The sequence below is a fragment of the Mycolicibacterium parafortuitum genome (assembly GCF_002086815.1).
Lineage (GTDB): Bacteria > Actinomycetota > Actinomycetes > Mycobacteriales > Mycobacteriaceae > Mycobacterium > Mycobacterium parafortuitum.
In genome coordinates, this window is the sequence record NZ_MVID01000015.1 from 57672 (window position 1) to 113820 (window position 56149).

General features: G+C 68.6%; 55 protein-coding genes and 1 tRNA gene (2 of these 56 only partly in view). 24 read left to right on the top strand and 32 right to left on the bottom strand.

The genetic code is table 11. From position 1 onward, the window contains the following. Nucleotides 1-804, bottom strand: partial view of a depupylase/deamidase Dop gene (gene dop / locus BST38_RS16725; RefSeq protein ID WP_083144471.1) — the 5' portion only. It extends 705 nt beyond the left edge of the window; the window shows 804 of its 1509 coding nt (coding positions 1-804); its start codon is at nucleotides 802-804; its stop codon lies off the left edge, out of view. Between the two features lie 77 nt (nucleotides 805-881). Here dop and BST38_RS16730 point away from each other — a divergent pair, with 77 nt between their 5' ends. The 4 genes from BST38_RS16730 to BST38_RS16745 are packed head-to-tail and all read left to right on the top strand — an operon-like array spanning nucleotide 882 to nucleotide 4258. After that, nucleotides 882-2075, top strand: coding sequence for a hypothetical protein (locus tag BST38_RS16730; RefSeq protein ID WP_083144472.1), 1194 nt, complete (start codon nucleotides 882-884; stop codon nucleotides 2073-2075). Further along, complete coding sequence (locus BST38_RS16735; protein ID WP_083144473.1) at nucleotides 2066-2512, top strand: RrF2 family transcriptional regulator; 447 nt, start codon at nucleotides 2066-2068, stop codon at nucleotides 2510-2512. Before BST38_RS16730 ends, BST38_RS16735 begins: the two co-directional genes overlap by 10 nt. Before the next feature lie 10 nt (nucleotides 2513-2522). Then, entirely contained in the window at nucleotides 2523-3659 is a 1137-nt protein-coding gene (locus BST38_RS16740) for a hypothetical protein (RefSeq protein ID WP_083144528.1), read from the top strand. Then, nucleotides 3656-4258 (top strand): hypothetical protein, encoded by a 603-nt coding sequence (locus BST38_RS16745; protein WP_083144474.1) that lies wholly within the window; start codon nucleotides 3656-3658, stop codon nucleotides 4256-4258. Before BST38_RS16740 ends, BST38_RS16745 begins: the two co-directional genes overlap by 4 nt. Here the strand turns inward: BST38_RS16745 and BST38_RS16750 are convergent. Then, a complete protein-coding gene (locus BST38_RS16750) occupies nucleotides 4247-4576 on the bottom strand; it encodes a PASTA domain-containing protein (RefSeq protein WP_083144475.1) in 330 nt (109 codons plus the stop codon). The two genes, BST38_RS16745 and BST38_RS16750, sit on opposite strands and share 12 nt — an antisense overlap. Nucleotides 4577-4653: 77 nt before the next feature. After that, a complete protein-coding gene (arc, locus tag BST38_RS16755; RefSeq protein WP_083144529.1) occupies nucleotides 4654-6501 on the bottom strand; it encodes a proteasome ATPase in 1848 nt (615 codons plus the stop codon). A 147-nt stretch (nucleotides 6502-6648) separates the two neighbouring features. Between arc and BST38_RS16760 the strand changes: the two genes are divergently transcribed. Genes BST38_RS16760 through BST38_RS16770 form a run of 3 tightly spaced genes read left to right on the top strand, consistent with a single transcriptional unit; the run spans nucleotide 6649 to nucleotide 7975 of the window. Next, complete coding sequence (locus BST38_RS16760; protein ID WP_083144476.1) at nucleotides 6649-7146, top strand: MTB12 family secreted protein; 498 nt, start codon at nucleotides 6649-6651, stop codon at nucleotides 7144-7146. Continuing rightward, nucleotides 7143-7673, top strand: coding sequence for a lipoprotein LppK (gene lppK / locus BST38_RS16765; RefSeq protein WP_181792052.1), 531 nt, complete (start codon nucleotides 7143-7145; stop codon nucleotides 7671-7673). The genes BST38_RS16760 and lppK overlap by 4 nt, the downstream gene beginning before the upstream one ends. Nucleotides 7674-7675: 2 nt before the next feature. Then, complete coding sequence (locus BST38_RS16770; RefSeq protein ID WP_083144477.1) at nucleotides 7676-7975, top strand: DUF503 domain-containing protein; 300 nt, start codon at nucleotides 7676-7678, stop codon at nucleotides 7973-7975. Nucleotides 7976-8007: 32 nt separating this feature from the next. On the opposite strand, the gene BST38_RS16775 is transcribed toward BST38_RS16770, so the two are convergent. After that, nucleotides 8008-8835, bottom strand: a complete 828-nt coding sequence (locus BST38_RS16775; RefSeq protein ID WP_083144478.1) for a tRNA (adenine-N1)-methyltransferase — start codon at nucleotides 8833-8835, stop codon at nucleotides 8008-8010. Between the two features lie 84 nt (nucleotides 8836-8919). Here BST38_RS16775 and BST38_RS16780 point away from each other — a divergent pair, with 84 nt between their 5' ends. From BST38_RS16780 to BST38_RS16790, 3 genes are read left to right on the top strand one after another with little or no spacing between them, the layout of a single operon-like run. After that, complete coding sequence (locus BST38_RS16780) at nucleotides 8920-9795, top strand: RecB family exonuclease (RefSeq protein WP_083144479.1); 876 nt, start codon at nucleotides 8920-8922, stop codon at nucleotides 9793-9795. Next, on the top strand, nucleotides 9792-10595 hold the full coding sequence (locus BST38_RS16785; protein WP_083144480.1) for a thioesterase family protein: 804 nt from the start codon (nucleotides 9792-9794) through the stop codon (nucleotides 10593-10595). The genes BST38_RS16780 and BST38_RS16785 overlap by 4 nt, the downstream gene beginning before the upstream one ends. After that, a complete protein-coding gene (locus BST38_RS16790; protein ID WP_083144481.1) occupies nucleotides 10592-11101 on the top strand; it encodes a DinB family protein in 510 nt (169 codons plus the stop codon). Before BST38_RS16785 ends, BST38_RS16790 begins: the two co-directional genes overlap by 4 nt. Nucleotides 11102-11108: 7 nt before the next feature. Here BST38_RS16790 and BST38_RS16795 read toward each other — a convergent pair whose 3' ends face one another. From BST38_RS16795 to BST38_RS16820, 6 genes are all read right to left on the bottom strand, one after another. Then, a complete protein-coding gene (locus BST38_RS16795) occupies nucleotides 11109-12047 on the bottom strand; it encodes a R2-like ligand-binding oxidase (protein WP_083144482.1) in 939 nt (312 codons plus the stop codon). Continuing rightward, nucleotides 12044-12733 (bottom strand): TetR/AcrR family transcriptional regulator, encoded by a 690-nt coding sequence (locus BST38_RS16800; protein ID WP_083144483.1) that lies wholly within the window; start codon nucleotides 12731-12733, stop codon nucleotides 12044-12046. The genes BST38_RS16795 and BST38_RS16800 overlap by 4 nt, the downstream gene beginning before the upstream one ends. A 67-nt stretch (nucleotides 12734-12800) precedes the next feature. Then, nucleotides 12801-14195: an FAD-containing oxidoreductase gene (locus tag BST38_RS16805; RefSeq protein WP_083144484.1), complete on the bottom strand. Its 1395-nt coding sequence runs from the start codon at nucleotides 14193-14195 to the stop codon at nucleotides 12801-12803. 9 nt (nucleotides 14196-14204) lie between these two features. Continuing rightward, a complete protein-coding gene (locus BST38_RS16810; RefSeq protein ID WP_083144531.1) occupies nucleotides 14205-14690 on the bottom strand; it encodes a DUF4126 family protein in 486 nt (161 codons plus the stop codon). Between the two features lie 157 nt (nucleotides 14691-14847). Then, nucleotides 14848-16206 carry an amidase gene (locus BST38_RS16815; protein WP_237160820.1) on the bottom strand — a complete coding sequence of 453 codons (1359 nt, stop codon included), beginning with the start codon at nucleotides 16204-16206 and terminating at the stop codon, nucleotides 14848-14850. Between the two features lie 53 nt (nucleotides 16207-16259). Then, nucleotides 16260-16976 carry a FadR/GntR family transcriptional regulator gene (locus BST38_RS16820; RefSeq protein ID WP_083144486.1) on the bottom strand — a complete coding sequence of 239 codons (717 nt, stop codon included), beginning with the start codon at nucleotides 16974-16976 and terminating at the stop codon, nucleotides 16260-16262. Between the two features lie 271 nt (nucleotides 16977-17247). On the opposite strand from BST38_RS16820, the gene BST38_RS16825 reads away from it, so the two are divergent. From BST38_RS16825 to BST38_RS16845, 5 genes are all read left to right on the top strand, one after another. After that, a complete protein-coding gene (locus BST38_RS16825) occupies nucleotides 17248-18027 on the top strand; it encodes an ABC transporter ATP-binding protein (protein ID WP_083144487.1) in 780 nt (259 codons plus the stop codon). Further along, entirely contained in the window at nucleotides 18024-18863 is an 840-nt protein-coding gene (locus BST38_RS16830; RefSeq protein ID WP_083144488.1) for an ABC transporter permease, read from the top strand. Before BST38_RS16825 ends, BST38_RS16830 begins: the two co-directional genes overlap by 4 nt. A 4-nt stretch (nucleotides 18864-18867) precedes the next feature. Continuing rightward, a complete protein-coding gene (locus BST38_RS16835; RefSeq protein WP_083144489.1) occupies nucleotides 18868-19887 on the top strand; it encodes an ABC transporter substrate-binding protein in 1020 nt (339 codons plus the stop codon). Between the two features lie 61 nt (nucleotides 19888-19948). Further along, entirely contained in the window at nucleotides 19949-21259 is a 1311-nt protein-coding gene (locus tag BST38_RS16840; protein ID WP_237160821.1) for a four-carbon acid sugar kinase family protein, read from the top strand. Continuing rightward, a complete protein-coding gene (locus BST38_RS16845; protein WP_083144490.1) occupies nucleotides 21256-22161 on the top strand; it encodes an NAD(P)-dependent oxidoreductase in 906 nt (301 codons plus the stop codon). Before BST38_RS16840 ends, BST38_RS16845 begins: the two co-directional genes overlap by 4 nt. 34 nt (nucleotides 22162-22195) lie before the next feature. Here BST38_RS16845 and hisG read toward each other — a convergent pair whose 3' ends face one another. The 5 genes from hisG to metH form a co-directional block, all read right to left on the bottom strand. Beyond that, nucleotides 22196-23041 carry an ATP phosphoribosyltransferase gene (gene hisG / locus BST38_RS16850; RefSeq protein WP_083144491.1) on the bottom strand — a complete coding sequence of 282 codons (846 nt, stop codon included), beginning with the start codon at nucleotides 23039-23041 and terminating at the stop codon, nucleotides 22196-22198. 2 nt (nucleotides 23042-23043) lie between these two features. Continuing rightward, nucleotides 23044-23325 carry a phosphoribosyl-ATP diphosphatase gene (locus BST38_RS16855; protein ID WP_083144492.1) on the bottom strand — a complete coding sequence of 94 codons (282 nt, stop codon included), beginning with the start codon at nucleotides 23323-23325 and terminating at the stop codon, nucleotides 23044-23046. A 48-nt stretch (nucleotides 23326-23373) separates the two neighbouring features. Further along, nucleotides 23374-24852 (bottom strand): sugar porter family MFS transporter, encoded by a 1479-nt coding sequence (locus BST38_RS16860; protein ID WP_083144493.1) that lies wholly within the window; start codon nucleotides 24850-24852, stop codon nucleotides 23374-23376. A 120-nt stretch (nucleotides 24853-24972) separates the two neighbouring features. After that, on the bottom strand, nucleotides 24973-25656 hold the full coding sequence (locus tag BST38_RS16865; protein ID WP_083144494.1) for an HAD family hydrolase: 684 nt from the start codon (nucleotides 25654-25656) through the stop codon (nucleotides 24973-24975). Between the two features lie 214 nt (nucleotides 25657-25870). Continuing rightward, nucleotides 25871-29596, bottom strand: coding sequence for a methionine synthase (gene metH, locus BST38_RS16870; protein WP_420872544.1), 3726 nt, complete (start codon nucleotides 29594-29596; stop codon nucleotides 25871-25873). Nucleotides 29597-29847: 251 nt separating this feature from the next. Between metH and BST38_RS16875 the strand changes: the two genes are divergently transcribed. Next, on the top strand, nucleotides 29848-30723 hold the full coding sequence (locus BST38_RS16875; protein WP_083144495.1) for a PAC2 family protein: 876 nt from the start codon (nucleotides 29848-29850) through the stop codon (nucleotides 30721-30723). 83 nt (nucleotides 30724-30806) lie between these two features. Here BST38_RS16875 and BST38_RS16880 read toward each other — a convergent pair whose 3' ends face one another. From BST38_RS16880 to BST38_RS16920, 9 genes are read right to left on the bottom strand one after another with little or no spacing between them, the layout of a single operon-like run. Further along, a complete protein-coding gene (locus BST38_RS16880) occupies nucleotides 30807-32258 on the bottom strand; it encodes a DUF1254 domain-containing protein (RefSeq protein ID WP_083144496.1) in 1452 nt (483 codons plus the stop codon). Next, nucleotides 32258-33145, bottom strand: a complete 888-nt coding sequence (locus BST38_RS16885; protein ID WP_083144497.1) for an SDR family oxidoreductase — start codon at nucleotides 33143-33145, stop codon at nucleotides 32258-32260. The genes BST38_RS16880 and BST38_RS16885 overlap by 1 nt, the downstream gene beginning before the upstream one ends. A 28-nt stretch (nucleotides 33146-33173) precedes the next feature. Further along, the gene (gene mshC / locus BST38_RS16890) at nucleotides 33174-34412 is read right to left on the bottom strand and encodes a cysteine--1-D-myo-inosityl 2-amino-2-deoxy-alpha-D-glucopyranoside ligase (RefSeq protein ID WP_083144498.1); all 1239 of its coding nucleotides are present in this window, start codon (nucleotides 34410-34412) and stop codon (nucleotides 33174-33176) included. A 47-nt stretch (nucleotides 34413-34459) separates the two neighbouring features. Next, entirely contained in the window at nucleotides 34460-35218 is a 759-nt protein-coding gene (locus tag BST38_RS16895; RefSeq protein WP_083144499.1) for a 3'(2'),5'-bisphosphate nucleotidase CysQ, read from the bottom strand. A 17-nt stretch (nucleotides 35219-35235) separates the two neighbouring features. Continuing rightward, nucleotides 35236-36042 carry an Rv2133c family protein gene (locus tag BST38_RS16900; RefSeq protein WP_083144500.1) on the bottom strand — a complete coding sequence of 269 codons (807 nt, stop codon included), beginning with the start codon at nucleotides 36040-36042 and terminating at the stop codon, nucleotides 35236-35238. Next, the gene (locus tag BST38_RS16905) at nucleotides 36029-36613 is read right to left on the bottom strand and encodes an Rv2134c family protein (protein ID WP_083144501.1); all 585 of its coding nucleotides are present in this window, start codon (nucleotides 36611-36613) and stop codon (nucleotides 36029-36031) included. The genes BST38_RS16900 and BST38_RS16905 overlap by 14 nt, the downstream gene beginning before the upstream one ends. 37 nt (nucleotides 36614-36650) lie before the next feature. Continuing rightward, entirely contained in the window at nucleotides 36651-37343 is a 693-nt protein-coding gene (locus BST38_RS16910; RefSeq protein ID WP_083144502.1) for a histidine phosphatase family protein, read from the bottom strand. Then, complete coding sequence (locus tag BST38_RS16915) at nucleotides 37340-38170, bottom strand: undecaprenyl-diphosphate phosphatase (RefSeq protein ID WP_083144503.1); 831 nt, start codon at nucleotides 38168-38170, stop codon at nucleotides 37340-37342. Before BST38_RS16915 ends, BST38_RS16910 begins: the two co-directional genes overlap by 4 nt. Nucleotides 38171-38228: 58 nt before the next feature. After that, the gene (locus BST38_RS16920) at nucleotides 38229-38540 is read right to left on the bottom strand and encodes a hypothetical protein (RefSeq protein ID WP_181792053.1); all 312 of its coding nucleotides are present in this window, start codon (nucleotides 38538-38540) and stop codon (nucleotides 38229-38231) included. Nucleotides 38541-38661: 121 nt separating this feature from the next. Between BST38_RS16920 and BST38_RS16925 the strand changes: the two genes are divergently transcribed. From BST38_RS16925 to BST38_RS16935, 3 genes are read left to right on the top strand one after another with little or no spacing between them, the layout of a single operon-like run. Next, nucleotides 38662-39702 (top strand): SMP-30/gluconolactonase/LRE family protein, encoded by a 1041-nt coding sequence (locus tag BST38_RS16925; RefSeq protein ID WP_083144504.1) that lies wholly within the window; start codon nucleotides 38662-38664, stop codon nucleotides 39700-39702. Then, nucleotides 39699-39959, top strand: coding sequence for a DUF5703 family protein (locus tag BST38_RS16930; RefSeq protein ID WP_083144505.1), 261 nt, complete (start codon nucleotides 39699-39701; stop codon nucleotides 39957-39959). The genes BST38_RS16925 and BST38_RS16930 overlap by 4 nt, the downstream gene beginning before the upstream one ends. Continuing rightward, nucleotides 39959-41020: a quinone-dependent dihydroorotate dehydrogenase gene (locus BST38_RS16935; protein WP_083144506.1), complete on the top strand. Its 1062-nt coding sequence runs from the start codon at nucleotides 39959-39961 to the stop codon at nucleotides 41018-41020. The genes BST38_RS16930 and BST38_RS16935 overlap by 1 nt, the downstream gene beginning before the upstream one ends. 7 nt (nucleotides 41021-41027) lie before the next feature. Here BST38_RS16935 and BST38_RS16940 read toward each other — a convergent pair whose 3' ends face one another. Continuing rightward, nucleotides 41028-41564 (bottom strand): YbhB/YbcL family Raf kinase inhibitor-like protein, encoded by a 537-nt coding sequence (locus tag BST38_RS16940; RefSeq protein ID WP_083144507.1) that lies wholly within the window; start codon nucleotides 41562-41564, stop codon nucleotides 41028-41030. A gap of 27 nt (nucleotides 41565-41591) precedes the next feature. Continuing rightward, entirely contained in the window at nucleotides 41592-42938 is a 1347-nt protein-coding gene (locus BST38_RS16945) for a M20/M25/M40 family metallo-hydrolase (RefSeq protein WP_083144508.1), read from the bottom strand. Between the two features lie 79 nt (nucleotides 42939-43017). On the opposite strand from BST38_RS16945, the gene BST38_RS16950 reads away from it, so the two are divergent. Continuing rightward, nucleotides 43018-43103, top strand: a tRNA-Leu gene (locus BST38_RS16950). A 16-nt stretch (nucleotides 43104-43119) separates the two neighbouring features. After that, nucleotides 43120-44436: an acyltransferase family protein gene (locus BST38_RS16955; RefSeq protein WP_083144509.1), complete on the top strand. Its 1317-nt coding sequence runs from the start codon at nucleotides 43120-43122 to the stop codon at nucleotides 44434-44436. Between the two features lie 75 nt (nucleotides 44437-44511). Here the strand turns inward: BST38_RS16955 and BST38_RS16960 are convergent, their stop codons facing one another. Further along, nucleotides 44512-48330 (bottom strand): bifunctional nitrate reductase/sulfite reductase flavoprotein subunit alpha, encoded by a 3819-nt coding sequence (locus BST38_RS16960; RefSeq protein WP_083144510.1) that lies wholly within the window; start codon nucleotides 48328-48330, stop codon nucleotides 44512-44514. Between the two features lie 3 nt (nucleotides 48331-48333). Next, the gene (locus BST38_RS16965) at nucleotides 48334-49773 is read right to left on the bottom strand and encodes a nitrate/nitrite transporter (RefSeq protein ID WP_083144511.1); all 1440 of its coding nucleotides are present in this window, start codon (nucleotides 49771-49773) and stop codon (nucleotides 48334-48336) included. A gap of 166 nt (nucleotides 49774-49939) precedes the next feature. On the opposite strand from BST38_RS16965, the gene BST38_RS16970 reads away from it, so the two are divergent. Further along, nucleotides 49940-50581: an NADPH-dependent F420 reductase gene (locus BST38_RS16970; protein ID WP_083144512.1), complete on the top strand. Its 642-nt coding sequence runs from the start codon at nucleotides 49940-49942 to the stop codon at nucleotides 50579-50581. Here the strand turns inward: BST38_RS16970 and BST38_RS16975 are convergent. Beyond that, a complete protein-coding gene (locus tag BST38_RS16975; protein ID WP_083144513.1) occupies nucleotides 50571-51194 on the bottom strand; it encodes a TetR/AcrR family transcriptional regulator in 624 nt (207 codons plus the stop codon). The genes BST38_RS16970 and BST38_RS16975 overlap by 11 nt on opposite strands. 104 nt (nucleotides 51195-51298) lie before the next feature. On the opposite strand from BST38_RS16975, the gene BST38_RS16980 reads away from it, so the two are divergent. Together BST38_RS16980 and BST38_RS16985 are read left to right on the top strand one after the other, a co-directional pair. After that, the gene (locus tag BST38_RS16980) at nucleotides 51299-52234 is read left to right on the top strand and encodes a metal-dependent hydrolase (protein ID WP_083144514.1); all 936 of its coding nucleotides are present in this window, start codon (nucleotides 51299-51301) and stop codon (nucleotides 52232-52234) included. Then, nucleotides 52227-53372 (top strand): hypothetical protein, encoded by a 1146-nt coding sequence (locus BST38_RS16985; RefSeq protein WP_083144515.1) that lies wholly within the window; start codon nucleotides 52227-52229, stop codon nucleotides 53370-53372. Before BST38_RS16980 ends, BST38_RS16985 begins: the two co-directional genes overlap by 8 nt. Here BST38_RS16985 and BST38_RS16990 read toward each other — a convergent pair. The 3 genes in view from BST38_RS16990 to BST38_RS17000 are tightly spaced (at most 24 nt apart) and all read right to left on the bottom strand, a layout consistent with a single transcriptional unit that may run on beyond the window. Continuing rightward, nucleotides 53312-54271, bottom strand: a complete 960-nt coding sequence (locus BST38_RS16990) for an alpha/beta fold hydrolase (RefSeq protein WP_083144516.1) — start codon at nucleotides 54269-54271, stop codon at nucleotides 53312-53314. The two genes, BST38_RS16985 and BST38_RS16990, sit on opposite strands and share 61 nt — an antisense overlap. Nucleotides 54272-54295: 24 nt before the next feature. Beyond that, nucleotides 54296-54700 carry a universal stress protein gene (locus BST38_RS16995; protein WP_083144517.1) on the bottom strand — a complete coding sequence of 135 codons (405 nt, stop codon included), beginning with the start codon at nucleotides 54698-54700 and terminating at the stop codon, nucleotides 54296-54298. Then, nucleotides 54697-56149 carry the 3' portion of a tripartite tricarboxylate transporter permease gene (locus tag BST38_RS17000; protein ID WP_083144518.1) on the bottom strand. 89 nt of this gene lie beyond the right edge of the window, so only the last 1453 of its 1542 coding nucleotides appear in the window; its start codon lies off the right edge, out of view — the gene reads right to left on this strand; its stop codon occupies nucleotides 54697-54699. Before BST38_RS17000 ends, BST38_RS16995 begins: the two co-directional genes overlap by 4 nt.

Consider the following 56149-nt stretch of genomic DNA (forward strand, 5'->3'; position numbering starts at 1 on the left):
CAGGTCGAGGACCAGCGAGGTGGTGCCGAGCTTCAGATAGGTCGACGTCTCGGCCAGGTTGGCATCACCGATGATCACGTGCAGCCTGCGGTACTTGTCCGCATCGGCGTGCGGTTCGTCCCGGGTGTTGATGATGCCGCGCTTGAGTGTGGTCTCCAGCCCGACCTCGACCTCGATGTAGTCGGAGCGCTGCGAGAGCTGGAAGCCGGCTTCGTCACCCGAGGGCCCGATCCCGACGCGGCCGGAGCCGGTGACGACCTGCCGCGACACCAGGAACGGCGTCAGACCCGCGATCACCGCGGAGAACGGCGTCTGGCGGCTCATCAGGTAGTTCTCGTGCGACCCGTAGGACGCGCCCTTGCCGTCGACGTTGTTCTTGTACAGCTGCAGTTTCGCGGCCCCGGGCACACTGGCGACGTGCCGGGCGGCGGCTTCCATCACCCGCTCGCCGGCCTTGTCCCAGATCACCGCGTCCATCGGGTCGGTGCATTCGGGTGCCGAGTACTCGGGGTGGGCATGGTCGACGTAGAGCCGGGCGCCGTTGGTCAGGATCATGTTGGCGGCGCCGACCTCGTCGGCGTCGACGACCGGCGGCGGGCCCGACGAGCGGCTCAGATCGAATCCGCGGGCGTCGCGCAGCGGCGACTCCACCTCGTAATCCCAGCGGGTTCGCTTGGCCCGCTGGATCCCGGCGGCGGCCGCATACGCGAGCACCGCCTGGGTGGAGGTGAGGATCGGATTCGCGGTCGGGTCGGACGGCGACGAGATGCCGTATTCGACCTCTGTTCCGATGATCCGTTGCATGGCGACCAGCCTAGAGGTCGCCGCGCCGGACGAGGTCACGAGCCCTGCGCCGTCCGGCGTGGTGAGATCTACCCGCTATGTCCGCGCAGTCCGCATCCCGCCTGGCCGCCGAGCGCTGGTTCCTGCAGCGCGGGCTGCCCGCGGTGCTGCGCCCGGGTGTGCTCGTGCAGCGCGTGTGGACCCGCTCGGCGCCCGCGCTGGCCGGGCTCGCGGTGGTGATGACGTTCTCGATGATCATCGTCGGGGTCACCGGTAAGTACACGATCGACATCGACGGCACCCCGAACCGGACCGAATGGTTCGTCCTCGCGGTGATCGTGCTGGTGCTGCCCGCCGCGGCGGTCGTGGGCTGGCTGGTCTCGCGCACCGACGACACCCGGATCCGCGCCACCGTGTCGGGGGCGTCGCTGGGCATCGCCGCGTTGGGCGGCGTGTACGCCGGTCCCAGCCCCCGGGTGTGGGTCGACATCGTCACCGAGATCGTGATCGTCGCGGTCATCGTGGTCTGCACCGCGACCGGAGCCGGCGCGATCCTGGGCTGGGCGGTCCGGATGACGCTGGCCAACCTCGCCTCGATCGGCAACCTCCTGCTCGGCGCGCTGCCGGTGATGCTGTTGACGGTGCTGGTGTTCTTCAACGGACCGGTGTGGACGATGGCGTCGACCGTGAGCAGGCCGCGGTTGTGGTTCGCGCTGCTGTTCCTGATGCTGATCGCAGGCACATTCCTGCTCTCCAGCACGATGTCGCGGGTGCGGCCGATCCTGGCGCCGGACGCCAAGCAACCCGAAGACGCCGCCCGCCTGGTCGGGACGCCGTTCGAGGCGATGCCGGACCGCCCGCGCCGCGTCGATCTGTCCCGCCCCGAACGCCTCAACGTCGGGTTCGTGCTGGCGATGTCGCAGATCGTGCAGGTGATGACGGTCTCGATCGTGACCGGGCTGCTGTTCTTCGTGCTGGGGCTGATCCTGGTCAGCCCGGAGTTGCTCGCCGCGCTGACGAACCACGGCTCCCCCGACGGCCAGTTCCTCGGTATGACGCTGCCGGTGCCCGACGCGCTGATCCAGGTGACGATGTTCCTGATCGCGCTGACGTTCATGTACCTGGCCGCCCGCGCGGTCGGCGACAAGGAGTACCGGGAGCGCTTTGTGGATCCGCTGATCGACGATCTGCGGCTCACGCTCGTCGCCCGGGACCGGTACCGGACCGTCACCGCCGATCCCGAAAATACGCAACGCGAAGGCGGAATTAGTACTCTTCGCCCATGCAACTGACCAGGTTCACCGATCTGGGGCTGCGGGCGATGATGCTCCTGGCCGCCGGCGAGTCCGCCGACAGGCGGGTCACCACCGGCCAGATCGCGGCGAACGCGGGCGCGTCGGAGAACCACATCGCCAAAGCCGTGTCCCGGTTGGTCGAACTCGGGCTGGTGGAAGCCCGCCGCGGCCGGATCGGCGGGCTGTCGCTGACCGATGCGGGCCGCACCGCGTCGGTGGGCCGGCTGGTGCGGGAACTCGAAGGCGACCGGGAGGTCGTCGACTGCCAGGGGCTGACGGCCTGCCCACTGATCGCGGCCTGCCGGCTGCGCCACGCACTGGCCCAGGCCAAGGAGGCCTTCTACCGCGAACTCGACCGCTACACCGTCACCGACCTGGCCAGGAGTCCCGCGCTGACGGTCATCGCGCTGGGCCCGCCCACCCCGGCCCGCTGAGGTGGCCGACATGCGGCAGGTGCACGAGTGGTTCCTGCACCGGGGACTGCCCCTGGTGCTGCCGCGCCGCGTCCGCGCCCGCAAGCTGGTGCAACGCTCGGCGCCGATGGTCAGCGCCGTCGGCGCGCTGACCGCGCTGACGATGCTGTTGGCGAACCTGACCGGCGACAGCCCCGACTACGGTTATGCGGCCCGGCTGGGGGTGATCGCGCTGGTGCTCATCGCGGCGCCGTTCGTGCTGGAGCTCCTGCATCGGCTCGGTACCCGTGTCGGCGAGGTGCTGCGCCGGTGGGCCGCCGTGCTGGTGATGACGATCTTCGTGGTGATCATGCCGCTGACGGTCAGCGGCTGGTCCGGCGCGGCCGCCGCCGAGACGCCGGTGTTCATCGTGATCTCGCTGATCGCGGTGTGGTTGACGTATCTCGGTTTCGGCTCGATCGCGTTGTGGGCGTTCAGGTTCGCGTGGGTTCAGCTCGGCGCGCTCGGAACGTTGATGAGCCGGGCTCTCCCGCTGCTGATGCTGACCGTCGTGGTGTATTTCACCGGCGAGCTGTGGCAGCTGTCTGCCCGCATGTCGCGCGAAAGGCTTTGGCAGACCATCGGTTTCCTGAGCCTGGTAGCGCTGCTGTTCATGGTGGCCACGATCCGCGACGAGGTCGCGGCGCTGCGCCAGGACCGGTCCGAGCGCGAGGATTCCACCGCGCTGCTGGCAGGCACCCCGTTGGCGGCCACCCCTACCGGTCCCGTCGCGCGCACCCCGCTGTCGCTGGCCGAACAGGCGAACGTGGTCGCGGTGATGGTTGTCGCGCAGGCGATCCAGGTGGTGCTGTTCACCGCCGGACTGTTCGGGTTCTTCCTCGCCCTCGGCCTGATCGCCATTCCCGACGATGTCACGGTGCTGTGGGCGAGCGAGCAGAGCTGCGCGGTGGGCGTACCGCCCTGTGCGGGAACGTGGTTCGGCATCCACATCCCGGTCCCGCAGACGGTGGTACACACCTCGCTGTTCGTGGCGGTGCTGTCGGGGCTGTACTTCACCGTCAGCACCAGCGTCGACCCGCTGTACCGGCAGAGGTTCTTCGACCCGCTGATCGCCGACGTCGCAGTAAGCTTGGCGGGCCGTGACGCCTATCTGGAGGTTCAGCGATGAGCACCGTGTTCGGTGAACGCTATGGTGAGGTCCTGCTGGTGCGCATCGGCGCCACCGGTCCGGAAGCCACCGTGTACAACACCTTTCCGCTCAACGACTGCCCCGCCGAACTGTGGGCCAAGCTCGACGCTCAGGCCATCGCCGCCGAACACGGTGCCGCGGCCGCACTGCTCAACGGCCCCCGCTACTGGTTGATGAGCCGCATCGAGAAAGACGGCGGCACCGAGACACCGCGGGAGACCTTCGGCGGTATCGAAATGCTGCAGCAGGCCACCGTGTCGCTGTCATCGATGAATCCGGGCCCCTATTCGGTCAACGAGGTGGACCGGAAGGCGGTGTTCGTCTACGACTCCGGCACAACGGTTTTCGAACTCGTCGACCCGGACGGCCGCCGGTGGGTGATGCAGACCTACAGCCAGACCGTCGACCCCGGCCTGACCTTGGACGACCTCACCGCACTCGGCGACCGGCTGAACCTGCCCGACGGCTGGAGCTATCGAGCGCAGACGCTGGAGCAGCCGCTGCGGGCGGACACCTCGACTCGGAAAGCCAGTGTGCTGCAGGACGATCTGGCCAACAGCTACTCGCTACTCACCTGACGGGCACTCGCCGGGCCGGGCCACGATGAGCGTCGGCGGGGTGTCGTCGGGGATGATGGTCCCGGCCGACGGCGCCTGCGCGCACACCTCCCAGTTGGTCAGGTTCTCCTGCTCGAACGGCGGACCCTCGGCGGTGGTGGTGGCGGGCTCGACGACACCTTCGCTGGCCGCCAGCACCGCATTGCGGGCATCCTGCAGGACCTGACCCGTCACGTCGGGCATCACCCACTGGTCGGCGGCCGCCGGCGCCGCCCCCACGATCGCGGCGGCGGTGAGCAGCGGCGCCGCCCCCAGCACACGCACAGCCTGCTTCTTCATGGCACTTCTCCAGGGTCGCTGAGTACTACCTTCTTCGAAGGTACGCCTGTGCGGCCCTGGCCGAACCGGGTTCGAAGCTACAGGTACTGGCCCAGGTTGGACTCGGTGTCGATCGCGCGGCTGGCCGACGAACTCTTGCCGGTGACCAGCGTGCGGATGTAGACGATCCGCTCACCCTTCTTGCCCGAGATCCTGGCCCAGTCGTCCGGGTTGGTCGTGTTGGGCAGGTCCTCGTTCTCGGCGAACTCGTCGACGATCGAGTCGAGCAGATGCTGGATCCGAAGACCCCGCTGCCCGGTCTCCAGCACCGACTTGATCGCGTACTTCTTGGCCCGGTCGACGACGTTCTGGATCATCGCACCGGAGTTGAAGTCCTTGAAGTACATGACCTCTTTGTCACCGTTGGCGTAGGTGACCTCCAGGAACCGGTTCTCGTCGATCTCGGCGTACATCCGGTCCACGACCCGCTCGATCATCGCCTTGATGGTCAGCCCGCGGTCGCCGTTGAACTCGGCGAGGTCGTCGGCGTGCACCGGCAGTTCCTCGGTCAGGTACTTGGAGAAGATGTCCATCGCCGACTCGGCGTCCGGCCGCTCGATCTTGATCTTGACGTCCAGGCGGCCGGGCCGCAGGATCGCCGGGTCGATCATGTCCTCGCGGTTGGAGGCGCCGATCACGATGACGTTCTCCAGGCCTTCGACACCGTCGATCTCACTGAGAAGCTGCGGCACCACGGTGGTTTCGACATCGGAGCTCACGCCGGTGCCGCGGGTGCGGAAGATCGAGTCCATCTCGTCGAAGAACACGATCACCGGGGTGCCCTCGGAGGCCTTCTCCCGGGCGCGCTGGAAGATCAGCCGGATGTGACGCTCGGTCTCACCGACGAACTTGTTCAGCAGCTCGGGGCCCTTGATGTTGAGGAAGTAGCTCTTGGCCTCGCGGGCGTCGTCGCCGCGGACCTCGGCCATCTTCTTGGCCAGCGAGTTGGCCACCGCCTTGGCGATCAGCGTCTTGCCGCATCCCGGCGGCCCGTAGAGCAGCACACCCTTCGGCGGGCGCAGCGAGTACTCGCGGTAGAGCTCCTTGTGCAGGAACGGCAGCTCGACCGCGTCGCGGATCTGCTCGATCTGGCGGCCGAGACCGCCGATGTCGCTGTAGCTGACGTCGGGGACCTCTTCGAGCACCAGGTCCTCGACCTCAGCCTTGGGCACCCGCTCGAACGCGTAGCCGGCCTTGGTGTCGACCAGCAGCGAGTCGCCGGGACGCAGCCGGCGAGGCCGATCGTCGTTGCCGCTGTCGTCCTCCTCCTGCTCGTCGGGCAGGTTCTCCGCGGCGACCAGCGGCTCGGCCAGCCAGACGATGCGCTCCTCGTCGGCGTGGCCCACCACCAGGGCGCGCCGGCCGTCGGCCAGGATCTCGCGCAGCGTGCTGATCTCACCGACCGACTCGAAGTGACCGGCCTCGACCACGGTCAGCGCCTCGTTGAGACGCACCGTCTGGCCCTGCTTGAGGGTCTTGGTGTCGATGTTCGGGGAGCAGGTCAGGCGCATCTTGCGGCCCGAGGTGAACACGTCGACGGTGTCGTCCTCCTGGACGGCCAGCAGCACGCCGTAGCCGCTGGGCGGCTGGCCCAGCCGGTCGACCTCCTCGCGCAGCGCCAGCAACTGCTGGCGCGCCTCTTTGAGGGTGTCCATCAGTTTCGCGTTACGCGCGGCCAGCGAGTCGATACGCGCTTCGAGCTGGTGGACGTCACGGGTACGCGCGCCGCCGGACCCGGCGGAGTTCTCCAGTTGGTCGCGCAGGAGCGCGGCCTCGCGCCGCAGCTGTTCGAGTTCTGCCGCATCTTCGCTGGACAGGTGGCTTTCAGGGGACGTTCCAAAGGCTTCAGGGCCGTCGCTGGCTTCTGGACGCTCGGACTCACTCATGCTGAGCTCCTTTCGCACACCCGATGTTGGTGCGGTAACAACTTCAAAGCTACCGGCGATTCAGACATTGTGTGTGCTCTGGGAATTCGACACACCAGCGACCCTGTTAGCCTCTGTAGATCAGTTCGTCCGAACGGAAGGACCGCCGTGACCCTGAAATCCCTCGTTACCAGCTTGACCGCTGGAGCAGCAGCCGCCGCATTCGTCGGAGCTGCGGCTGCGGGTGTGACCTCCATTGCAGCGGGCGCGGGAATCGCGTCTGCGTCACCGGTCCTCAACGCTCCTGTTCCGGCCGCACCGGCCCCCGAACTCGAAGGCGCACTCGTATCGACGCTGAGCGCGCTGTCCGGGCCGGGCTCGTTCGCGGGCGGTAAGGCCAGCTTCATCCAGGGTGGCCTGGGCCGGATCGAGGCCCGCGTGGCCGACAGCGGCTACGCCAACGCCGCGGCCCAGGGGTACTTCCCGCTGAACTTCACCGTCGCCGACATCGACCAGAACGGCCCGGTGGTGACCGCCAACGTCACCGCGGCAGCCGCGAGCGGCGCCGTGGCGACCCAGCCGCTGACCTTCATCGCAGGCCCGAGCCCGACCGGCTGGCAGCTGTCGAAGCAGTCGGCGATGGCCCTGATGTCCGCGGTGGGTTGATCTCCCGCACCCCCTTCGTCCGCAGCGCCGCCACACTCGTTGTGGCGGCGTTCGGCGTGAGTGGGTGCGGTCAGTCCGACCATCCGGCGGCCACCCCGTTCACTCCGCCACCGTCTGCCACGACGACGCCGCGCCCCGAACCGATCCCGGACTCCCCCGGCGGTCCGCCGCTGCCCCCGGCCGCGGCGCTGACCGACGTGATGGCCCGGCTCACCGACCCGGCGGTGCCCGGCATGGAAAAAATCTCGCTGATCGAACAGGGCACCGCCGCCGAAGGGGCCGGGCTGGACCGGTTCGTCGTCGCGCTGCGCGACAACGGGTCGTACCCATTGACGTTCGAGGCGCATGACCTCGCGTGGTCGCAGTCCGCGCCCGGGCACGTTCTCGCCACCGTGGTGATCCGGCCCGCCGATCGGCAGCGCGGCGAGTTCAGCTATCCGCTGGAGTTCGCGCCTGCCGGGCCGTCGTGGCAGCTGACCCGCGATACCGCCGATCTGCTGCTCAGCGTGGACGACCCGCCGAGGTGAGCATGTGGATCGGGTGGATGGAGTTCGACATCCTGCTCGGCGATGTGCGGTCGTTGAAGCAGAAACGTTCGGCGGTCCGGCCGGTCATCGCCGAGCTGACCCGCCGGTTCGGGGTGTCGGCCGCCGAGACCGCCACACAGGATCTGCATCGGCGCGCCGGAATTGGCATCGCCCTGGTCGCCGCGGACCGGGCCCACGTGGTCGACGTCCTCGACACGGCCGAGCGGCTGGTCGCCGCGCGGCCCGAGTTCGACCTGCTGTCCACCCGGCGGGGGCTGGCGAAGAGCACCGACGAGGACTGACGCACCCCCTCCCACGACCCCTTCGGGAACCGCTAGGTGAGTCGTTTCTTGCGCAGTGGCACCGGCGCGACCGCGCCGGGCGCCAGCCGGCGGGCGCTGATCAGGAACGCGGTGTGGCCGCGCATCGAATGCTCGGGGCGCACCGCCAGCCCGACCACGTGCCAGCCGCGCTGCATGCTCTCCCAGGCCCGCGGCTCGGTCCAGCACTGCTGTTCACGCAGCGCCTCGACGGTCTTCGACAGCTGGGTGACGGTGGCGACGTAGATCATCAGCACCCCGCCGGGGACGAGCGCGTCGGCGACGGTGCCGAGGATCTCCCACGGCGCCAGCATGTCGAGCACGACGCGGTCGACCTGGGGTCCGGAGTACTCGGCCAGATCGGCGATCACCAGGTCCCAGTTCGCCGGCGCCTCGCCGAAGAACGTCTCGACGTTGCGCCGCGCGTGCTCGGCGTGGTCGTCACGCACCTCGTAGGACGTCACATGCCCGTCAGGCCCCACGGCGCGCAGCAGCGAGCACGTCAGCGCCCCCGAACCGGCGCCGGCCTCCAGCACCCGCGCCCCGGGGAAGATGTCGCCCTCGTGCACGATCTGGGCCGCGTCCTTCGGGTAGACCACCTGGGCGCCGCGCGGCATCGACATCACGTAGTCGACCAGCAGCGGACGCAGCACCAGGAACTGGTCACCGTTGGTGGACTTGATCACGCTGCCTTCCGGCAGGCCGACCACGTCGTCGAGGGCGATGATGCCGCGATGGGTGTGGAACTCGCCGCCCGGCTTGAGCAGCATCGTGTAGCGCCTGCCCTTGGCGTCGGTGAGCTGCACACGATCGCCTACTGCAAAGGGGCCTGTTCTGCGCACAGTTGTCCAGCCTGCCAAAGGACGCCACACCGTGCGCGCCCGGGTTGGGTGTGATTGTCGGGGGGCGGTCCTAGTGTGATTCGCATGACCGAGCCGACGCCCCGACCGCTGCGGCGTCCCGCGCTGTCGCCGTCGCGTGCCGCCGATTTCAAACAGTGCCCGTTGCTGTACCGGTTCCGGGCGATCGACCGGCTCCCGGAGCCGTCCTCGACCGCACAGGTGCGCGGTTCGGTGGTGCACGCCGCCCTCGAAGAGCTCTACGCACTGCCCGCCGCCGACCGGGTTCCCGAGACCGCGACCGCGCTGATCGCGCCGGTCTGGGAGCGGATGCTGACCGAGAAGCCGGCCCTGGCCGACGACATCGAACCCGCGCTGCACGCGGAGATGCTCGAGCAGGCGCGCATCCTGCTGTCGGGCTACTACCGCCTGGAAGACCCGACCCGGTTCGATCCGCAGTCGTGCGAGCAGCTCGTCGAGGTCGAACTCGCCGACGGGACACTGCTGCGCGGTTACATCGACCGCATCGACGTCGCACCGACCGGTGAGATGCGCGTGGTCGACTACAAGACCGGTAAGGCGCCGCCGGAGGCGCGGGCGCTCGCCGAGTTCAAGGCGATGTTCCAGATGAAGTTCTACGCGGTGGCGTTGCTTCGTTCGCGCGGGATCCTGCCCACCCGGTTGCGGTTGCTCTACCTCGCCGATCATCAGGTGCTCGACTACAGCCCGGAGCTGGCCGAGTTGGAACGGTTCGAGAAGACGTTGATGGCGATCTGGCGGGCCATCCAATCAGCCGGTGCCACAGGCGATTTCCGGCCCAGCCCGTCGAAGCTGTGCAACTGGTGCGCCCATCAGGTGCACTGCCCCGTCTACGGCGGCACTCCCCCGCCCTACCCGGGCTGGCCGGAGGTGCTCGACGACGGAGACCCCGAGGCGGTGCTGCAGGCGGAGCCGGCGGCGTGATCAACTGCCTGTACCGCCGGCTCGGCGCCGACGGCGACTACGCGGTGTTCGAGTCCACCGACGGCACCCGCAGCAACTGGGACCCGAACATCCAGCACGGCTCTCCGCCGCTGGCACTGCTGACCAGAGCGATCGAGGATCTCGCGCAGGGCAGCGGGCTGCGCATCGGCAGGCTCACCCTCGACATCCTCGGCGCCATCCCGGTCACGACGGTCCGAGTGCGCGCCTGGGTCGAACGCCCGGGGTCGAGGATCTCACTGATGGCCGCCGAGATGCTCGTCGACCGCCCCGACGGCACGCGCCGGGCTGTCGCCCGGGTCACCGCGTGGCTGCTCGCGCCCAGCGACACCGCCGACGCCGTCGTCGACCGGTACCCACCATTGATCGAGGGTGAGGCGGTGACCGGCGCCGCCCACGCCTGGCAGAACGCACGCGGTTACCTCGAGACGGTGAGCTGGCGTAGGCAGCCCGACGACAACGGATCCTCCGCCGCCGTCGCCTGGATGAGTCCCCTTGTGCCGCTCATCGATTCGGAGCCGACCACCGCCCTGCAGCGGCTGGCCATGGTGGTCGACTCGGCCAACGGCATCGGCGCGGCGCTGGATCCGCAACGGTTCCTGTTCATGAACACCGACACGGTCGTGCATCTGCACCGGCTGCCCGACGGGCAGGATTTCGGGGTGCGTGCCCGCGGCTCGATCGGTCCGGAGGGCGTCGGCGCCACCACCGCCGAACTGTTCGACCGGCGCGGATTCATCGGCACGTCGGCACAGACCCTGCTGGTGCAGCGCCTCGGATGATCACCGAGATCCGACGTCAGTTCGACCTCGCGTGGGCGCTGGCCGACCTGCACCTGTCCGCACTCTCCGGCGCCGACTTCCTGTGGGAACCCGCGCCACTGTGCTGGACGGTCCGGCCGGACGGCACCGGACGCTGGTACGCGGACTTCGCCGACGTCGAGCCGCAGCCCGCTCCCGTACCGACGATCGGGTGGCTGACGTGGCATATCGACTATTGGTGGAGCGCCACGCTGGCGTCGCTGAGCGGCCGGACGCCGCCCACACCCGCCGAGGTCGCCTGGGCGGGCGACGGGGCCGCGGCGGTGCGCCGCGTTCGCTCGCTGGCAGACCAGTGGCGGGATCTGTTGTCCGGCATGACGTCCGACGGACTGACCGCCCCGTCGGCCTTCCCATGGGGTCCCGCCGCGAACCGCACGGTCGCCGACACGACGCTGTGGGTCACCGTCGAGCTGGTGAAGAACACCGCCGAGATCGGTCAACTACGCCTGCTGCGCGCGGCCCGGTAGGCCGACCCTACGCAGAGGCAGCCAGCGCCTTGCGATCCTCGTCGGCGAAGGTGTCCTCCAGATGCAGAGGCGTGTAGTCGATGTCGATCTCCTCCAGCGGACGACCACGCGCACTGCTGATGGTGCCGAAGCGGCGCATGCCCTTGTCGGCGGCGTACTGCTGGAACTCGTCGATGGTCAGGCCGAACGGGATCTCGTCGTAGAGGGCGAATGCGTCGTCGGTGTTCTGCAACGCCAACGGGATCAGTTCGTTCATCCTGGTCTCGAACACCGCCCAGTTGGCGTCGTCGGCGGCGACGTGGCGCCGGCACGTGAAGGTGCCCCACGCCATGTGGCGGCGTTCGTCGTCGCCGATGCGGCGCACGAGTTCCTGCATCCCCGGCAGGATGCCGCGATCGATGCAAATGCGGTGCCAGGCATAGTATCCCGTCAACGCCATCATCCCCTCGATGACGTGGTTGTAGGTGACCGACGCCCGGATCTGCGCCCGCGGCGACGGGTCGCTGGACAAGGCGTCCAGCGAGGCCGGCAGTTCCTCGTAGAACATCTGCCGGTAGGCGGGCAGGTCGTCGAGGTAGCACTGCAGGTCCCCGGTGACGCCGACGGCGTCGAGCCACATCCGGAAGACCTGGGTGTGCTTGGCTTCCTCGAACGCGAACTGGGTCAGATACATCTCGTCACCGAGTCGCCCCTCGGCACGCATCGCGGCCATGAACGGCTGGATGTCCTGGGTCACCGCCTCTTCGCCCGCGATGAACTCCGCGCACAGCCGGGTGGCCCAGTCCCGCTCCAACTCCGACAGCGACTCCCAGTCCGCGCGGTCGCGGGAGAAGTCGATGTCGGCGGGGTCCCAGAACTTGGCGTTGCCACCGGCGAACAAGCGCAGCGGCAGGCTGTCCCAGTTCAGTCCGCCCGCGGCAAGGGAATCGGATCGTGTCCTGTTCATGACTGTTCTCCTTTGTGAGTTGCCCGATCGGCGGGGCTGTGGTCGGGCTGCGCGAACGCCGCGGACAGCACGGCGACGTAGCGGCGCACCACGAGGGCGGGCTGTTCCGGGGACAGTTCGTCCAGACCGAGGACGGGGTCGATGCCGCGGACGTACGGCGCCAGAGCGAGGTGCGGCAGGATCATCAGCAGCAGCGACAGCAGGGTGTCGACGTCGGCGTCGGGACGCAGATCGCCGCGGCCGCGCGCGTCGAGCACCAGCGGCCGCAGCACCTGCAGGTAGTGGCGGTGGATCACGGCGCGCACGCTGATCCGCGCGTCGGTGTCGACCTCGAAGCTGGCGGCGGCGTGCAGCGCGCGGTCACGGGGATGGTCGGCGAAGTACGCCACCCACACGTCGAGCAGGTCGGTCAGGAATTCGAAGAACGGCCGGCTCGGGTCGAGCCGGCGGATCTGGTCCTCCATGTGGCGGCGCACCCGCTGGCTGCCGACCTCGGTGATGTGTGCGTAGAGGTCGCGCTTGTCCGCGAAGTACTGGAACAGGCTGCCTTTCGCGACGCCGGCACGCCGCGCGATGACGTTGAGGCTGCCGCGGGAGAACCCGTGCGCGGCGAACTCGGCCTCGGCGGCAGCCACCACCGCCGCGCGGCGATCCGCGCCCAGCCGAGACCATGTCACCGTCGGCATCGCGCCTCCAAGGCTTGATGTGACCAGTGGTCATATTACTGTGACGCACGCCACAGTCAAGGCCCGGTTACGTCAGCGGCCTGAGGTCCTGCAGGAGGGTCGGCACCAACTCGGCGACCGTCGGGTGGATGTGCATGGTCCGCGAGATCGCGGTGTAGGGCAGCTTGGCGGTCATCACGTCGAGAATCAGATGGACGACCTCGTCGCCACCGACACCGAGGATCGAGGCCCCGAGGATCTGCTCGGTCTCGGCGTCCACCACGACCTTCATGAATCCCTGGGTCTCCCCCTTCTCCACGGCGCGCCCGACCCGCGTCATCGGGCGCTTGCCCACCAACGCTTTTCGGCCCGAGCGCCGGACTTCGTCGGCGGTCATGCCAGCCCGGCCCAGCGGCGGGTCGATGTAGAGCGCGTAGGTGGTGACGCGGTCGCTGACCCGGCGCGGATCGTCGTCGAGCAGGTTGGCCGCGACGATCTCGAAGTCGTTGTAGGAGGTGTGGGTGAACGCGCCGCGGCCGTTGCAGTCGCCCATCGCCCAGATGTGGTCGACGGTGGTGCGCAGTTGATCGTCGACCACGACGTAGCCGCGCTTGTCGGTCTCGACGCCGGCGGCCTCCAACCCGAGATCGTCAGTGTTGGGGATGCGCCCCACCGCGACGAGCAGGTGGCTGCCGACGACCGGCGGTGCGCCGTCGCGCGGGGTCACCGCGACCCCGGCCCCGCTGTCTCCGTCGTGCCGGGCCACGCTGATCGCGTCGGCGCCGAGTACGACGGTGATGCCCTCGTTTTCGAGGATGTCCTTGATCGCCGCGGAGACGTCCTCGTCCTCCCGCGCGGTCAACCGGGGCCCCTTCTCGACCACCGTGACCTCGGCGCCGAAGCGGCGGTACATCTGCGCGAACTCCAGCGCGATGTAGCTGCCACCGACGATCACCAGATGCCCGGGGACCACGTCGAGGTCGAGGATCCCGACGTTGGTCAGGTAGTCGACGTCGCCGAGGCCCGGGATGCCCGGCGCCACCGCGCGGCCGCCGACGTTGAGGAAGATGCGGTCGGCTTCCAGCAGCCGGTCGTCGACGCGCACCGTGTGCGGGCTCTCGAACCGGGCGTGACCGCGAATCAGGGTGGCGCCCTTCATGTTCTCCAGCCACGACTCGAGGCCCTCGCGGTCCCCGCCGCTGATCCGGTCCTTGCGCGCCTTGACCGCGGCCATGTCCACCTCGACCGGGCCTGTGCGGATCCCGAAGTCGGCGCCGCGGCGCGCGAGGTGGGCGGCGTGCGCGCTGGCGACCAGCGTCTTGGTCGGGATGCAGCCGTAGTTCACACACGTGCCGCCGACGAGTTTGCGTTCGATGACCGCGACGGTCTGGCCGGCCTCGGTGAGCCGCGCCGCCAGCGGAGGCCCGGCCTGCCCCGCGCCGATGATGATCGCGTCGAACTTCTGCGCGGTCTCAGGGGACATCCGGGGCGCCTACGGGACCAAGCTGACGAGGAATGCGATCAGGAACGCGCCGCCGACGGCGACGAGGTCCTCGAGGAACGCGCCGGGCCGGTCGTTGCCGTCGTTGGCCGAGAACAGCTTGCCGCGCAGCGCCGCACCGCCCAGGGTGCCGAGTACGGCGCCGACGACGCCGGCCCCGGTGCCGATGAAGGTGTGGAAGAACGCGCTGCCGATCACCGCTCCGGCGAAGCCGCCGGTGACGAGCCGCGTCAGGAACTGCGGAGCCACCTTGCGACTCGGCGTGTTCGGCAATTGGTCGGTGACCAACTCGCCGAGCAGGAAGATCGTCAACACCGTGACGGTGATCGGATGCGCCATCCACTCCGACCACTTGTCGTCGACGTCGATCCAGCCGAGCATCGCACCCCATGCCACCACCGCGGGGGCAGTCATCGCACGTAGGCCCGCGGTCACCCCGATCAACAACGCCAAGACCAGAACGAGCACCTGCGTCATCGGACCTCCGTCCGTGCGGTGGCGGGACATCCGGACGCTAACACGGCAGACCGCGCGACGAGAGGTCTCGCGCATATGCGGAATCCTCGCGCCGTGCCGGCCGGTGCAGGGCCGCCCGGCGATATGGCTCGACCCGCGAGCCGCCGCGGCCAGTCCCTCAGGGGCGCTGGGACACTCCCGCGGACTGTTGGTCCCAGTCGGGTGTCGCCAGATGCCAGGACGTAACCGCTTGAAAAGCCGCGGCGATCCGCACCGTAACGTCCTCGCGGAACGGACCCGAGACGACTTGGCCTCCGATGGGCATACCAGCGCGATCGAACCCGACGGGCAGGGTCACCGATGGCAGACCGCTCATGGTGAACGGCACAGTGAAGCGGTGGATGCGGGCCACCGTGTCGCTGGACATCGTCACCATGTCCGCCGCGGGCGGTGTGACGAAAGGCAGCGCCGGCATGACCACCGCATCCACGGTGTCGACGGCGGCGCGCATACGGCCCGAGAACGCCGCTCTGCGGAGCAGGAGCCGGTCATATTCCACGGCCGTGAGACCCGCACCGAGAGTGATGAGGTCGGACAACGCCCTGCCGTACTCCCCGCCGCGAGCCGCGAAGTTGTCGTGGTGACCGCGGGCCGCTTGGACGCCGCAGATACCGAACCAGTCCTCGTTCGCCTGGTGAGGGTCCGGAAGAGACACGGGGCGCACTTGGGCTCCAAGGGATGTCAGTGCATCGACCATGAGGTGAACCGCCTGTGCCACCTCAGGCTCGACATCCTCGTCGATCCACCCGCCGTCCACCCCTAGGACGATGCCGCGCAGATCCCCAACCGGGGCATCGAAGTGCGGCACAGGTTCGAGGGCTGCTGTCGGGTCCGCGTCATCAGCCCCCGCGATCGCCTTGAGAACGACGGCCGCATCCACTGCGCTTCGCGCCATCACGCCGACGTGATCCAGCGACGCCGCAAGCTCGAACACGCCGGCGCGGCTGACCCGACCCCAGGTCGGCTTGATCCCGGTCGACCCCGTCACCGCAGACGGCATCCGGATGGAGCCCCCGGTGTCGGAAGCCAACGCGGCATACGCCAGGCGAGCCGCCACCGCCGCCGCGCTGCCACTGGACGAAGCCCCGACCCAGCGGTCCGGGTTCCATGGATTTCGAGGAGCACGGAAAGGCTCGGTATGTTCGGCGTACACACCTTCGGTGGTGTGGACCTTCCCGACGATCACAGCGCCGTGCTCGGTCAAACGTGTGACCGCGGTGGACGAACCACGCGACACCGCGCCCCGCCGCGACGGCATTCCGATCTCGCTCGGCCACCCGTCGACGTCGAAGATGTCTTTCACCGCGATCGGCACGCCGTGCAAGGCGCCCCGCGACATCCCTTTCGCCACTTCGGCGTCCAGAGACGCCGCCCGGGCCAGCGCCTCCTCGGCGGCGACGAACGAGAACGCGCCGATCGCATCGTCGAGCAATTCGATGCGATCGAGCAACTCCTCGGTCACCGCCAGCGAGGTCAACTCGCCTCGCCGGATCCGGTCCGACACCTCGACCAGCGGTAGATCTACGACACTCACGTCTGCTCCTGTTCGCGGGCCGGGTTCGACAGGAATCGTTCACTGTCCTCGGCGGTCTGATCCATATGGGCCGCCATCGCCTCCCGCGCCTGAACCGGAAGGCCCGCCTCGATGGCGGCGAAGATCTGGCGATGGCACTGCAGTGCGTGACGGCGAATCTCGGGCACCGCAGAAGTTTTCGTGCGGCCCTCCAGGACTGCCGCCCCGATCGGCTCGAGCAGTACCGCCAGAAACGGGTTGTGCGTCGCAGCGAAGATGGCCTCATGGAACCTCAGGTCCGCGGCCACGATTGCGGTGAGATCGTCGGCCTCCATGGCCGTTTCCATGTCGGAGATCGAATCGGCGAGATCGGCGAGATCGCGATAAGTCCGTCGCGCGGCCGCGACCTCGGCCGCGCCGGTCTCGACGATCTTCCTGAGTTCGATGAGCTGCCGCGCGGTTTCGTGGTCGTTGGCCACCCGAGCCGCGAGTAACGCCGGTTCCAGCGCGGTCCACTCCGACAGCGGGTTCACGAATGTTCCCCGCCCGCGCTCGACGCGGACGATGTTGCGAACCCGTAGCGACTTGATGGCCTCGCGGATGGTCAGCCTGCTCACCGACCACTGCGCGGCAAGTTCCGATTCCGACGGCAGTGCGCCGTCGGGCGGTATGTCACCGTCGGTGATCGCGGCGAGGAGCTTGCCGGCGACCTGGTCGACGAGCGAATCCCGCATCTCGTGTCCTCACATCTGATGTCTGGTGACGTCGACACTAGCGCACAACCACCCACAATCGCGGGACAATCAAAGTGTCTTATGCACTGCGCCGCACCGTGTTAACTCTTGTATTGACACAGTCGAACGATTCTCCCAGCACATCGGCACACACCACGAAGGTACGTAACATTCCGGAAACCCAATCAAGACATCAGATGTCTGATGTAGGTTGGCAATCGGCTGGCACCGACCTAGCGTTGGCCCGGCCAACACGAGAACAGGAGCGTTCATGGTCCGCCGACTCGAAGCCCGGAACATAGGCATGACCTTCGTCAACCGAGGCGACCCGAACGTGGTCCTGCGCGACCTCACCTTCCACGCGGACGAGAACGAGTTCGTCTCCTTCGTCGGCCCCAGCGGCTGCGGAAAGTCGACGTTGTTCAACATCGTCGCGGGCTTGACCGAACCAACCACAGGCGACGTGTTCGTGGAGGGCGAGAACACCACCGGCCGGGCCTCGAAGAAGGTCGGGTACGTCCTGCAGAAAGATCTCCTGCTGCCCTGGCGCACGATCATCGACAATGTCATCATCGGCCTGGAGGTTCGCGGCGTCAGCCGCAAGGAGGCCATCGCCCGTGCCGAGCCCCTGTTCGAGTCGTACAACCTGACCGGCTACGAGAACGCGCTACCCGGCGCGATCTCGGGTGGCATGCGACAGCGCGCGGCTCTGATGCGAACGCTGGTCATGGACCCCGACGTCATTCTGATGGACGAGGCCTACAAGGCGCTGGACTACCCGTTGAAGATCGCGCTGGAGAGCGAATTGCTCCAGACAGTCAAATCCCTTGGAAAGACGGTCATTTTCGTCACCCACGATATCGAGGAAGCGGTCACCCTGAGCGACCGTGTGTACATCATGAAGGCACGGCCCGGCGAGATCATCTCAGAGATCGCGATCGATCTGCAGGTCGACTCGACACGCATCAACGAACGGCGTCTCGCCCCCAGGTTCAACGAGTACTACGAGACCATCTGGCGCAGCATCGGCGACAAGGCGATGGCTTCATGACCGTCATGAAAGACACCGAGCAGACGCCGTCCGCATCGGCGCCGCGCAAACCTCGCCGGACCCGTCTCACCGAGCGGAGCAGATTCGTCCTGGCTTTGCAGGTGCTGATCGTCGTGGGGCTGTTGGGGGCGTGGGAGCTCGGCGCCGCCACAGGGTTCATCGACACTTTCCTGTTCTCCTCGCCGAGCCGAATCGCCGAGGTACTGGCCCGGCGTGCGGAAACGGGCGCGCTCTGGACCGACATCGGTGTCACGATGACCGAGACGGTGCTCGGGTATCTCGTGGGCGCCGTCGGCGGATCGGTTCTCGGTCTGGCCCTGTGGTATTCGAGCTTCGTCGCCGGGCTCACGCGGCCCTTCATCACCGCGATCGGCGCCATCCCGATCCTGGCCATCGCGCCGCTGATCATCATCTGGTTCGGCACCGACATCGTGTCGAAGATCGTCATCGTCGCGCTGAGCTGCGTGGTCGTCTCGCTGACCAACTCCTACCGCGGCGCACAGGAGGTCGATGCGGACTGGATCAACCTGATGAGGTCCTTCGGAGCCACGAAGACCCAGACCTTCTTCAAGATCATCGTCCCCGGAGCCGGTCCGTGGGTGATGCAGGGTCTGCGCCTCAACGTCGGATTCGCCGTCGTCGGCGCCATCGTCGGGGAATTCATCTCGTCCAGCAGCGGTATCGGCCACATGATCGTGCGGGGCAGCGCAACATTCTCGCTGTCGACCGTCTTCGCAGGACTTGTGGTGGTGGTCTTGATGGTGAGCGTCCTCAGCCTCGCCATGCGATTTGTCGAACGAATTCTTCCCGGCGCCAACCACATCGAAAGGAAATAATCACTTGTCCACCACCCGACGCCTTTTCGGCGCAGCCCTCGCCGCCGTGACGGCGCTTTCCCTCGCCTCGTGTTCGTCGCAGTCAAGCGACGACGAGGGCTCCAAGGTCCGCATCAACCAGGCGTTCCAGTCACTGCTGTATCTGCCGTTGTACGTCGCCATCGACAAGGGCTTCTTCGAAGAGCAGGGCGTCGACGTCGCCCTCACGACCGGCGGCGGCGGACAGAATTCCTGGTCCTCTGTACTCGGGGGGACCGACGACTTCTCGATCCACGACCCGGTCTTCGGGCCGATCTCGCACGAAAACGACGGCCCCGGACTGGCTGTCGCGTCCATCCAGAACGCGCCCGCGGTCTGGGTGGTCGGCAATGAGGATGTGTCGCTGCAGAACGATGTGCGCGGCTTCGAAGGCAGCACCGTGGTGACGATGCCAGAGCCGGACAGCACATGGGCGTTCTTCAACTACCTCATGCGCGAGAACTCCCTGGACCCGAACGCGGTCACCATCACCGAAGCCTCGGTCGGCAACGAGCTCGGGCCGTTCCTCAGTGGTCGCGCCGACTACGCGCTGGCCACCGAACCACAGGTGAGCCAGGTCGAGGCCCAGGGCAAGCACGCCGTGTTCTCGTTCTCCGACATCGAGGGGTGGTATCCCTTCGCGTTCTCCTCGCTCATGACGACCGAGCGGTATGTGTCCGAGAACCCGGAGGCCACCCAGGCTGTCGTGAATGCCTTCCAGCAGGCGTCGACCTTCATCTACACCAACACCGACGAGGCGATTGCGGTCGCGCAGAACTACTTCCCGGATCTCGAAGGTGAAGTGGTCGCCACCGCAGTTCGGCGTGAGCTCGATGCCCGGGCCTACCCGGAGAACGTCGAGATCACCGAACAGGCGTGGGAGAACAACATGCGGATCGCGGAGTTCGTCGGCAGCATCAAGGAATACCCCAGCGAGGCAACGTCATTCGAGACAAACGTGGATAACACGTTCGCCGAGAAGGCCGCCGCCGAGTACGCCAAGTGACGCCGGTGGGGGTGGGCTCCCCCGGTCCACCCCCACCGCTTTTCTGCACGGAGAACTCATCATGCTGATCGTCATCGACGACGACCCCACCGGCACCCAGTCGGTCAGCGACCTTCCGGTCCTGACCCGCTGGACAGAGGACGACTTGGCGTGGGCGGCAGCGGAGTCTCCGGCTGTCTACCTGCAGACCAACAGCCGAAGCCTCAGCGAGCAGGACGCTTTCGCCATCACCAGCGACGCTGCGGCGGCCGCACTGAGGACGTTCGGTCACCACGCGATCCTCATCAGCCGCAGCGATTCCACCCTGCGCGGACACTTCCCCGCCGAGACCGATGCCCTCATCGCGGCCAGCAGCGCCGCCGGCACCGCCGTCGACACGGTGGTGCTCGCCCCCGCCTTTCCTCAGGCAGGCCGGATCACCGTCGACGGTGTGCACTACCTCCTCGACGGGGGTCGCCGCGTGCCGGTCGCGACGTCGGAGTTCGCCTCCGATGCCACCTTCGGATACCGCAGTTCCGACCTGCGGGAATGGGTGGTCGAAAAGACGCGCGGCCGCTACTCGGCGGCCGATGTCGCGGTACTGGACCGCGACACGAGTCTCGACGAGTTGCGGTCACCGCGGTACCTGGTGCCGGTGATCGTCGTCGACGCCGAAACCGACGACGATCTCTCTCGCGCCGCATCCCTGCTGCGCGCGGCACAGGTGAGCGGCAGACGCTTCGTCTACCGGGTGGGACCGCCCTTCGTGCGGGCGATGCTCGGCCGGCCGTCACCCGCCCCGGTCGACGTCAGCGCGCCGGGGCTCAGTGTCGCCGACGCCACCGCCGGCGGGCTGATCGTCGTCGGTTCCCACGTCGATGTGACCGCGCGCCAACTCGCCGCACTGCGCGACCGCCGGCCGGGGCTACCGGTGATCGAGCTCGACGTCGATTCGGTCGCCTCGGGATCCTCCGAGGTCGTCACGGCGACCGCGGCGGAACTGCGGTCGACTCTGGTCTCGGGCGACGCCATCCTGCAGACCACCCGGACGCTGCGCCGCGAAGCTTCGCCGGAGGACAGTCTGCGGCTCGCACGCCTGGTATCGGATGCGGTGTCGGCCACCGTCCGGCAGTCCCTCGACGGCCTACGGCCGCGGTTCGTCATCGCCAAGGGCGGTATCACCTCCAGCGATGTCGCCAAGCACGGTCTCGGCGTCACTCGCGCAACGATTCTGGGGCCGGTGCTGCCCGGCATAGTCGCGCTGTGGCGTATCGAGACCGGCCCGCTGGCGGGGACACCGTACGTCGTGTTCCCCGGCAACGTCGGCGACTCGATGGCCCTCGACGACGTCTACGAACGTCTCTCACACATGACATCGGGAGAAGCACGATGAGTACCGACACCTCGGCCGCGGCCGACCGGATCGCGGTGATCGGCCTCGGTGCGATGGGCCTGCCCATCGCACTGCGGCTCGGCGAGAAGTGGACCGTCCACGGCCACGACGTCGCCGACGAGCGACGGCAGCTTGCCGCCGAGGAAGGGATCCGAACCTACGACAGCGCCTCGGCGGCAAGCGCAGCGGCCGCTGTCGTGGTCCTGGTCGTTCGCAGTGCCCCGCAGTTGGAGCAGGTCCTGTTCGGCAGTTCCGGTATCGCCGACGACCTGCCCGCCGGCTCGACCATCCTGCTGATGAGCACGATCGGACTGGAAGCCGTGCGTGATGTCGCCGCACGCCTCGCGCCACGCGGCCTGCTGCTCGTCGACGCGCCGGTCAGCGGCGGCCCCGTCCGGGCGCGTAGCGGGGATCTTCTCGTCACCGTCGGCGGTGAACCCACCGGCTTGGCCGCGCAGTGCCTCGACCACCTCGCGTCGACACTGCGAATCATCGGACCCCGCCCCGGCGACGGACAGGCGTTCAAGACGGTCAATCAGTTGCTCTGCGGCATCCACATCGCCGCGGCGGCCGAGGCGATCGCACTGGCCCGGGCACTCGGTCTCGACGACCGCGCGACGTGGGAGACGCTGGATGCCGGCGCTGCCTCCTCGTTCATGCTTCGCGATCGCGGCGCCCGAATGCTGGCCGACTATGACTCGGACGCGGTCCACAGCAGAGTCGACATCTTCGCCAAAGACATGGGCATCGTCGGGCAGACATCGCGCGCGGCGAATCTGCCCACTCCCCTGGCGGCAGCAGCCGAGCAGATCTACCTGCTCGGCGTACGTCAGGGCATGGCCGCGATGGACGACTCGACAATCGTCGATCTCATCGCCGCCGACAGGGACCGATCCTCGTAGCGGAGCCGAAGGCTCTGTCGGGCTGCGACCTGGATCAGAACCGGCAGAACCTGATGTCGGAGGCCAGAATCGCCTTCGCGCCGATGACGGCGAGTTCGTCCATGATCGCGTTGACGTCCCGACGCGGCACCAGCGCGCGTACCGCGACCCACGCCGGATCGGCCAGCGGCGCGATGGTCGGCGACTCCAGGCCCGGGGTCACCTCGGTGGCCTTCTCCAGTACCGCGCGCGGGCAGTCGTAGTCGAGCATCAGATACTGCTGGCCGAACACCACGCCCTGGACCCGGGCGGCGAGCTGCTCGCGCGCGGGATCCGGATCGGAATCGGCACGCTCGATCAGGATCGCCTCGGAATCACAGAGCGATTCGCCGAACGCCACCAGGTTGTGCAGCCCCAGCGTGCGTCCGGAGCCGACGATGTCGGCGATCACATCGGCCACGCCGAGTTGGATGGAGATCTCCACCGCGCCGTCGAGGCGGATGACGGTGGCATCGATCCCCTTGGCGGCCAGGTCTTTTCGGACCAGGTTCGGATACGCGGTGGCGATCCGCTTGCCGGCCAGATCGGCGATCTGCCAGTCCTGGCCCGCCGGGGCGGCGTAGCGGAACGTGGACGACCCGAAACCCAGCGCCAATCGCTCCCGCACAGGCGCGTCGGCGTCGGCCGCGAGGTCCCGTCCGGTGATACCGAGATCGAGTTGTCCGGACCCGACATAGATCGCGATGTCCTTGGGACGCAGGAAGAAGAACTCGACCTGGTTCGCCGGGTCGACCACCGTCAGATCCTTGGGATCGGAGCGGCGGCGGTACCCGGCCTCGGACAGGATCTCCGAGGCCGATTCGCTGAGCGCCCCCTTGTTGGGGACGGCGACTCTGAGCACGGTTACAGCTTCCCGTACACGTCGTCGAGGGACAGGCCGCGGGCGAGCATCAGCACCTGGGTCCAGTACAGCAGCTGGCTGATCTCCTCGGCCAGCGCGTCGTCACCTTCGTGCTCGGCCGCCAGCCACACCTCACCGGCTTCCTCGAGGATCTTCTTGCCGATGCCGTGCACCCCGCCGTCGAGGGCGGCGACGGTTCCGCTACCGGCTGGGCGGGTGCGCGCCCGTTCGCTCAGTTCGGCGAACAGCGCATCGAAGGTCTTCACGTTGGGCAATTCTGTCACGTCGGGGCAACTGGATTGCCATCGCCCAGCATGCGCGCGGTCCGCCGCTCAGCCCGCGGCCGTCTTGTCCTGCTGCAGGATCTCGCCGTGCATGTCCTCCAGGGACACGCCCTTGGTCTCCATCACCCACCGCCACACGAACAGACCCGAGAGCACGGCGCACAGACCGTAGAAGCCGTAGGCCAGCCCGAGGTGTTCGCGCAGGCCGGGGAAGGTGACGGTGATCAGCCAGTTCGCCGCCCACTGCCCCGCGGCCGCCAGTCCGAGCGCCGCGGCGCGGATCCGGTTCGGGAACATCTCACCGAGCAGCACCCAGACCACCGGGCCCCAGGACATGCCGAACGCGACCACGAACAGGTTGGCCGCGATCAGCGCGATGACCCCGGACGCGCCGGGCAGGCTCGGGTTGCCGTCGGCGTCGAGCGTCGCATTGGCGAAGATGACCGCCATCGTGATCAGCGTGACGGCCATGCCCGAGGAGCCGATGAGCAGCAGCGGCTTGCGGCCGATCTTGTCGATCAGGGCGATCGCGATCAACGTGGTCAGCACGTTGATCACCGACGTGATCACGGTGTAGATCGCCGACTCGTCGGCGCTGAAGCCGACGGCCTGCCACAGCACGTTGCTGTAGTAGAAGATCACGTTGATGCCGACGAACTGCTGGAAGATCGACAGGCCCAGACCCACCCAGACGATTCCGTAGATCCCGCCCGTCGGCTTGCGCAGATCCCGCCAGGACGGCCGGTCCTCGCGTTCCAGCGTCTGCTGGATGCGGTTGATCGTGATCTCCAGGTTCTTCTGCCCGAGCAGTCTGGTCAGCACCTTGCGGGCTTCCGGGATTTTGTGCGTCGCAACGAGATAGCGCGGCGACTCCGGGATCGTGAACGTGAGCGCGCCGTAGAGCACCGCGGGCACCGCCATCGCGATGAACATCCACCGCCACGCGTCCTGGTTGAGCCACAGCGGTTCGTTGGGCCCGCCGGCGAGCCACTGCAGCAGGTAGTTGATCGCGAAGGACAAGAAGATGCCGGACACGATCGCGAGCTGCTGCAGCGACCCGAGCCTGCCGCGGATGCCCGGCGGCGAGGTTTCGGCGATGTAGGCCGGCGCGATCACCGAGGCGACGCCGACACCGATGCCGCCGACGATCCGAAAGAGCACCACCGCCCACACCTCGTGCGCCAGGCCGGTGCCGAACGCGCTGATCAGGAACAGCATCGCGGCGATCTTCATCACCGCGATGCGACCGATGCGGTCGGCGATGCGGCCGGCGGCCATCGCCCCTGCGGCGGCGCCGAGCAGCGCCGATGCCACGGCGAAACCGAGTTCGGCGTTGCCGATGCCGAAGTCCTCCTGAATGGAGTCGACGGCGCCGTTGATCACCGCGCTGTCGTAGCCGAACAGCAGGCCGCCGAGGGCCGCGACCGACGCGATGCGCACGGCCGTCTTCCCCGAGGAGGAACCCTGGTCGCTGTCGTTGTCGTAGATGTCGGGACCCTCCCCGACGGGACCACCCTGACCGGCCATGCGACGACCTTTCCGCAACGGTGCGTGATGCAGATCACATTCAAGCACTGGAGACTTTGTCGTCGGAGGGTGTTCCCCAAAGATCGGCCGATTACGCGCCGAACCGTCACCGGGAGGTGATCAGGCGGTGCGTTCCCGCAGTTCGCGCTCGATCGCGGCGTGGATCCGGCGCAGCCCGGCGGGATCGAGATCGGCCAGCGAGTTCGCGTGGCGCCGGCGCAGCCCACCGGGTACGGGGACGTCGTTGGGGATCACCAGCACGGCGCAACCGGCCTTCTCGGCCGCGGCGGCGCCCGTCACCGAATCCTCGACGGCCAGGCACTGGGCCGGATCGAGTTCCAGTAGTTCGGCGGCCCGCAGGTACGGGTCCGGCGCGGGTTTGCCGCGCGGCACCTCGTCACCGCACACCGTGAACGTGAAGTAATGGCGCCCAATGCTTTCCAGCGCACGGTCGGCGAGCTCGCGGTTGGTGTTGGTCACCAATGCCATCGGAGTACGTTCTGAGGAAAGGGAATCCAGCATCTCCTGGGCGCCGTCGCACCACGGCAGGCCACCGTCGAACAGTTCGGCGGTGTGGCTGTGCAACCAGCGGATGGAATCCGCCATCGCGGCCGGGTCCGGGTCGAGTCCGAGTTCGGCGTACACGGTGACCATCGTCTCTTCCGCCGACGCCCCGACCAGCGCGGTCCTGGTCTCGCGGCTCATCACGCCGCCGTGCGTCTCGTAGAGCGCGGAAAGTGACACATCCCACAGCTTCTCGGAATCGACGAGGGTGCCGTCCATATCCCACAGCACTGCTCGCATACCTGCGATTGTCTCATGTCGGCCCGAGGTGCCGGCCCGCGTCGCCGGCCCGGGGCGACGACGACGCTGGTGACGGCAGCGCGGCAGCCCCATCGTCGGCGAGCTGATCAGCTTGGGCGCGAACGACATTCGCGCACCGGCCAGGAACCCGGCGCGCGCACCGCGCTGCCGGGGCGGGTGAGCATCGTCACCGGCCGGCGCAATGGCCGGCTGATCAGTCCTCGGGGTTGTACCCCAGGTTCGGCGCCAGCCAGCGCTCGGCCTCCTGCAGCGTCCAGCCCTTGCGCCGGGCGTAGTCGGCGACCTGGTCCTGGGCCAGCCGGCCGACGACGAAGTACTGCGACTGCGGATGCGAGAAGTACCAGCCGCTGACCGCCGCGCCAGGCCACATCGCCATCGACTCGGTCAGCTCGATGCCGGTGCGCTCGGTGGCCTCCAGCAGCTCGAACAACGTCGTCTTCTCGGTGTGCTCCGGGCAGGCCGGATAACCCGGCGCCGGACGGATCCCGACGTACTTCTCGCCGATCAGCGCCTCGTTGTCGAGCTGCTCGTCGGGCTGGTAGCCCCAGAACTCCTTGCGGACCCGCTCGTGCATCCGCTCGGCGAACGCCTCGGCCAGCCGGTCGGCCAGCGACTCCAGCAGGATCGCGTTGTAGTCGTCGTTGGCCGCCTTGAACTCGGCGATCTTGTCGGCGCCGCCCAGGCCCGCGGTGACGGCGAACCCGCCGACATAGTCGGCCAGCCCGGTTTCGCGGGGGGCGACGAAGTCACCCAGTGACCGGTTCGGGATGCCGTCGCGGTGCTCGCCCTGCTGGCGCAGATTGCGCAGCGTGGTCAGCACCTCGGTGCGGGAGTCGTCGGTGTAGACCTCGATGTCGTCACCGACCGCGTTGGCCGGGAAGAAACCGATCACGCCGTTGGCGGTCAGCCACTTCTCCTTGATCAGGGTGTCGAGCATCTCCTGAGCGTCGTCGTACAGCTTGCGCGCCGCCTCGCCCGAGGCCGGGTTGTTCAGGATGTCCGGGAACCGGCCCTTCATCTCCCACGCGTTGAAGAACGGCTGCCAGTCGATGTACTCGCGCAGCTCCGCGAGGTCGTAGTCGGAGAAGTCCCGGACGCCGAGACCCTGGGCGGGCACCGGCGGCGTGTAGCCGTCCCAGTCGATCGGGGTCCGGTTGGCGCGGGCCTTCTCCAGCGTCAGCATCGGCCGCTCGTTCTTCTGGGCGTGCCGCTCCCGCAGGGATGCGTAGTCCTTCTCGGTGGCCTCCAGCAGCGCCGGGCGCTGTTTGTCGTCAAGCAGAGCCGCGGCGACCGGCACCGAGCGCGACGCGTCCTTGACCCAGACCACCGGCCCGGAGCGGCGCGGCGCCACCTTGACCGCGGTGTGCGCGCGGGAGGTGGTCGCGCCGCCGATCAGCAGCGGGATCTCCATGCCTTCGCGCTCCATCTCGGCGGCGAAGTTGACCATCTCGTCCAGCGACGGGGTGATCAGGCCGGACAGCCCGATGATGTCGGCCTCGTGTTCCCTGGCGGCGTCCAGGATCTTCTGCGCCGGCACCATCACTCCGAGGTCGATCACCTCGAAGTTGTTGCACTGCAACACAACCCCGACGATGTTCTTGCCGATGTCGTGCACGTCGCCCTTGACCGTGGCCATGATGATGGTGCCGTTGGTGTCCTTGGTCGACGAGGTCCCGCTGGCCTCTTTCTCCGCCTCGATGAACGGCAGCAGGTACGCGACGGCCTTCTTCATCACGCGCGCGGACTTCACCACCTGCGGCAGGAACATCTTGCCCGCGCCGAACAGGTCGCCGACGACGTTCATCCCGTCCATCAGCGGGCCCTCGATGACCTCGATCGGCCGTCCGCCGGCGGCCTCGATCTCGGCCCGCAGCTCCTCGGTGTCCTCGTCGACATGCGCGTCGAGGCCCTTGACCAGCGCGTGCGTGATCCGCTCGCGGACCGGCAGGCTGCGCCACTCGGCCGCGGCGGGATCCTCACCTTTTTCCTTGGTGTTGAACCGCTCGGCGATCTCCAGCAGGCGTTCTGCGGCGTCCTCGCGGCGGTTGAGCACCACGTCCTCGATGCGCTCACGCAGTTCCGGGTCGATCGAGTCGTAGGGCACCAGCGCGCCGGCGTTCACGATGCCCATGTCCAGGCCGGCCTTGATCGCGTGGAACAGGAACACCGCGTGGATCGCCTCGCGGACCGGGTTGTTGCCGCGGAACGAGAACGACACGTTGGAGATGCCGCCCGAGATGTGCACGCCGGGCAGGTTCTCCTTGATCCACGAGCACGCCTCGATGAAGTCGATGCCGTAGGTGGCGTGCTCCTCGATGCCCGTTGCCAGCGCGAAGCAGTTCGGATCGAAGATGATGTCCTCGGCCGGGAACCCGACCTCTTCGGTCAGGATCCGGTAGGCGCGGCCGCAGATCTCCTTGCGGCGCTCCAGGTTGTCGGCCTGGCCCTGCTCGTCGAACGCCATCACGACGACGGCGGCGCCGTACTTGCGGCACAGCCGGGCTTCCCGGATGAACTTCTCCTCGCCCTCCTTCAGCGAGATGGAGTTCACGATCGGCTTGCCCTGCACGTTCTTCAGGCCGGCCTCGATGACCTCCCACTTGGAGGAGTCGATCATCACCGGGACGCGGCTGATGTCGGGTTCGGCGGCGATCAGCTTCGTGAACCGGTCCATCGCGGCGACGCCGTCGATCATGCCCTCGTCCATGTTGATGTCGATGACCTGCGCACCGACCTCGACCTGCTGCAGGGCCACCGACAGCGCGGTGTCGTAGTCGTTCGCCTTGATCAGGTTGCGGAACCGGGCCGAGCCGGTGATGTTGGTGCGCTCACCGATGTTGACGAACAGCGAATTGTCGTCGATGTTGAGCGGCTCCAGCCCCGACAGCCGGGTGGCCAACGGGATCTCGGGCAGCGCACGGGGGGCCTTGCCGTCGACCACCTTGGCGATCTCGGCGATATGCGGCGGCGCCGTCCCGCAGCAGCCGCCGACCAGGTTGACCAGACCCGCGTCGGCGAAATCGGCGATGTAGCTCGCCTGCCGCTCCGGGGTCTCGTCGTACTCGCCGAACGCGTTGGGCAGACCGGCGTTCGGGTAGCAGGACACGTAGGTGTCGGCGATGCGCGCCATCTCGGCGATGTAGGGCCTCATCTCGGGGGCGCCCAGCGCGCAGTTCAGGCCCACCGCGAGCGGCTTCGCATGCCGGATCGCGTTCCAGAACGCCTCGGTGACCTGGCCGGACAGCGTGCGCCCGGACGCGTCGGTGATCGTGCCGGAGATGATGACCGGCCACCGGCGGCCGCGCTCCTCGAACAACGTCTCGACCGCGAAGACCGCGGCCTTGGCGTTCAGCGAGTCGAAGATCGTCTCGATGATCAGCAGGTCGGCGCCGCCGTCGACGAGGCCGTTGGCGGACTCCAGGTACGCGGCGACCAGCTGGTCGTAGGACACGTTGCGCGCGCCCGGGTCGTTGACGTCCGGGGAGATGGACGCGGTGCGGGTGGTCGGGCCGATCGCGCCGGCGACGTAGCGGGGCTTCTCCGGGGTGCTGAACTCGTCGGCGGCCTTGCGGGCCAGCGCGGCTCCGGCATAGTTCAGCTCGTAGCTCAGGTCGGCCATGTCGTAATCGGCCAGGGAGACCGCGTTCGCGTTGAACGTGTTGGTCTCCAGGATGTCGGCGCCGGCCTCCAGGTACTCGCGGTGGATGCCCTCGATGATCTGCGGCTGCGTCAGGGTGAGCAGGTCGTTGTTGCCCTGCAGCGCGGTCGGCCACTCGGTGAACCGGTCGCCGCGGTAGCCGGCCTCGTCGGGCCGGTCACGCTGGATCGCCGTGCCCATCGCGCCGTCGATCACCAGGATCCGCTGATCCAGCGCTGCCTTCAGCTCATCGGTGCAGTCGGGGCGGACGTTCATGCGCATCCCTTCCATCATGAAACATGGAAGGCGTCCTTGAATCTGCCGAGCGTGGCGGACCTGGGAAGACCCGGTTCCGTTGCAACGCCTCTCGACCCCGAGAGTGTACGTCGTCACCACACTGACGTCTGGACGCCTGGCCTTGTTACCGCGCAGTCGTACTCCCCAAGGTTAACCAGGCTGGTGCCGCGCGTATTTCACCTTCGGGGGCGGGTCGATGCCCGTCATCGAGCCGGTCCAAGGCTTAGGCTGGCAGCGTGACACCCTCGGATTTCGGCGGTCCGAAGCGAGACCTGCCAGACCTGCGCGACACGATCGTCGTGGCGGCTTTCGAGGGCTGGAATGACGCCGGCGACGCTGCCAGCGACGCGTTGGAGCACCTGGACGCGATCTGGGAGGCCGAGACGATCGTCGAGATCGACGACGAGTCCTACTACGACTACCAGGTGAACCGGCCGGTGATCCGCCAGATCGACGGGGTGACCCGCGAGTTGGTGTGGCCGTCGATGCGGATCTCGCACTGCCGCCCGCCGGGCGCCGACCGCGACATCGTGCTGATGCACGGGGTCGAGCCGAACATGCGGTGGCGGACGTTCTGCGCCGAACTGCTGACCATCGCCGACAAGCTGAACGTGCAGACGGTGGTGATCCTGGGCGCGTTGCTGGCCGACACCCCGCACACCCGCCCGGTGCCGGTGTCCGGCGCGGCGTATTCGGCCGAGTCGGCGAAGACGTTCGGGCTCGAAGAGACCCGCTATGAGGGCCCGACCGGGATCGCCGGGGTGTTCCAGGACGCCTGTGTACAGGCCGGCATCCCCGCGGTGACGTTCTGGGCCGCCGTCCCGCACTACGTGTCGCAGCCGCCGAACCCGAAAGCCACGGTCGCGCTGCTGCGCCGGGTCGAGGACGTCCTGGACATCGAGGTCCCGCTGGCCGACCTGCCGTCGCAGGCCGAGGAGTGGGAGCAGGCGGTCACCGAGATGACCTCGGAGGACGACGAGATCGCCGAGTACGTCCACTCGCTGGAGGAACGCGGCGACGCCGAGGTCGACCTGAACGAGGCACTGGGCAAGATCGACGGCGACGCGCTGGCCGCGGAGTTCGAGCGCTACCTGCGGCGCCGAGGTAGATAAGACCCCCCGTTTGTGGGCCCTGTGCACGCTTTCTCGCTGATTCGCGTGCACAAGGCCCACACTCGCAGCCGACGCCTGCGGGATCAGACCTTCTCGGGCACCGGGGCCGTCCAGGTCCCGTTGAGGGCGTCCGGTTTGGGCCAGTACAGCCGCAGCACCAACCCGAACGGCCCCTTCGGCGCGGGCAGCCAGTTCGGCTCCTTCTCCGGGCCCGGTGAGGCGTTCTGCACGTACAGCGTGTAGCCGCCGTCGACGTCGGGCACCAGGGTCGGCAGCATCGCCGAGTTGATCAGGTAGCGGTCGATCGGGTTGTCGACGAGCAGGCTGGCGGGCAACTCGTACATGGTCACCGACCAGAACGCGTTGACCGGCGGCAGCTGACCGGGCGCGAACCGGTACACGTAGTTGTTCGCACCGGTCAGCGGCTCACCGGCGGCGTCGTTGAACGCGGCGGGGTAGATCGCCTCGGCGGCGGTGTTGCCGTAGATGCCCAGCGCCGCGCCGGCCATCCGGTACAGATAGTTGCCCTTGAGCTCGTCCCGGGTGCCGAAGAACTGCGCCGAGGTGACCTTGCCGGTGTCGACCTCGTTCTTCTTGAACGCATCGAACTCCGCCCACGCGTCGGCGATTCCGCCCTCGACCGCGGCGCGCATCTCCGGCGACAGCGTGTCGGCGTCGTAGTCGCCGTCGGGGCCGATGCCGATCGTGGCGAACCGGTCGCGCAGTTCGCGCTCCTCGGGCAGCACCGGGGCGAACCGCAACGCGAAGTTCAGGATCTCGAAGAACTGCGGCGAGGTGCGCTGCTGTTCGGCGGTCAGCGGCGGCACGAAGTCGATCGCCGGCGCAGGTTCCGGGGACGGCTGGTTCAGGAACACCGACAGCGGCGCGACCTGATAGCCGTCCTGGATCTTCTTGACCGCGTCGAGGTCGGTCGGGCCGAACAGCTGCGTGCGGTACAACACGAACGCGAGCTCGGTGTCCGACCGGATCACCTCGTCGACGCCCTCGGGTTTCTCGCCCTGCCAATTCGGGCCGGCGAGCAGGTACCTGCCGCCACCGTTGCCGGTGGTGCGGCTGCCGACGTAGGCGAAGTTGTAGGTGTAGCCGTCGACGAACTGCAGCGAGTAGTAGCGGTCCTGCTCGATCGGCGGGACGGTCAGCACCAGCGGTTCGGTGCGCAGGTCGGCCCCGACGAACGAGTACGGGGTGTCCGAGTTCGGCGTCTGGATGGCCTTGTCGGCGGGCGTGGAGACCCGTGCGGTGTTGTGGATCGCGTTCCAGCCGCCCTTGTACTCGGGGTCCTGCTTGTCGACGAAGTAGCTGTACTGCACGCGGTAGTTGTCGACGAGCGGAAAGCCGTAGATGTAGGCCTCTTTCGCGATCGCGCGGGCTTGTTCGGGGGTCACCTGCGCGGCGGCGGGCGGCGGGGCCGACGAGGTCGAGGTGTCAGCCTGCTGCGACCCCGAGTCGGTGCCGCAGCCGGCCAGCAGTACCAGCGCGGCCAACACGGCCGTCAGACGACGCACTGTCCGCATTACCGTTCCTCCAGATCCGCGGTGCGGGTACCCATCGACCGGCCGAGGGCGGCCACCTCGGCGTCCATCCGCGGCAGCAGATCGGGCACGAGCTTGACGACCGGCGCCTCGCCGAGCGGTGTCGACAGCAGCGGTTTGAGCCATCGCATCGCCCCGACCCATCCCGGACTGTTGATCCGCCGTTTGCGCCGCTCGATGCCGGCGACGAACGCCTTCCCGCAGGCCTCGACCGACGTGGTCCGGTTCAGCGGGGGCGGCAGCTTGCTGACCATCTCGGTGAACGTCGGCAGGTCGGCCCGGGCGTCCCGGACCAGCGGGGTGTCGATCCAGGACATGTGTGCGGTGCCGACGTCGACACCGCGGTATCCGACTTCCAGGCGCAGCGCGTTGGCGAGGTGCTCCACAGCGGCCTTGGACGCGTGGTACGGCGCCAGCCCGGGCGATGCCGCGTAGGCGGCCAGCGACGACACGACCAGCACGTATCCGCGCCGCTGCAGCACCGACGGCAGCGTGGCGCGCACGGTGTGGAACACGCCGAGCACGTTGACGTCCATCAACGTGCGGAACGCCTGCGGATCGACTTGGAGCACCGAACCGTAGGACGCGATCCCGGCGTTGGCCATCACCACGTCGATGCCGCCGAATCGTTCGACGGCCGCGTCCGCGGCGGCCTGCATGTCGGTCAGCTCCCGCACGTCGGCGACCACGGTGTGCACGCGCTGCGCTCCCAGCCGGTCCCGCAGCTCGGCCAGCGCCGCCTCGTCGAGGTCGGTGAGGACGAGGTTGGCTCCCCTGGCGTGCAGGCGGCGTGCCACCTCGGCGCCGACGCCGCGGGCTCCTCCGGTGATGAAGACGGTTCTCCCGGCGATCGACCGCGCTGTAGGCACAGCCGAAACCTACTCCACGGGAGCGGTTTTACAGCTGAACACCCAGCAGCGCGTCGACCGCGGTGGCCACCGTCGTCCCCGCGTCGGGGTCGTGACCCCCGTAGGACAGCGCGTCGGTGGCCCAACCGTCGAGTGCGGCAAGCGCTTTGGGGGTGTCGAGGTCGTCGGCGAGGTAGCGGCGGACGCGGGCGACGACGTCGCCGGCGTCCGGCGCGGCGTCCAGCGAGGTCGCGCTGCGCCACCGGTGCAGCCGCTGCAGCGCCTCGTCGAGCACTTCGGGGCTCCAGTAGCGGTCCTGACGGTAGTGCCCGGCGAAGAGCCCGAGGCGGATCGCGGCCGGGTCGACACCGTCGCGACGCAGCTGGGAGACCAGCACGAGGTTGCCGCGGCTCTTGGACATCTTGTGCCCATCCCAGCCGATCATGCCCGCGTGGACGTAGTGCCGGGCGAAGCGCCGCTCCCCGGAGACGCACTCGGCGTGGGCGGCGGAGAACTCGTGGTGCGGGAACACCAGGTCGCTGCCTCCGCCCTGGATGTCGAGCACGTTGCCGATGCGGGTCATCGCGATCGCCGCGCACTCCACGTGCCAGCCCGGCCGTCCCGGGCCGAACGGCGACGGCCAGCTCGGCTCGCCGGGGCGTTCGACGCGCCACAGCAGCGCGTCGAGCGGATCCCGTTTGCCCGCCCGCTCGGGGTCGCCGCCGCGTTCGGCGAACAGCGCCAGCATGGTGTCGCGGTCGAAGCCGGACTCGTAACCGAACTGGGCGGTGGCGCCGGCGTGGAAGTACACATCGGGATACTCGGCGTCGTCGACGACGTAGGCGGCCCCGGAGGCCAGCAGCTTCTCCACCACCTCGACAACCTCCGCGATCGCCTCGGTGGCGGCCACGTAGTCGCGCGGGGGCAGCACCCGCAGCGCGGCCATGTCCTCGCGGAACAGCTCGGTCTCACGGTCGCCGAGTTCGCGCCAGCCGATGCCGTCGCGCTGGGCGCGTTCGAACAGCGGGTCGTCGACGTCGGTGATGTTCTGCACGTAGTGCACGTCGTGGCCGCCGTCGCGCCACACCCGGTTGACCAGATCGAAGGTCAGATAGGTCGCGGCGTGACCGAGGTGGGTCGCGTCGTACGGGGTGATCCCGCAGACGTACATCGTGGCGGTCGTCCCCGCGGCGACCGGTCGCACCTGGCGGTCGGCGCTGTCGTAGAGGCGCAGCTGGGGCCCACGCCCCGGAAGCACCGGAACGTCAGGCGCGGACCACGATTTCATGGCGTCGACTTTAGACATCGTGGTGTGCGACAACTCCGACGGCCGATTCATTCCCGGTAGGCCGACCAGATCGTCTCCAGTAGATCCCCGGCGACCTCGGGTCGGCACATCAGCAGGTCCGGCAGGTACGGGTCGCGGCGGTTGTAGATCAGCGGGGAGCCGTCGAGGCGGGTCGCGTGCAGGCCCGCCGCCCACAGCACCCCGGCCGGTGCCGCGGAGTCCCACTCCCACTGCCCGCCGGCGTGCAGGTAGGCGTCCACGTCGCCGCGGACCACGGCCATGGCCTTCGCCCCTGCCGACCCGATCCGGTAGAGCTCGACGTCGAGCTGTTCGCGGATCCGCCACAGCACGGCGGGCGGACGGTTGGAACTGGCGGTGATCCGGATCGGTCCGTCGGCACGCGGCGGCGGGGGCACGACGGTGTCGCTGCGGTACACCTCGCCGCGGGCCGGCAGCGCGACCGCGGCGTCGGTGATCGTGCCCGCGTCCCGCCGCCACAGCGCGATGTGCACGGCCCAGTCGGCGCGGCCCGGCATGGAGTACTCGTGGGTGCCGTCGACGGGGTCGACGATCCAGACCCGGTCGGCGTCGACCCGGGACACGTCGTCGACGGCCTCCTCGGACAGGATCGCGTCATTCGGGCGCGCGCGGCGCAGCCGGTCGAGGATCAGCGTGTTGGCGCGCGCGTCGCCGGCGTCGCCCAGGTCGTAGGGATCGTAGAACCCGATCTGCTCGCGCATCGCGAGCAGCAGCTCACCGGCCTCCTCGGCCACCGTGGCGGCCAGTGCTGCGTCGGTGAGAGTCACCGCGCAAGTACATCACGTCAGAACGCGGGCCATGGGATCGGCCGCCGACGGTCGGGTGTCGGCATCACTGGATTGCGCAGCAGGGCAACGACTCTGGCCCGTAATGCGGCGACTTCTCGCGGCGTGATGTGGTTGCACAGCTCCGCACCCAGATCGGCCTTGAGCGCCTCGCCGAGTTTCTCGACATCGGCCAGGGTTTCGTCGTCGACCGGTTTGCCCGCCCAGCCCCACAGCACGGTGCGCAGCTTGTCCTCTTCGTGCAGCGTGACCCCGTGGTCGACGCCGTAGACGCTGCCGTCGATGCCCTGCAGGACGTGTCCGCCCTTGCGGTCGGCGTTGTTGATCAACACGTCGAACACCGCGATGCGGCGCAGTCGCTCGTCGTCGGCGTGCACCAGGGTCACCTCGTCGCCGGCATAGTCGTAGGCCTGCAGGATCGGCAGGAACCCCGGCGGCACCTTGCCCGCCGGGACGAGGTCGATCAGATCGGGTCCGGTCTCCCCCTCGGCGTCGGGGTCTGCGTCACCGGGCTGGTCGACCCACCGCTGCAACATCCCCGGCCCGGCCGGCCCGTCCCGGATGATGGTGTAGGGCACCACATTCCACTCCAGCGCCGCGGAGATCAGGTACGACGACACCTCGCGGCCGGCCAACGTGCCGTCGGGGAAATCCCACAGCGGCGCCTCGCCGCGCACCGGTTTGTAGACACAGTGCTCGGTGCCGCCGTCGAGGGTGGCCTCGCACAGGAAGGTCGCGTTGCTCGCCGACCGGATCCGGCCGAGCACCACCAGCTCGCCGCGCTGGAGGATCTCAGAGCTCGTCATCGTCGGACCCGCTCAGGGCACCGCGCCGGTAACCGTTGGTCCGGACGCAGATGTGGCCTTCGGGGTCCAGCGGCTCCTCGCACAGCGGGCACGGCGGCCGGCCCGCCGAGATGACCCGGTTGGAGCGGGCGGCGAACTGGCGGGCCGACTCGGGGGTCAGGAACACCCGCACCGCGTCGGGTCCGTCCTCGGCGTCGTCGAGCACGACGGACGCGTCGAACTCGGTCTCGGACACCGCGAGCAGCTCCACCACGACGGTCTGGGCTTCGGAGTCCCAGCCCAGGCCCATCGTGCCGACGCGGAATTCGGCGTCGACGGGGGTGACCAGCGGGCTGAGGTCGTCGACGTCGGTGGTCTCGGGCGGGATCGGGGTGCCGAAGCGGCGGTTGATCTCGAGCAACAGCGCGGCGATCCGCTCGGCGAGCACCGCCACCTGCTGCTTTTCCAGAATGACCGAGATGACGCGCTTGTCGTGCACGGCCTGCAGGTAGAAGGTCCGGTTTCCCGGTTGGCCGACGGTCCCGGCCACGAAGCGGTCGGGTGTGCGGAAGACGTGGATTGCGCGGGCCATGGCACTGTCCAAAATACCGGCAAAGGTCAGGGCCGCGTCAGTCGGTGGACCCGCCCACCACCGCGTCGCCGGCCGGGACGTCTTTCGTCTCACTCGGGGGCTGGTTGAGGGCGGCGTTCAGCGCACCGCCGGTGTGGTTGACGTGGATCACGAACGGGCGCATCGGCGTGTAGCGGATCGCGCTGACCGATGCGGGGTCGGCGTTGATCCGCTGGAAGCTGTCCAGGTGGGTGCCGAGCGCGTCGGCGAGTACCGACTTGATCACGTCGCCGTGGGTGCAGGCGACCCACACCACGTCGCCGCCGTGTTCGTCGGCGAGCCTGCGGTCGTGTTCGCGGACCGCCGCGACGGCGCGGGCCTGGACGGCGGCCAGGCCCTCGCCGTCGGGGAACACCGCGGCGCTGGGTTGCTGCTGCACCACCGCCCAGAGCGGCTCTTTGACCAGTTCGGCGATCTTGCGGCCCGTCCAGGACCCGTAGTCGACCTCGATGATGCGATCCTCGACGACCGGTTGCAGCCCGAGTGCGGCGGCCAGCGGTTCGACGGTGCGCTCACAGCGCAGCAGCGGTGAACGCACGATGGCCCGGATGGGCAGCCCGCCGAGCCGGTCGACCAGACCCGAGGCCTGTTCACGGCCGCGGTCGTCGAGGTCGACCCCTTCCGAGCGGCCGGCCAGCGTGTGCGCGGTGTTCGACGTCGAGCGGCCATGCCGTACCAGCAGAACCGTCATATCGCGGCCACCGTCCCTGTCGCGAGCAGCACGAGCACCACCGAGCCGAGGATGATGCGGTATCCGACGAACCAGTACATGCTGTGCCGGACCAGGAAGCGCAGGAACCACGCCACCGCGGCGTAGCCGACGACGAACGCGATCACGATCGACACCACCAGCTGCGGGCCGGTGGCGCTCATCCCCTCCCCGACCGGTGCGAACGCGTCGGGCAGCGAGAACAGGCCGGACGCGAACACCGCCGGGATCGCGAGCAGGAACCCGAACCGGGCCGCCAACTCGCGCTCCATACCGAGGAACAGGCCCGCGCTGATCGTCGCGCCCGAGCGCGACACCCCGGGCACCAGCGCCAGACACTGCGCGAAACCGACGATCACCGCGTCACGCCAGGTGAGTTGTTCGACCCGGCGGGTCTGCCTGCCCACGTATTCGGCGGCCGCGATCACGACCGAGAACACGATCATCGCGGTGGCCACCAGCCATAGATTGCGTGCGCCGGTCCGGATCTCGTCTTTGAACAGCAGGCCGATGACGCTGATCGGCAGGGTGCCGATGATCACCCACCAGCCCAGCCAGTAGTCGGCGTCGCGCCGCTCGGCGGTGAACAGACCGGCAAACCACGCCTTGACGATCCGCACGATGTCGCGGGCGAAGAACACCAGCACCGCGGCCTCGGTGCCGAGCTGGCTGACTGCGGTGAACGACGCGCCCGCGTCATCGTCGAAGAACACCCGCGAGGTGATGGCGAGGTGACCGGACGACGAGACGGGCAGGAATTCGGTGAGTCCCTGCAGCACCGACAGGACGACGACCTGCAGCCACGACATCTCCCCCGTCACGACGACGACCGTACCGTGGCGCGGGAAGCGGGGCTCGGCGCGGCTGTCAGCGCACGGAGCGCGTCACCGGCTGGGCGTCGGCGACGGTGTCACGGACCGCGGCGATCACGCTGCGCTCGTCGGTCATGTCGATATCGGTGAGCTTGCGGCTGGCCGTCGCGACGATGTCCTCGGCCTGCGGTACCGGGCCGCGCAGCCGGGGGCGGTACACCTCGACCACCAGCGACTGGCGCTCGACATAGAACGAGAAGCTGCGGCCGTCGCCGAGCTGACCGAACCCGCTGGCGTGCACGCCGGTGGTGACGTCCTCGACGACGAATCCCTGCCGGGCCACATCGTTGTCCGCCGCAAGGGTCATGGTATGTACCATACCGGCATCTGATCCGACCGCTGTCTCAGAGCCCATGGGTCGACTGCGCGCTGTTGCATAGACTGGCTCCTCGGTCGAATTTCAACCCACCCGAAACGAGAGCTACCCGTTGTCTGCCCACCCAAACTCCGCAGTCCGGGCCGGTCGCTGGGCCGCCTCCGCAGTGGCGCTGGTGGTGATCGCCGGGTGTTCGTCCAATCCCGTCGACGCGCCGCCGCCGACGATCACACCTGCGCGCGCCGCGGACTCCCCCGCCGCGGCCGAGGCCCCGGCCGGAACCGTCCTCCCGCTGGCACAGCCGGGACAGGCCGCGGTGTTCGACGACGCGACGGCGCGCCTGGTGGTGCTGTCCTCCGGCGCGGACCGCTCGACGGTGACGCTGATCGACGCGGCGGCCGCGCCGACCTCGGTGGAGCTGGAATCCGAGGCAACCGCCGTGGCCGGCGACGGCGACGGCACGGCGTATCTGGCGACCCGGGGCGGGTACCTGCGCCTGGACATCGACACCGGTGCGGTGACACGGGTCGACGTGGACGGGCAGCAGGATGTCGAGTTCACCGCGATCACGCGCCGCGCCGACGGACGGATCGTGCTGGGCAGCGCCGACGGCGCCGTCGTCACGACCTCACCCGACGGCGGCGTCGAGGCCCGCCTGAAGATGTTCGCGCGCGTGGATGCCCTTGTCGCACAGGACGATATCGTCGTCGTTCTGGATCGCGGGCAGACGTCGGTGACGACGCTGAACCCGGACGGGACGAACTCCGAGCACGCGCTGCGCGCCGGTGACGGCGCCACCACGATGGCCACCGACGGCGCGGGCCGGGTGCTCGTCGCCGACACCCGTGGCGACGAGCTGCTGGTGTACGGGGTCCGGCCGCTGATCCTGCGGCAGCGCTACCCGGTGCCGGACGCGCCGTACGGCATCGCAGGCTCGCAGAACCCGCAAGGGCTCGCCTGGGTGGCGCAGACGGCGTCCAACACCGTGGTTGGTTACGATCTGGCGACCGGCATCCCCGTCGAAAAGGTGCGATACCCGACCGTGCAGCAACCGAACTCCCTGGCCTACGCCGACACCACCGACACCCTGTACGTGGTGTCGGGCTCCGGCGCCGGGGTGCAGGTCATCACCGGTGCCGGCGGTGCCGGATGAGTGTGGGCCGAGCCAGGATGCCTGCGGCGTGGAGCCAGGCCGTCGCCGAGGACTCCACCGAGTACGAGTGGATCCCGCTGCGCCTGCCGCCCGACGTGACCAGGGTGACCGCGTCGATCCGGCTGTCCATCGAGGCCGAGTACCGCGGCTGGGAACTCAACCGGGTCCGGCTGTACACCGACGGGTCACGACGGGTGTTACTGCGCCGCAAGAAGCGCGCGGACGGCCCCGCGGGACCCGATCAGCCGGGGTTGTGATGTACACGGCACTGCGCAAAGCCCTGTTCCTGGTCCCGCCCGAAACCGTCCACACCTGGGTGTTCGCCGGGTTGCGGGCCGCGACCGGGCCGGCCCCGCTGCGCCGCGGGCTGGCACGGCGTCTCGCACCGCACGATCCGGCGCTGGCCTCCACCGTGTTCGGGGTCCGCTTCCCGGCACCACTGGGTCTGGCCGCGGGTTTCGACAAGGACGGTCTGGGCGTACACACTTGGGGTGCACTGGGTTTCGGTTATGCCGAGGTCGGCACCGTGACCGCGCAGGCGCAGCCCGGCAATCCGGAGCCGCGGCTGTTCCGGCTGCCCGCCGACCGCGCACTGCTGAACCGGATGGGCTTCAACAACCACGGGTCGGCCGCGCTCGCGCAGCGACTCGCGCGCAGCGCAGCGGACGTGCCGATCGGCGTGAACATCGGCAAGACGAAGGTCACCGCGCCGGAGGACGCCCCGGCGGACTACGCCGAGAGCGCCCGGCTGCTCGGCTCGCTGGCCGCCTACCTGGTGGTGAACGTCAGCTCGCCGAACACCCCTGGGCTGCGGGACCTGCAGTCGGTCGAATCGCTGCGGCCCATCCTGTCCGCCGTCCTGGCCGAGACGTCGACGCCGGTGCTGGTCAAGATCGCCCCCGACCTCGCCGACCGCGACATCGACGAGATCGCCGATCTCGCAGTGGAACTCGGCCTGGCCGGGATCGTCGCGACCAACACCACGATCTCGCGCGACGGGCTGGCCACCCCCGGGGTCGCCGACCTCGGCGCTGGGGGGGTCTCGGGTCCGCCGGTCGCCCGCCGCGCACTGGAGGTGCTGCGCCGCCTGCACGCCCGCGTCGGTGACCGGCTGGTGCTGATCAGCGTCGGCGGCATCGAGACCGCCGACGACGCGTGGGAACGGATCACCGCGGGCGCGTCACTGCTGCAGGGCTACACCGGGTTCGTCTACGGCGGCGGGACGTGGGCCAAGACGATCAACGACGGCATCGCCGAACGCCTCCGCGCGCACGGGTTCTCCGGGCTGGCGGAGGCGGTCGGCTCGGCCGCGCGGTAGCGCCGCGCTACTTCTGCTCGTAGGTGCCGGTGATCAGGGCACGGGCGATCGCGTGCCCGAACAGGTTGAACCCGAGGTAGGCCGGGGTCGCGTCGGCGGGCACGTCGAGCTTCTCGACACCGACCGCGTGCACCGCGACGATGTAGCGGTGCGGGCCGTGACCGGCCGGCGGGGCGGCGCCGATGAACCGCTTCAGACCGGCGTCGTTGGCCAAAGTGACTGCGTCACCGGGGAATCCCTGTGCGCTGCCGTCACCGACACCCGCGGGCAGGTCGGTGACCGTCGCGGGCAGGTTGAACACGGCCCAGTGCCAGAAACCCGACGCCGTCGGCGCGTCGGGGTCGTAGACGGTGACGGCGAAGCTGCGGGTCTCCTCGGGGAAGCCCGACCAGCTCAACTGCGGAGAGATGTCGGAGCCGCCTGCGCCCATGATGCCGCTGACCTGATCGTTGCCCCACGGCTGCCCGTCGGTGAACGACTCGGAGGTGACGGTGAAGGTGGGCAGTTGCGGCAGGAACGAATACGGGTCGTAGTCAAACGCCATGAGGGGAAGATCCTTTCGGTTGGATTTCTACGAGTGCAGCAGGAAGTGCTCGAGCACCTGCGCGCCGAACTGCAGCGCATCGACAGGTACCCGTTCGTCGACGCCGTGGAACAGGGCGGCGAAGTCCAGATCGGGCGGCAGCCGCAGCGGGGCGAAACCGAAGCAGCGAATTCCCAAGCGGGCGAAGTGTTTTGCGTCGGTACCGCCGGAGAGCATGTACGGCACGGTGCGCGCATCCGGATCGGTGGCCAGGATCGCGCCGTTCATCGCGTCGAGCAGCGCACCCTCGAACGGAGTCTCATACGACGGCAGGTTGGTGATCCACTCCCGGGTGACGTCGGGGCCGATGATCTCGTCGACCTCGCGCTCGAACGCGGCGAGCCGGCCGGGCAGCACCCGGCAGTCGATCACGGCCTCCGCGGTGCCGGGGATCACGTTGGCCTTGTAGCCGGCCTTGAGCATCGTCGGGTTCGCGGTGTCGCGCAGCGTGGCGCCCACGATGCGCGCGATGCCGCCGAGCTTGGCGACCGTGCCGTCGAGATCGGGGGACGCGGGATCGAACGAGTAGCCCGTCTCCTCGGAGACGGCGGTGAGGAACTGTTCGACCGATTCGGTCAGCACGATCGGGAAACGGTGCCTGCCGAGCCTGGCGACGGCCTCCGACAGCACGGTGACGGCGTTGTCGTCGTGCACCATCGAGCCGTGCCCGGCGCGGCCCCGTGCGGTCAGGCGCATCCACAGCATCGCCTTCTCGGCGGTCTCGATCAGGTACAGCCGGCGTTCCCCGCCGTCGCGGCGCGGCACCGTCAGCGAGAACCCGCCGACCTCACCGACGGCCTCGGTGACGCCGTCGAACAGGTCGGGACGGTTCTCGACCAGCCATTTGCAGCCGAAGTTGCCGCCGGCCTCCTCATCGGAGACGAACGCGAACACCAGGTCGCGCGGCGGCACGATGCCCGCGCGCTTGAAGTGCCGGGCGACCGCGATGAGCATCCCGACCATGTCCTTCATGTCGACCGCGCCGCGCCCCCACACGTAGCCGTCCTCGACCGCCCCGGAGAACGGGTGCACACTCCAGTCCGACGCCTCGGCGGGCACGACGTCCAGGTGCCCGTGCAGCATCAGCGCGCCGCGGGAGCGGTCGGCGCCCTCCAGCCGCGCGAACACGTTGGCCCGCCCCGGCGCGCCGGCCTCGACGTACTCGCAGGTGTAGCCGACCTCGGAGAGTTGGTCGGCGACCCAGCGCGCGCAATCGGCCTCACCCTTGGTGGTGGCCGGCTCCCCGGTGTTGGAGGTGTCGAACCGGATGAGCGAGCTGACGAGGTGGACGACCTCGTCGCTCGGCGTGGGCTGACCACCCGTGGAACCAGTCACCGTCCCTTTGTAACACTGCACGGGTCTGCCGGTTTGGGCCCGGGGCGGCTCATCCGTTAGCCTTAGGCGCTCACATCGGGTCCGAGTGGCGGAATGGCAGACGCGCTAGCTTGAGGTGCTAGTGCCCTATTAACGGGCGTGGGGGTTCAAGTCCCCCCTCGGACACTCCAGAATGGTCGTAATGACCCAGAACTCCTCCTCGCGAGGTCACCCCGGCAGTCCCCCTCGCGAGCTCGCCCTCGACCTCTACCGGTCGGCCGCGGTGATGCTCGTCGTGATCGGTCACTGGCTGTTGTCGGTGATGACCTACCGCGACGGCGAGTTCGGCCGCGACAATCCCCTCGTCCTGATGCCGTGGACGCAGTGGCTCACCTGGGGCTTCCAGGTGGTGCCGGTGTTCTTCGCGGTCGCGGGTTACGCGAGCGCGGTGTCATGGAGCCGTCGGGACGCCGCGGCCTCACGCCAGGAATGGGTCCGCCGCCGCGTCGCCCGGGTGCTCGGTCCGACCGCCGTCTACGCCGGGTTCGTCCTCGTCGTGATGGGCGCGTTGAAGATCGGCGGCATCGACGGCGCGGTTCTCGAGCTCGGCGGCTGGGCGGTCGCGATGCACTTGTGGTTCCTGGCCGTGTACCTGATGGTCGTCGCGCTGACACCGCTCGCCGTCGCCGCCAATCGACGCTGGGGCCTCGCCGCGCCGGCCGCCCTCGCGGTATGCCTGGTCGTCGTCGACGTGGTGGGCATCGTCACGGGCTACAACGAGATCCGGATGGCGAACTACTTCTTCTGCTGGGCGGCGGTCTACCAGCTCGGGATCGCCTGGCACGGCGGCCTTCTGGGCCGGCGCCTGCTGGCCGGGATGGCAGCGGCCGCGGCGGTCGCACTCCCGCTGCTGGTGACGTGGGGGCCGTACCCGGTCGCGATGATCGGGGTGCCCGGCGATCGGGTGGAGAACTCCGCGCCGCCGTCGGCGGCACTGCTCGCGTTGGCCACGGTGCAGATCGGGGTGCTGTTCGCGATCGTGCCGCTGCTCAACCGTGCGCTCACCCGCGGGGCGTGGCCGAGGATCCTCGGCGTCGCGAACAACAACGTGATGGCGCTGTACCTGTGGCACATGATGCCGGTCATCGTCGTGACCGTGGTCGCGTATCCGGCCGGTCTGCTGCCGCAGCCACCGCTCGGTTCGGGCGCCTGGTGGCTGGCCCGCCTTGAGTGGGAACTGGTGCTGGCCGTAGTGACCGCGGCGCTGCTGTGCCTGTTGTTCTGGCAGCGCCGGTTCTTCGCGGCGGCGGCGCCGACGTTCGCCGTGCCGGTGCCCGCCGGGGTGGCCGAGGGGATGCTGTACGCCGGGACCGGGGCGTGCGCGCTGGCGCTGAGCCTGTTGTCCTCGAACGGTTTCGCACCGCACGGTGAGTTCCCGGCGGCGACGGCGGTGTTGTTCGTCGCGGGGGTCCTGCTCGTCGGGGCCCGCCCGCGGGTCAGAGCGCAGACACAGGCGTAAGCCGCCAACGTGCGCAAACTTCACGCATTGCGCGGCGTGTTGGCTGCAGACACGCACGCTCGCGGGAAATGGGGATCAGTACACGTCGCGCACGTAGCGTTTATCCGCGATCATCTCGCGCTTGTACTCCCGCGCGGTGTCGGAGCTCATCTTCGCGTGCGTGCGCAGGATCTCGGTCAGCGCGTCGTCGACGTCGCGGGCCATCCGGGTCGCGTCACCGCACACGTAGAAGTGGGCGCCGTCGTCGAGCCAGCGCCACACGTCGGCGCCGTAGTCGAGCATCTTGTGTTGCACGTAGACCCGTTTCGGCTGGTCCCGGGAGAACGCGAGGTCCAGCCGGTTCAGGAACCCGTCGTCGACCATGTCGAGCAGATCGTCGCGGTAGTAGAAGTTCTGGTCGCGGTGCCGGTCGCCGAAGAACAGCCAGTTGGGGCCGCGGTGCCCGAGTGCGCGCCGCTCCTGCAGGAACCCGCGGAACGGTGCGACGCCGGTGCCGGGTCCGACCATGATCATCGGGGTGTGGGATTCGGCGGGCGGCCGGAAGTGCGGGGAGCGCTGCACGAACACCGGGACGGGAGTGTTGGCGGGCCGGTCGGCCAGATAGGTCGACGCGACGCCGCCGCGGGCGGTGCCGTCGGCGCCGCGGTAGCGTACGACCGACATCGTCAGTTGCACCTCGTGCGGGCTGACCAGCGGGCTCGACGAGATCGAGTACTGCCGCGGCGTCAGCCGGACCAGCACCTCCTGCCACAGCTGCGGGTCCGCGCGCACCGGGACTGCACGGACCAGGTCGAGCCCGTTTCTGGTGTCCTTGCTGATGTCCCGCAGCCGCTTCACGGCGCGCGCGTCCGGGCAGTGCTCGGCGACGAAGGACACCAGGTTCGGCGTCACCTTGCAGATGTCGTAGTGCGAGGTCAGCGCCTCCCGCAGCGACATCTGCACGCCGTCGACGATCACCGCCTCCGCGCCGGGCAGACCCGTGGATTCCAGCCAATCCTGCACGGCGGCAGGCGAATTGGCCACCCAGACCCCGAGTGAGTCACCGACGCTGTAGCTGACGTCGTGGGCGCTGATGTCGAACCCGATCTGCCGGACGTCCTTGTCCGACCCGGGCGGGGTGAGCCGCACGTTGCGGCACAGCGGGACGGCCACCGGGTTCACCCGGGTGAAAACGGCAGGGGGGTCGGTGATTTCGGGACGCACGGTCCGGGTCTCGACGTCGGCGCCGATCAACTCGGCGACGGAGTCCGCCCACGCCGCCATCGGCTGCTCGTCGTAGGCCTCGCATTCGGCACGATCCAGCATCCGGGCGGCGCCCAGATCGGCGAGCCGGTCGTCCAGTGACCGGGCGTGTCCACAGAAATCGCCGTAGGACCGGTCGCCGATACCGAGCACGGTGTAGCGCACGCCGTCCAGGGCCGGGGCGTCCGGCGATCCGAGGCGGTTCCAGAAGTCGGCCCCGTTGTCCGGCGGGCCGCCGTCGCCGAACGTGCTCGTCACGAACACGACGTCACCGGCAGCGGACAGTTGGGCCAAATCGGCGTCGTCCATCGCCCGTAACCGGGCGCCGCCGAGCCGCTCCCCCAGCTTTGCGGCGAACTCCTCGGCGTTGCCGGTCTGCGAGGCCCACAGCACCAGCGGGCCGGTCGGCGCGTCCTGCGGTGATTCCCCGGTGTCCAGCCGCGAGTAGCGCCCCGGCCTGCCGTCGTCGATGAGCGCCGGCGCGCTGTCGGCCGAAACCGGGGTGAGCCGCACCGCGCACACCTTGAACTCCGGCTGCAGCGAGTCCGGGTCGACGGCGTCGTTGGTCAGCGCGTTGATCGTCAGGTTCTCGCCGTGCTCGTCGTTCCAGTGGAACGGCACCCACGTGCTGCCGGGCCGGATCCGTTCCGTGACGACCGCGGGCAGCACCGCCCTGCCCCGCCGGGTGACCAGTTCGACGTCGCGGCCGCCGGCGATCCCGAGCGCGGCGGCGTCGTCGGGGTGGATCTCGACGAACGGGCCGGGATTGAGCTTGTTGAGGGTGGCCACCCTGCCGGTCTTGGTCATGGTGTGCCACTGGTGCTGCAGCCGGCCGGTGTTGAGAATCATCGGGTAGTCCTCGTCGGGCACCTCGGCCGGCTCGAGGTGCGGGCGGGCGTGGAACACCGCGCGTCGTGACGGGGTCGCGAACGCCAGCCGTGGGATGCGGCCATCGGCGTCGGTGTGGAGGTCTTGTGACACACCGTCGTTGACGTAGCGGACCGGGTTGGCCTCGGGCGCCTCCTGCGACGGGCACGGCCACTGCACCGGCGTGTCCCGCAGCCGCTCGTAGCTGATCCCGCGCAGGTCGTAACCGGTGCGCGGATTGTGGAAGCGGCGAATCTCGTCGAAGATCTGCTCGCTGGACTTGTAGTCGAACGCGTCGCCGAACCCGAGATGACGGGCCACCCCGCAGATCAGCTCCCAGTCCGGCCGCGCGTCCCCGGCCGGCGGCAGTGACTGCTGCAGCAGGGTCAGGGTGCGGTCGGAGTTGACCATCACCGCGTCGGCCTCGGCCCACAACGTGGCGGGCAGGACGATGTCGGCGTAGCGGTTTGTGGCGGTGTCGGTGTACGCGTCCTGGGTGATCACCAGTTCGGCGGCGCGCAGCCCGGCGATGACGGTGTCCCGATTCGCCATGCTGGCAACGGGATTGGTGCAGATCACCCACGCCGCCTTGATGTCTCCGCTGCCCATGCGACGGAACATCTCGACGGTTCCCGGGCCGACGTCGGCGCGGATGGTGCCGGGTTCGAGGTCCCACTGGGTTTCGACGAACGCGCGGTCATCGGCCGAGGACACCGCGCGCTGGCCGGGCAGCCCGGGTCCCATGTAGCCCATCTCGCGTCCGCCCATCGCGTTGGGCTGCCCGGTCAGCGACATCGGGCCGCTGCCGGGGCGGCAGATCGTTCCGGTGGCCAGGTGCAGATTGCAGATCGCGTTGGTGTTCCAGGTGCCGTGGGTGCTCTGGTTCAGGCCCATGGTCCAGCAGGTCATCCAGTCTCCGGCCGCGGCGATCATGTCCGCGGCACGACGGATGTCGGCCTCGGCCAGCCCGGTGATCTCGGCGACGCGGTGCGGCGGGTAGTCGGCGAGGAACGCGGGCATCGCGTCCCAGCCCTCGGTGTGCGCGGCGATGAAATCGCGGTCTATGGCGTCGTTCTCGACGAGCAGGTGCAGGATCCCGTTGAGCAGCGCCAGATCCGTGCCGGGCCGGATCGGTAGGTACAGGTCCGCCTTGTCCGCGGTGGCGGTGCGGCGCGGGTCGACGACGATGAGTTCGGCTCCGGCCTTGAGCCGGTCGGCCATCCGCAGGTACAGGATCGGATGGCAGTCGGCCATGTTCGAGCCGATCACGAAGAACAGGTCGGTGCAGTCGAAATCGGTGTAGGAGCCGGGCGGTCCGTCGGCGCCGAGGGATTGTTTGAACCCGGTGCCCGCACTGGCCATGCACAGCCGGGAGTTGGACTCGATGTGCACGGTGCGCAGATAACCCTTGGCCAGTTTGGTGGCCAGATACTGTGCCTCGATGGACATCTGCCCCGACACGTAGAGCGCGACCGCGTCGGGGCCGTGTTCGTCGACGATCGCGCGCAACCGCGCGCCGGCCTCGGCGAGCGCCTCGTCAACGCCGACGGCGACCGGATCCGCGTCGCGGGACGGTCGCCGCAGCGCCGTGGTCAGCCGGCCGTCGGTGGCGGCCATCATCTCGGCGTGGGTGGCCCCCTTGGTGCACAGCCTGCCGAAGTTGGTCGGATGCAGCGTGTCCCCGGACACCCGGGCGATCACGGGTGCACCCGTCGCGGGGTCGGTGCGGGTCTCCACGGAGATCCCGCACCCGACCCCGCAGTAGGAACAGGCGGTTCGGGTCACGCGCTACCCGACGGGGACCGGCGCCGACGTGCGGCCGATGTGCTCGCCACTGTGCACCCGGTGCTCCTGCAGCCGCAGGAACACGAACCAGGTCACGAACGCGCACACCACGTAGAAGACCAGGAACACCCAGAACGCGTTGGTGGCCGACTTCGCGTCGCTGACGTAGGACGCGCGCAGCACCACGTTGATGAACACGCCGCCGAGCGCGCCGACCGCGCCGGCGAAGCCGATCAAGGCTCCCGACATCGCGCGCGACCAGGCCGCCTTCTCGTCCTTGCTCAGGTCGTCCCGGCCCTGGGCCTTGGCCTCGAAGATCGACGGGATCATCTTGTAGGTGGACCCGTTGCCAAGCCCGGACAGGATGAACAGCAGGATGAACCCGGCGACGTAGCCGATCATCTGGGCTCCCGTCGGCGCTCCAGTAGCTCCGTCGTCCATCACGCCCGTCGCGACGAGGATGCCCGCGGCGAACATCATCGCCACGAACACGTACAGGGTGATCTTGCCGCCTCCGACGCGGTCGGCGAGCTTGCCGCCGTACGGGCGCGAGATCGAGCCGAGAAGCGGTCCCAGAAACGCGATCTGGGCCGCGTGCAGCGATGCCTGAGCGGGGGTGTCGCCACCGGCGAGGTAGTTGATCTGAAGCACCTGACCGAACGCGAACGAGAACCCGATGAACGAGCCGAAGGTCCCGATGTACAGGAAGCTCATCACCCAGGAGTGCTTGAATTTCATGGCCTCCACCAGCGCGCGGAAGTTCGACTTCTGGTTGCGCAGGTTGTCCATGAACAGCGCGGCACCGACGGCGGCGGCGCTGATCGCGACAAGGTAGATGGCGCAGACGATTTCGGGCCGGGCATTCCCGACGGTGGCGATGACCAGCAGACCGATCAGCTGGATGACGGGCACCCCGATGTTGCCGCCGCCGGCGTTGAGTCCCAGCGCCCAGCCTTTGAGCCGTTGCGGGTAGAACGCGTTGATGTTGGTCATCGACGACGCGAAGTTGCCGCCGCCCAGCCCGGCGAACGCGGCGATCACCATGTAGGTGGTGTAGGACGCCGGGTTCTTCATGTAGTACAGCGTCAGCAGCGTCGGGATGAGCAGCAGCAGTGCGCTGACGATCGTCCAGTTGCGGCCGCCGAACTTCGCCGGGGCGATGGTGTACGGGATCCGGACGAACGCGCCGACCAGGGTGGGGACGGCGACCAGGTAGAACTTGCCCGCCGCGTCGATGCCGTAGACGTCCTGCGGCATGAACAGCACCATGACCGACCAGATCGACCACACCGAGAAGCCGACGTGCTCGGCGACGACCGACCAGATCAGGTTGCGTTTCGCAATGTTCTTGCCACCCGACTCCCAGGCCTCGACGTCTTCGGGGTCCCAGGTTTCGATATCGCGCGTTCGTTTCGCCATGCGCCCAGTGAAAGCCGAGGTCATTCCCGGTCCGTTGCACGTCGGTGACCGCCGAGAAAACTCGTTCTCACATCCGGGTCGGGCTCACGGTGAGGCGCTGGCGTTGTGAACCACGGGATCCACGGGGAATAGGCGACAGCCACCTGCGGTTGCGTGACGCATCATGTAAATGCGGACTGGGGAGCACGTCATGCGATACGCCATCATCGGAGCAGGCAACATCGGGACGGCACTCGCCGGCCATTTCGTCCGCAGCGGCATCGACGTGGGCCTGGCCGCGTCCCGTGGTGTCGAGGCGCTGCGCGGCACCGCCGACGCCCTCGGCCCCCACGTGACCGCCGTCGAGGTCGCCGAGGCACTCGAGGCGGACGTCGTCATCCTCGCGGTGCCGTTCGGCAGTGTCCGCGAGCTCGTCGGCCGCGTCGCCGACTGGCAGGACAGGATCGTCGTCGACGCGACCAACGCGATCGACTTCGCCACCTTCGGTCCGGCGGACCTGGGCGGGCGGGCATCCTCGGACCTGGTCGGACAGTGGGCTGTCGGGGCCCGCGTGGTGAAGGCGTTCGGACATACGTGGGCCAAGATCCTCGCGCACGAACCCGGCGACGGCCGCGGTGGCCGGCGGGTGCTCTTCGTCTCTGGGAACCACTCGGGCGCCAATTCCGAGATCGCGCAACTGATCTCGCAGTTCGGTTTCGAGCCGGTGGATCTCGGCCGCAACGCCGAAGGCGGGCTGCTGCAGCAGTTCGGTGGACCATTGACCACCAAGAGCTTTGTGTCGCAGGCGATCACCGGATCGAACCCGGCCGAGATGGACCTCGCTACCGCGTGAGGTCGTCGGCGCGCTGCGCCAGGATCGCGCTGCCCAGCCAACGGCGCAGAAACCGCCGCAGCTCCTCGGGTGACCGCGACGGGTCGTTGGGCGCGACGAAGAACGACAGCATGGTCCGCAGCGTGAACTCGACGAGGTCACGGAGCGCGGCGTCGTCGTAGCCGAAACCCGCCCAGTCCACGTCGAAGCGCGTGATCATCCGCATGCCGAAGTCCTGCGCCAGCGCCGACGCGACGTGCCTCGGTCCGGCCGCCGCATTCGGCGCCGACAGCACGATCCCCAGATGGGGCGTCGTCGCAACGGCCTCAAGGGTGAACAGGAAGCCTTCGGTCATCGCGTCGGCGGGGTCGTGGATTCCGCGCACGTGCACGGCGAGGCGGTCGAGGAAGCCGTCCACCGAGGCGATCGCGGCGGCACGCATCAGCTCATCGGCGGTCGGGAAGTAGCGGTAGACGGTCTGGCGGATCACCCCGAGGGACTCCGCGACGTCGGCGATCGTGATGGCCGCTCCGGTCTCGGCGATCAGCTCGACGGCGGCGGCGACGATACGCTGCGCGGCCTCGTCGTCGGTGGCGGGCGGATCACCGCCCCAACCTCGGCGTTTGCGTGCCATCGTGCTGCCGACGGTAGCACAGGGATTGACTCGCACCCGGGCGTCCAGTAATCATACAGAGCGGCCCGCATTTGTATGATTACCAGTGAGCGAGGACGTCCGCGATGACCGATCTGATCGTGCGCAAACTGCGCTTCGCGTTCGCGAGCCGGCCGGTGCCGTTCGTGTGGAACGAGCCCAACCCGGCGTTCTCGGCGATGGCGAACGCGGTGTCGTTCCTGGCCGTCGGCTTCGAGAAGATGATCGGCGCGATGATCCCCGAGGTGATGCCGCACATCACCGATCCGGCGGTCCGCGAGGAGGCCGACGCGTTCGTCCGGCAGGAGGGCCAGCACTCGATGGCCCACCGCCAGCACGTGAAGGGACTGATCAAGGAGTACCCCGGGCTCAAGGACACGCTGGACAAGGTCATCGACGCCTACGACGAGATGACCGCGAACACCTCGTGGAGGTACCGGCTGGCCTACACCGCCGACCTGGAGGCGACGTTCACCCCGGTGTTCAAGCTGATGCTCGACCACGACGACACGTTGTTCGCCCCCGGCGACGACCGGGTCGCGTCACTGTTCCTGTGGCACTTCGTCGAAGAGGTCGAGCACCGCAGCTCGGCGCTGATCATCTACGACGCCGTGGTCGACGACCCGTGGTACCGGATGCGGATGGCGCCGTCGATCTTCAAGCACGTGATGGACATCATCCGGCTGGTGTCGGAGGACTTCAACACCCATGTGCCGTTGGAGGCGCGCAAGGTCGACGCGATGTCGACGTTCCGGATCCACCGGCGCAAGAAGGCTCTGCTGCAACGGCTTCCGTTCGTCGACGCACCCTATGACGGACCGTTCGCGAATGCGTTCAGTCATCTGCCGCTGCGCGAACAGGTAGTGGCGCTGGGCGGAGTGGTGCGCAGCCAGATCCCGGGCCACAACCCCGCCCACGAGAAACTGCCCGCGCTCGCGCAGGTGTGGTTCGACCGCTACGACGCCGGTTACGACGTGACCCGGTGGTACACCGCCGAGGAGAACGAGACTGCCCATGTCTGACCTGTGCACGCCGACCTTCGCCGATCTCGCTGCACGCCTCGGGTTCTCGTGTGAGACCGCAGGTGGGCTCGTCGAGTTCCGCAACCCGTTCGCCCTGGAGAACCTGACGTTGCCGGTGCTGGAGCTCACCGTGATCGTCGGCGCGGTGCTCGCGCTGTGGTACGCCGTGGTGCGGCTGCGCCGGTACAACGATCCGACGAACATCGTGCTGTGGTTCGGCGCGATCGCCTATCTGCTGATCATCGAACCGCCGCTGTACTTCCCGGGCGCGTTCGGCATCGCCGACTACGTCGACACGATGTTCGCCCACAACGTGTTCACGGTCGAGTTCCTGTGGGGCAGGCTGCCTCTCTACATCGTCGCGATCTACCCGATGATGGCGACGGTCGCGTTCGAGATCGTGCGCGGCCTCGGTGTCTTCCGCCGCTACGGCACGCTGGTCGGCGGGATCTGCGTCGGGTTCGTGCACCACGCTTTCTACGAGATCTTCGACCACCTCGGCCCGCAGTTGCGGTGGTGGGAGTGGACGCTGGACCATCCGTTCGCCCAGCCGTTCTTCGACTCGGTGCCGCTGCCCAGCGTCGTGGTGTTCGCCACCCTATGGCCGATGTCGCTGGCGCTGTGCGTGCAGTTCTTCGTCGGGCGCCACGTCGACGCGGGCCGCACGTTCACCGGAGGCCAGATCGTGTGGCGCACCGTGGTGGTCGGGCTACTGGCCTCGATCGGCACCGCGATCCTGCCGCTGCCCGCGACGGCGGCAGCGGGCATCTCGGGCAGCACCACGGTGGGCGGCGTCGTGTATGCCCTTGAGCTGGTGGTGATCACCGTCGTCGCGATCCCGGTGCTGGTCAAGCAGTGGCGCTCACCGCAGGACAAGCCGGCCCACAGCAGGCTGATCCTCGGCTACGCGGCGGCGTATCTGGCCGTGATGGCGGTGCTGTGGCTGACGGCGCTGCCGAACTGGTTCGGCGCGACCGACGGTGTCACCGCGGCAGGCGATCCGATCGGCAGCCTCTGGTACACGGTGGTGTGCTTCGCGATCGCGGGCCTGAGCCTCGCGGCGGTGCTCACCTCGGGTCAGCCGGTGAACCGGGAGAAGAACTCGACGAGCGTCTCGGAGAACAACGTCGGATCCTGACCGTGCATGGAGTGCGCCATCATCGGGAACGACTTGTACGTGATCGACTGACCGCCGCTCTTGGCCAGCTGGGTGACGCGACCGGCCTGGAGGTCCGAGCATGCGCCGATGAGACCGCCCGATCCTTCGTCGATCATCCGGAAGTGGTGGGTGTAGAGCACCGGCACCTTGACCTGGCTGAGCATCACGTCGTGTGGGCAGCTGGCCATGAAAGTCCCTGTGATGAACGCCTTTCCCCACTCGGGGTCGTATTCGCGCAGGTTCTGCGCGGGTTCGGCGGTGCCGACGACCAGCGCGACGTGGGCCTGCCAGTCGGCGAGTTCGTGCGGGACGGCGGCGACGAAGCCGTCCCAGTCCCCCACGCTCCACTGGTCTCCGAGGTAGCGCGCCCACATCCCGAACAGCGGCCCGATGCTGGCGGTGATCGCGGGCCCGACCACCGGTGAAATCTCCGAGCTGAAGAACGGCGGGTCCTCCCAACAGGCCGCGATGACCTGGCCCGGCTTCGCGAAGGCGGACAGCCACGCACTGGCCAGCCCACCCGAGGACAGCCCGCTGACGAACGCGGGCCTGCCGACCACGCCGTCGAGGAAGCGGACCAGGTCGTTGCCGACGTTGTCGAGGGTGTAGCGGTGCGGGGTGCGCGTCGAGCGGCCCTGCCCGCGCAGATCCACGGCGTGCACGTGGAAGTGCCGCGCCAGCAGTGGCATCGCCTCCTCGTAGCCCCACCACGATTCGGACTGACCGGGGATCAGTAGCAGCGGCGGCTTCGAGTCGTCGCCGGCCACCGCATAGTTCAGCCGCACCTCGCCGGTGTCGAAGACGTGCTCCGGGTAGGTGTGCCCGACATAGGTGGCCTCTGGCGCGTGCGGGCCGAAGGCTCCTGCGTACCGTCCCATGCCCTTCAGGCTGTCACATACGGATCAGTCGGCGGCAGGCTTGACCGCGAGCACCGGTTTCGGGCATTCCAGGATGACCTTCTGCGCGACGCTGCCCAGCAGCAGCTTGCCGACCGGGTTGCGGTGCCGGATGCCGACCACGAGCAGTTCCGCACCGGAGCTGTCCACCGCGGCGAGCAGTTCGTCGGCCGGGTCCACCCCGATCGGCTGGCGCAGTTCGTAGGCGACGCCGCAGTCGGCCAGCCGGGTTTCGACGTCCTGCACCTCGGTCGCACCGGCGAACCGCGCGTCGACGTAGGACTCCCCCGACGTCGCGTTGACGACCAGCAGGCCGGCGCCGCGCAACCGGGCCTCGGAGATGCCGTGCTCGAGGGCGGCGTGCCCGAACGGGTCCGCGGTGTACCCGACGACGATGGTTGTACCGCTCATGTGTGCGAGGCCTTCTCTCGTTGATCCCGGTCGTCTTCGACCACCAGCAGCGTCTCCTCGCTACGGTGCATCAGCCGCAGCACCAGCGGGGCGAGCAACAGCAGCGCCATCAGCACGTAGGTGACGATCGCGACCGGCTCGGTGAACAGGCTCCCCCATTCGCCGCCGCCGAGCTGCAGACTCTGCCGTAGCTGCCGCTCGATGCGCGGCCCCAGGATCACCCCGATGATCAACGGCAGCACCGGAAGTCCGAACCGGCGCATCATCAAGCCCATCAGCCCGAAGATCAGCAGCAGCGCCAGATCCAGCGGCTGCAGGTTGACCGCGAACGCCCCCAGCGTGGCGAAGAACAGGATGCCCGCGTACAGGTACGGCCGCGGGGTGCGCAACAGCTTCGCCCACAGCGGCGCCAGCGGCAGGTTCAGGGCGAGCAGCATCAGATTGCCGATGAACAGGCTCGCGATCAGCGTCCAGATCAGCAACGGCTCCTTGTCGAACAACGTCGGCCCGGGCTGGATTCCGTACGACACGAACGCGGTCAGCATCACCGCCGCGGTCGCGTTGGTGGGCAGGCCGAGTGACAGCATCGGCACCAGAGTGCCTGCCGCAGAGGCATTGTTGGCGGCCTCCGGACCGGCGACACCCTCGATGGCGCCCTTACCGAACTCCTCGGGATGCTTGGAGAGCTTCTTCTCGGTGATGTAACTCAGGAACGTCGGCAGCTCGGCGCCTCCGGCGGGCAGCGCCCCGAACGGGAACCCGAACGCGGTGCCGCGCAGCCACGGCTTCCAGGACCGCCTCCAGTCGCTGCGGCCCATCCACGGCCGTCCGACCGGGATGACGTCGGCGGGGCGGCGCCGCAGATGCGCGGCCACCCAGAGCGCCTCACCGACCGCGAACACGGCCACCGCGATGACGACGATGTCGATGCCATCGCTCAACAGCGGGATACCGAAGGTGGCGCGGGGCTGGCCGGTCAACGAGTCGATCCCGACGATGCCGATCGCCAGCCCGAGCAGCAGCGAGATCAGGCCCCGCATCTTCGACGAGCCGAGCACGGCGGTGACGGCGACGAGCGCGAACAGCATGATCGCCAGGTAGGACGGGGCGCCGAGCGTGACGGCGAAGCGGGACACCGCCGGCGCGAACGCGGCCAGCAGCGCGGTGCCGATGGCGCCGGCGACGAATGATCCGATCGCCGCGGTGGCCAGCGCCTGGGCCGCCCGTCCCGCTTTGGCCATCTTGTTGCCCTCGATGGCGGTGATCACCGACGAGGATTCGCCCGGGGTGTTGAGCAGGATCGAGGTGGTGGACCCGCCGTACATGCCGCCGTAGAAGATGCCGGCGAACATGATGAACGCGGCGCTGGGGCTGACGTTGTAGGTGACCGGGAGCAGCAGTGCGACGGTCATCGCGGGGCCGATGCCGGGCAGCACGCCGACCGCGGTG

Coding starts and splice junctions, on each gene's coding strand:
- BST38_RS16735 (WP_083144473.1), top strand. CDS start 2,066: ATGCAACTGACCAGGTTCACCGATCTGGGGCTGCGGGCGATGATGCTC.
- BST38_RS16900 (WP_083144500.1), bottom strand. CDS start 36,042: ATGACGAGCTCTGAGATCCTCCAGCGCGGCGAGCTGGTGGTGCTCGGC.
- BST38_RS16955 (WP_083144509.1), top strand. CDS start 43,120: ATGACCCAGAACTCCTCCTCGCGAGGTCACCCCGGCAGTCCCCCTCGC.
- BST38_RS16935 (WP_083144506.1), top strand. CDS start 39,959: ATGTACACGGCACTGCGCAAAGCCCTGTTCCTGGTCCCGCCCGAAACC.
- BST38_RS16990 (WP_083144516.1), bottom strand. CDS start 54,271: ATGGGACGGTACGCAGGAGCCTTCGGCCCGCACGCGCCAGAGGCCACC.
- BST38_RS16840 (WP_237160821.1), top strand. CDS start 19,949: ATGCTGATCGTCATCGACGACGACCCCACCGGCACCCAGTCGGTCAGC.
- BST38_RS16790 (WP_083144481.1), top strand. CDS start 10,592: ATGATCACCGAGATCCGACGTCAGTTCGACCTCGCGTGGGCGCTGGCC.
- metH (WP_420872544.1), bottom strand. CDS start 29,596: ATGCGCATGAACGTCCGCCCCGACTGCACCGATGAGCTGAAGGCAGCG.
- BST38_RS16745 (WP_083144474.1), top strand. CDS start 3,656: ATGAGCACCGTGTTCGGTGAACGCTATGGTGAGGTCCTGCTGGTGCGC.
- BST38_RS16805 (WP_083144484.1), bottom strand. CDS start 14,195: ATGTCCCCTGAGACCGCGCAGAAGTTCGACGCGATCATCATCGGCGCG.
- BST38_RS16880 (WP_083144496.1), bottom strand. CDS start 32,258: ATGCGGACAGTGCGTCGTCTGACGGCCGTGTTGGCCGCGCTGGTACTG.
- BST38_RS16975 (WP_083144513.1), bottom strand. CDS start 51,194: ATGGCACGCAAACGCCGAGGTTGGGGCGGTGATCCGCCCGCCACCGAC.
- BST38_RS16980 (WP_083144514.1), top strand. CDS start 51,299: ATGACCGATCTGATCGTGCGCAAACTGCGCTTCGCGTTCGCGAGCCGG.
- BST38_RS16860 (WP_083144493.1), bottom strand. CDS start 24,852: ATGGCCGGTCAGGGTGGTCCCGTCGGGGAGGGTCCCGACATCTACGAC.
- arc (WP_083144529.1), bottom strand. CDS start 6,501: ATGAGTGAGTCCGAGCGTCCAGAAGCCAGCGACGGCCCTGAAGCCTTT.
- BST38_RS16800 (WP_083144483.1), bottom strand. CDS start 12,733: ATGCCGACGGTGACATGGTCTCGGCTGGGCGCGGATCGCCGCGCGGCG.
- BST38_RS16825 (WP_083144487.1), top strand. CDS start 17,248: ATGGTCCGCCGACTCGAAGCCCGGAACATAGGCATGACCTTCGTCAAC.
- mshC (WP_083144498.1), bottom strand. CDS start 34,412: ATGAAATCGTGGTCCGCGCCTGACGTTCCGGTGCTTCCGGGGCGTGGG.
- BST38_RS16920 (WP_181792053.1), bottom strand. CDS start 38,540: ATGACCCTTGCGGCGGACAACGATGTGGCCCGGCAGGGATTCGTCGTC.
- BST38_RS16910 (WP_083144502.1), bottom strand. CDS start 37,343: ATGACGGTTCTGCTGGTACGGCATGGCCGCTCGACGTCGAACACCGCG.
- BST38_RS16795 (WP_083144482.1), bottom strand. CDS start 12,047: ATGAACAGGACACGATCCGATTCCCTTGCCGCGGGCGGACTGAACTGG.
- BST38_RS16845 (WP_083144490.1), top strand. CDS start 21,256: ATGAGTACCGACACCTCGGCCGCGGCCGACCGGATCGCGGTGATCGGC.
- BST38_RS16740 (WP_083144528.1), top strand. CDS start 2,523: ATGCGGCAGGTGCACGAGTGGTTCCTGCACCGGGGACTGCCCCTGGTG.
- BST38_RS16970 (WP_083144512.1), top strand. CDS start 49,940: ATGCGATACGCCATCATCGGAGCAGGCAACATCGGGACGGCACTCGCC.
- BST38_RS16995 (WP_083144517.1), bottom strand. CDS start 54,700: ATGAGCGGTACAACCATCGTCGTCGGGTACACCGCGGACCCGTTCGGG.
- BST38_RS16930 (WP_083144505.1), top strand. CDS start 39,699: ATGAGTGTGGGCCGAGCCAGGATGCCTGCGGCGTGGAGCCAGGCCGTC.
- BST38_RS16750 (WP_083144475.1), bottom strand. CDS start 4,576: ATGAAGAAGCAGGCTGTGCGTGTGCTGGGGGCGGCGCCGCTGCTCACC.
- BST38_RS16830 (WP_083144488.1), top strand. CDS start 18,024: ATGACCGTCATGAAAGACACCGAGCAGACGCCGTCCGCATCGGCGCCG.
- BST38_RS16820 (WP_083144486.1), bottom strand. CDS start 16,976: ATGCGGGATTCGCTCGTCGACCAGGTCGCCGGCAAGCTCCTCGCCGCG.
- BST38_RS16770 (WP_083144477.1), top strand. CDS start 7,676: ATGTGGATCGGGTGGATGGAGTTCGACATCCTGCTCGGCGATGTGCGG.
- BST38_RS16915 (WP_083144503.1), bottom strand. CDS start 38,170: ATGTCGTGGCTGCAGGTCGTCGTCCTGTCGGTGCTGCAGGGACTCACC.
- BST38_RS16905 (WP_083144501.1), bottom strand. CDS start 36,613: ATGGCCCGCGCAATCCACGTCTTCCGCACACCCGACCGCTTCGTGGCC.
- BST38_RS16730 (WP_083144472.1), top strand. CDS start 882: ATGTCCGCGCAGTCCGCATCCCGCCTGGCCGCCGAGCGCTGGTTCCTG.
- BST38_RS16965 (WP_083144511.1), bottom strand. CDS start 49,773: ATGACCTCGGCTTTCACTGGGCGCATGGCGAAACGAACGCGCGATATC.
- BST38_RS16940 (WP_083144507.1), bottom strand. CDS start 41,564: ATGGCGTTTGACTACGACCCGTATTCGTTCCTGCCGCAACTGCCCACC.
- BST38_RS16985 (WP_083144515.1), top strand. CDS start 52,227: ATGTCTGACCTGTGCACGCCGACCTTCGCCGATCTCGCTGCACGCCTC.
- BST38_RS16780 (WP_083144479.1), top strand. CDS start 8,920: ATGACCGAGCCGACGCCCCGACCGCTGCGGCGTCCCGCGCTGTCGCCG.
- BST38_RS16810 (WP_083144531.1), bottom strand. CDS start 14,690: ATGACGCAGGTGCTCGTTCTGGTCTTGGCGTTGTTGATCGGGGTGACC.
- BST38_RS16865 (WP_083144494.1), bottom strand. CDS start 25,656: ATGCGAGCAGTGCTGTGGGATATGGACGGCACCCTCGTCGATTCCGAG.